At 63.5% G+C, this 44,860-nt stretch carries 39 protein-coding genes (1 of these 39 cut by a window edge); 25 read left to right on the forward strand and 14 right to left on the reverse strand.

What is annotated here, in order from left to right; genetic code table 11:
* On the forward strand, positions 1-938 hold the 3' portion of the coding sequence (glmS, locus tag RCO31_RS14265) for a glutamine--fructose-6-phosphate transaminase (isomerizing) (protein ID WP_308969065.1). It extends 889 nt beyond the left edge of the window; the window shows 938 of its 1,827 coding nt (coding positions 890-1,827); its start codon lies beyond the left edge, outside the window; it ends in the stop codon at positions 936-938.
* Between the two features lie 105 nt (positions 939-1,043).
* On the forward strand, positions 1,044-1,805 hold the full coding sequence (locus tag RCO31_RS14270; RefSeq protein ID WP_374991482.1) for a DUF502 domain-containing protein: 762 nt from the start codon (positions 1,044-1,046) through the stop codon (positions 1,803-1,805).
* Between the two features lie 15 nt (positions 1,806-1,820).
* On the opposite strand, the gene recG is transcribed toward RCO31_RS14270, so the two are convergent.
* Positions 1,821-3,920, reverse strand: a complete 2,100-nt coding sequence (recG, locus tag RCO31_RS14275; RefSeq protein WP_308969066.1) for an ATP-dependent DNA helicase RecG — start codon at positions 3,918-3,920, stop codon at positions 1,821-1,823.
* An 89-nt stretch (positions 3,921-4,009) separates the two neighbouring features.
* Between recG and RCO31_RS14280 the strand changes: the two genes are divergently transcribed.
* The 5 genes from RCO31_RS14280 to RCO31_RS14300 all read left to right on the forward strand — a co-directional run bounded on the left by RCO31_RS14280 (position 4,010) and on the right by RCO31_RS14300 (position 9,278).
* Complete coding sequence (locus RCO31_RS14280; protein WP_308969067.1) at positions 4,010-4,300, forward strand: succinate dehydrogenase assembly factor 2; 291 nt, start codon at positions 4,010-4,012, stop codon at positions 4,298-4,300.
* Positions 4,297-7,821, forward strand: a complete 3,525-nt coding sequence (mfd, locus tag RCO31_RS14285; protein ID WP_308969068.1) for a transcription-repair coupling factor — start codon at positions 4,297-4,299, stop codon at positions 7,819-7,821. Before RCO31_RS14280 ends, mfd begins: the two co-directional genes overlap by 4 nt.
* Positions 7,822-7,967: 146 nt before the next feature.
* A complete protein-coding gene (locus RCO31_RS14290) occupies positions 7,968-8,282 on the forward strand; it encodes a metalloregulator ArsR/SmtB family transcription factor (RefSeq protein ID WP_308969108.1) in 315 nt (104 codons plus the stop codon).
* Positions 8,279-8,629, forward strand: coding sequence for an SRPBCC domain-containing protein (locus RCO31_RS14295; protein ID WP_308969069.1), 351 nt, complete (start codon positions 8,279-8,281; stop codon positions 8,627-8,629). The genes RCO31_RS14290 and RCO31_RS14295 overlap by 4 nt, the downstream gene beginning before the upstream one ends.
* A gap of 43 nt (positions 8,630-8,672) precedes the next feature.
* The gene (locus RCO31_RS14300) at positions 8,673-9,278 is read left to right on the forward strand and encodes an ATP-dependent Clp protease proteolytic subunit (protein WP_308969070.1); all 606 of its coding nucleotides are present in this window, start codon (positions 8,673-8,675) and stop codon (positions 9,276-9,278) included.
* A 42-nt stretch (positions 9,279-9,320) separates the two neighbouring features.
* On the opposite strand, the gene RCO31_RS14305 is transcribed toward RCO31_RS14300, so the two are convergent.
* From RCO31_RS14305 to RCO31_RS14315, 3 genes are all read right to left on the reverse strand, one after another.
* Positions 9,321-10,562, reverse strand: coding sequence for a GGDEF domain-containing protein (locus RCO31_RS14305; RefSeq protein ID WP_308969071.1), 1,242 nt, complete (start codon positions 10,560-10,562; stop codon positions 9,321-9,323).
* Between the two features lie 92 nt (positions 10,563-10,654).
* The gene (locus tag RCO31_RS14310) at positions 10,655-12,181 is read right to left on the reverse strand and encodes a class I adenylate-forming enzyme family protein (protein ID WP_308969072.1); all 1,527 of its coding nucleotides are present in this window, start codon (positions 12,179-12,181) and stop codon (positions 10,655-10,657) included.
* Positions 12,165-13,880 (reverse strand): extracellular solute-binding protein, encoded by a 1,716-nt coding sequence (locus tag RCO31_RS14315; RefSeq protein ID WP_308969109.1) that lies wholly within the window; start codon positions 13,878-13,880, stop codon positions 12,165-12,167. The genes RCO31_RS14310 and RCO31_RS14315 overlap by 17 nt, the downstream gene beginning before the upstream one ends.
* Positions 13,881-14,308: 428 nt before the next feature.
* Between RCO31_RS14315 and RCO31_RS14320 the strand changes: the two genes are divergently transcribed.
* Entirely contained in the window at positions 14,309-15,088 is a 780-nt protein-coding gene (locus RCO31_RS14320; RefSeq protein WP_308969073.1) for an invasion associated locus B family protein, read from the forward strand.
* A gap of 71 nt (positions 15,089-15,159) precedes the next feature.
* Here the strand turns inward: RCO31_RS14320 and RCO31_RS14325 are convergent, their stop codons facing one another.
* Positions 15,160-16,191, reverse strand: coding sequence for an NAD(P)-dependent alcohol dehydrogenase (locus tag RCO31_RS14325; protein WP_308969074.1), 1,032 nt, complete (start codon positions 16,189-16,191; stop codon positions 15,160-15,162).
* 109 nt (positions 16,192-16,300) lie between these two features.
* Between RCO31_RS14325 and RCO31_RS14330 the strand changes: the two genes are divergently transcribed.
* Positions 16,301-17,218, forward strand: a complete 918-nt coding sequence (locus RCO31_RS14330; RefSeq protein ID WP_308969075.1) for an AraC family transcriptional regulator — start codon at positions 16,301-16,303, stop codon at positions 17,216-17,218.
* A 62-nt stretch (positions 17,219-17,280) separates the two neighbouring features.
* On the opposite strand, the gene RCO31_RS14335 is transcribed toward RCO31_RS14330, so the two are convergent.
* Complete coding sequence (locus tag RCO31_RS14335; protein WP_308969076.1) at positions 17,281-17,733, reverse strand: Lrp/AsnC family transcriptional regulator; 453 nt, start codon at positions 17,731-17,733, stop codon at positions 17,281-17,283.
* A 116-nt stretch (positions 17,734-17,849) separates the two neighbouring features.
* On the opposite strand from RCO31_RS14335, the gene RCO31_RS14340 reads away from it, so the two are divergent.
* A complete protein-coding gene (locus RCO31_RS14340) occupies positions 17,850-18,827 on the forward strand; it encodes a nucleoside recognition protein (protein ID WP_308969110.1) in 978 nt (325 codons plus the stop codon).
* Positions 18,828-18,909: 82 nt separating this feature from the next.
* On the opposite strand, the gene hspQ is transcribed toward RCO31_RS14340, so the two are convergent.
* Positions 18,910-19,239: a heat shock protein HspQ gene (gene hspQ, locus RCO31_RS14345; RefSeq protein ID WP_308969077.1), complete on the reverse strand. Its 330-nt coding sequence runs from the start codon at positions 19,237-19,239 to the stop codon at positions 18,910-18,912.
* A 195-nt stretch (positions 19,240-19,434) separates the two neighbouring features.
* Here hspQ and RCO31_RS14350 point away from each other — a divergent pair, with 195 nt between their 5' ends.
* Complete coding sequence (locus RCO31_RS14350) at positions 19,435-20,385, forward strand: AEC family transporter (protein ID WP_308969078.1); 951 nt, start codon at positions 19,435-19,437, stop codon at positions 20,383-20,385.
* Here the strand turns inward: RCO31_RS14350 and RCO31_RS14355 are convergent.
* Positions 20,380-21,588 carry a UbiH/UbiF family hydroxylase gene (locus RCO31_RS14355; RefSeq protein WP_308969079.1) on the reverse strand — a complete coding sequence of 403 codons (1,209 nt, stop codon included), beginning with the start codon at positions 21,586-21,588 and terminating at the stop codon, positions 20,380-20,382. The genes RCO31_RS14350 and RCO31_RS14355 overlap by 6 nt on opposite strands.
* 133 nt (positions 21,589-21,721) lie before the next feature.
* On the opposite strand from RCO31_RS14355, the gene RCO31_RS14360 reads away from it, so the two are divergent.
* The 3 genes from RCO31_RS14360 to RCO31_RS14370 all read left to right on the forward strand — a co-directional run bounded on the left by RCO31_RS14360 (position 21,722) and on the right by RCO31_RS14370 (position 24,113).
* Positions 21,722-22,447, forward strand: a complete 726-nt coding sequence (locus RCO31_RS14360; RefSeq protein WP_308969080.1) for a CDP-alcohol phosphatidyltransferase family protein — start codon at positions 21,722-21,724, stop codon at positions 22,445-22,447.
* Positions 22,448-22,541: 94 nt separating this feature from the next.
* A complete protein-coding gene (locus tag RCO31_RS14365) occupies positions 22,542-23,516 on the forward strand; it encodes a quinone oxidoreductase (protein WP_308969081.1) in 975 nt (324 codons plus the stop codon).
* 435 nt (positions 23,517-23,951) lie between these two features.
* Positions 23,952-24,113 (forward strand): hypothetical protein, encoded by a 162-nt coding sequence (locus RCO31_RS14370; RefSeq protein ID WP_308969082.1) that lies wholly within the window; start codon positions 23,952-23,954, stop codon positions 24,111-24,113.
* A 109-nt stretch (positions 24,114-24,222) separates the two neighbouring features.
* On the opposite strand, the gene RCO31_RS14375 is transcribed toward RCO31_RS14370, so the two are convergent.
* The 3 genes from RCO31_RS14375 to rimO form a co-directional block, all read right to left on the reverse strand.
* Entirely contained in the window at positions 24,223-24,645 is a 423-nt protein-coding gene (locus RCO31_RS14375) for a GNAT family acetyltransferase (protein WP_308969083.1), read from the reverse strand.
* A 49-nt stretch (positions 24,646-24,694) separates the two neighbouring features.
* Positions 24,695-25,891, reverse strand: coding sequence for an acetylornithine transaminase (locus RCO31_RS14380; RefSeq protein WP_308969084.1), 1,197 nt, complete (start codon positions 25,889-25,891; stop codon positions 24,695-24,697).
* A gap of 228 nt (positions 25,892-26,119) precedes the next feature.
* The gene (rimO, locus tag RCO31_RS14385) at positions 26,120-27,445 is read right to left on the reverse strand and encodes a 30S ribosomal protein S12 methylthiotransferase RimO (RefSeq protein ID WP_308969085.1); all 1,326 of its coding nucleotides are present in this window, start codon (positions 27,443-27,445) and stop codon (positions 26,120-26,122) included.
* Positions 27,446-27,559: 114 nt separating this feature from the next.
* Between rimO and RCO31_RS14390 the strand changes: the two genes are divergently transcribed.
* From RCO31_RS14390 to RCO31_RS14435, 10 genes are all read left to right on the forward strand, one after another.
* Positions 27,560-28,150, forward strand: coding sequence for an ANTAR domain-containing protein (locus RCO31_RS14390; protein WP_308969086.1), 591 nt, complete (start codon positions 27,560-27,562; stop codon positions 28,148-28,150).
* Positions 28,147-29,334: a CmpA/NrtA family ABC transporter substrate-binding protein gene (locus tag RCO31_RS14395; protein ID WP_308969087.1), complete on the forward strand. Its 1,188-nt coding sequence runs from the start codon at positions 28,147-28,149 to the stop codon at positions 29,332-29,334. The genes RCO31_RS14390 and RCO31_RS14395 overlap by 4 nt, the downstream gene beginning before the upstream one ends.
* Positions 29,335-29,676: 342 nt before the next feature.
* The gene (locus RCO31_RS14400; protein ID WP_308969088.1) at positions 29,677-30,996 is read left to right on the forward strand and encodes a CmpA/NrtA family ABC transporter substrate-binding protein; all 1,320 of its coding nucleotides are present in this window, start codon (positions 29,677-29,679) and stop codon (positions 30,994-30,996) included.
* Positions 30,997-31,029: 33 nt separating this feature from the next.
* On the forward strand, positions 31,030-31,929 hold the full coding sequence (ntrB, locus tag RCO31_RS14405; protein ID WP_308969089.1) for a nitrate ABC transporter permease: 900 nt from the start codon (positions 31,030-31,032) through the stop codon (positions 31,927-31,929).
* Between the two features lie 11 nt (positions 31,930-31,940).
* Positions 31,941-32,732: an ABC transporter ATP-binding protein gene (locus RCO31_RS14410; protein WP_308969090.1), complete on the forward strand. Its 792-nt coding sequence runs from the start codon at positions 31,941-31,943 to the stop codon at positions 32,730-32,732.
* Between the two features lie 18 nt (positions 32,733-32,750).
* Positions 32,751-33,965: an FAD-dependent oxidoreductase gene (locus RCO31_RS14415; protein WP_308969091.1), complete on the forward strand. Its 1,215-nt coding sequence runs from the start codon at positions 32,751-32,753 to the stop codon at positions 33,963-33,965.
* A gap of 2 nt (positions 33,966-33,967) precedes the next feature.
* Positions 33,968-35,719 (forward strand): NirA family protein, encoded by a 1,752-nt coding sequence (locus RCO31_RS14420; protein WP_308969092.1) that lies wholly within the window; start codon positions 33,968-33,970, stop codon positions 35,717-35,719.
* Positions 35,716-37,311 carry a sulfite reductase subunit alpha gene (locus tag RCO31_RS14425; RefSeq protein WP_308969093.1) on the forward strand — a complete coding sequence of 532 codons (1,596 nt, stop codon included), beginning with the start codon at positions 35,716-35,718 and terminating at the stop codon, positions 37,309-37,311. Before RCO31_RS14420 ends, RCO31_RS14425 begins: the two co-directional genes overlap by 4 nt.
* A 59-nt stretch (positions 37,312-37,370) precedes the next feature.
* Positions 37,371-37,637 (forward strand): hypothetical protein, encoded by a 267-nt coding sequence (locus tag RCO31_RS14430; RefSeq protein WP_308969094.1) that lies wholly within the window; start codon positions 37,371-37,373, stop codon positions 37,635-37,637.
* A gap of 28 nt (positions 37,638-37,665) precedes the next feature.
* Positions 37,666-40,362, forward strand: a complete 2,697-nt coding sequence (locus RCO31_RS14435) for a nitrate reductase (RefSeq protein WP_308969095.1) — start codon at positions 37,666-37,668, stop codon at positions 40,360-40,362.
* Between the two features lie 7 nt (positions 40,363-40,369).
* Here the strand turns inward: RCO31_RS14435 and RCO31_RS14440 are convergent, their stop codons facing one another.
* The 3 genes from RCO31_RS14440 to pxpB form a co-directional block, all read right to left on the reverse strand.
* A complete protein-coding gene (locus tag RCO31_RS14440) occupies positions 40,370-41,146 on the reverse strand; it encodes a 5-oxoprolinase subunit PxpA (protein ID WP_308969096.1) in 777 nt (258 codons plus the stop codon).
* Between the two features lie 74 nt (positions 41,147-41,220).
* The gene (locus RCO31_RS14445) at positions 41,221-42,258 is read right to left on the reverse strand and encodes a biotin-dependent carboxyltransferase family protein (protein WP_308969097.1); all 1,038 of its coding nucleotides are present in this window, start codon (positions 42,256-42,258) and stop codon (positions 41,221-41,223) included.
* A complete protein-coding gene (gene pxpB, locus RCO31_RS14450; protein WP_308969098.1) occupies positions 42,255-42,980 on the reverse strand; it encodes a 5-oxoprolinase subunit PxpB in 726 nt (241 codons plus the stop codon). The genes RCO31_RS14445 and pxpB overlap by 4 nt, the downstream gene beginning before the upstream one ends.
* Positions 42,981-43,200: 220 nt before the next feature.
* Between pxpB and RCO31_RS14455 the strand changes: the two genes are divergently transcribed.
* Positions 43,201-43,899, forward strand: a complete 699-nt coding sequence (locus tag RCO31_RS14455) for a ribonuclease activity regulator RraA (RefSeq protein ID WP_308969099.1) — start codon at positions 43,201-43,203, stop codon at positions 43,897-43,899.
* The last annotated feature ends 961 nt before the right edge of the window (positions 43,900-44,860 follow it).

The raw sequence follows: 44,860 nt of genomic DNA on the forward strand, positions 1-44,860 counted from the left end.
CTGCCTGCGGCACCGCCTGCATCGCCGGGCAGATCGCAAAATACTGGTTCGAGCGGTTGGCGCGCCTTCCGGTCGACGTCGACATCGCCTCGGAGTTTCGCTACCGCGAAGCGCCGCTGCGCAAACAGGATCTGGCGATCTTTATCTCGCAATCGGGCGAGACCGCCGACACGCTTGCCGCGCTGCGTTACGCCAAGGAGCAGGGCCAGTATGTCCTGTCGATCGTCAACGTACCGAGTTCGACTATCGCGCGTGAGAGTGACGTGGTGATGCCGACGCTGGCGGGACCGGAGGTTGGCGTCGCCTCGACCAAGGCGTTCACGTGTCAATTGACAGTGCTGGCTGCGCTGGCAATTGCGGCGGGCCGGGCCCGCGGCGTGCTGTCGGAGGCGGACGAAACAGCTCTCGCGCATGCGCTGGTTGAGGTGCCGCGCCTGATGGTGGCGACGCTGGCGCTGGAAGCCCAGATCGAGCATCTCGCCCGTGATATCTCCAAGCGTTCCGATGTGCTCTATCTCGGCCGTGGCACCAGCTATCCGCTCGCCATGGAAGGCGCGCTGAAGCTGAAGGAAATCTCCTACATCCACGCGGAAGGATATGCCGCAGGCGAGTTGAAGCACGGGCCGATCGCGCTGATCGACGAAAAGATGCCGGTGGTCGTGATTGCTCCGTTCGACCGGATCTTCGAGAAGACCGTCTCGAATATGCAGGAGGTGGCAGCGCGCGGCGGCCGGATCATCCTGATCACCGATCCGAAGGGAGCCGCCCATGCCACGGTGGATTCGCTGGAAACCATCATCCTGCCGGAGATGCCGGCAACCGTGACGCCGCTGGTTTACGCCCTGCCGGTGCAGCTGCTAGCCTATCACACAGCTGTCATCATGGGCACGGACGTGGATCAGCCGCGGAACCTTGCGAAGTCGGTAACCGTCGAATAACCAAGCGCGAAGGCACGCACCTCGCAAATTCGGCGGGGTTTCTGCTAGAACGGCCGCGAGGGGTGCGGTTAAGGGAACGCCCGATTTTGCCGCGATGATAGTTGGATGAGCATGGATACTGACGCGCCACCGCCGGAGCAGGTGGAGGAGGCGCCCAAGCACGGTCTCGCGGCCCGGCTGCGAACCTATTTTCTGACTGGCCTGGTCGTTGCGGGACCCGTGCTGATCACGATCTATCTGACCTGGTCGTTCGTGACCTGGGTTGATGATCTTGTGCGGCCACTGATGCCCGCGCTGTACCGGCCGGAAAACTATCTGCCGTTCAGGGTTCCAGGCTCGGGCCTGATCGTCGCCATCGTCGGTTTGACGCTTTTGGGGTTCCTGACGGCGAACCTTGCCGGCCGTACGGTCGTCGAGCTCGGCGAGATGGTGCTCAATCGCATGCCGATCGTGCGTGCGATCTATCGCAGTCTCAAGCAGGTCTTCGAGACGCTGTTCTCGGGCAAGGGCTCGAGCTTCCGGCGCGTCGGCCTGGTGGAATTTCCAGCGCCCGGCATGTGGTCGATCGTGCTGATCTCGCAGCCGCCCAACAGCGAGGTTTCTGCGAGCTTGCCTGGCAAGGAGGACCATATCTCGGTGTTTCTGCCATGTGCGCCGAACCCGACCACCGGCTTCTTCTTCTACGTACCGAAGAGCGGCGTGATCGAGATCGACATGACCACCGAGCAGGCGGCGACGCTGATCATGTCGGCCGGCGTGGTGCAGCCAGGCACCGATCCGAAGAAGAGCATCGTCGCGCTCGCCGAGCTCGCGAATGCGGCAAAGGCCGCACAGTCGAACGCGCCGAAAAAGGCCGACGTGCCGTAGGGTGGCGCGCCGTCTTCATCCGGCGCCCAACAGCGGTATCGCTTCATCGCGTTCGAACAGATAGAGCAGCATCCGCAGCGCCTGACCGCGTTCGCCTTCCAGCTTCGGATTTTCGCGCATGATGCTGGCGGCTTCCTCGCGCGCCTGCGCGATCAGTTGTGCATGCACGACGGGCTGCGCGATACGGTAGCCGGGGAGGCCGCTCTGTCGCGTGCCCAGCACATCGCCTTCGCCGCGCAACTTCAGGTCTTCCTCGGCGATCCTGAATCCGTCGGTGGTCTCGCGGATGACCTTCAGGCGGGCTTTCGACATCTCGCCGAGCGGCTCCTTGTACAGCAGGATGCAGGTCGAAGCCTCGCGGCCGCGCCCGATCCGTCCGCGTAACTGATGCAGCTGCGCCAGCCCGAAACGTTCGGCGTTCTCGATCACCATGATCGTCGCATCCGGTACGTCCACGCCCACCTCGACCACGGTGGTCGCCACCAGCACACTGATGTCGTGCGCAGCGAAGCGCGCCATGACGCGGTCCTTTTCCGGTCCTTTCATCCTTCCATGGACGAGACCCACGCGCTCGCCGAAGCGTTGCTGCAGCACCTTAAAACGCTGCTCTGCGTCGGTGAGGTCGACCTCCTCGGATTCCTCGACCAGCGGGCAGATCCAGTAGACCAGCTTGCCGGCGTCGACCGCCCGGCCGACCGCATCGATCATTTCCTCGAGGCGATCCATCGGCACCGCACGGGTGTCGATCGGCTGCCGGCCGGCAGGCTTTTCGCGCAGCTCGGAAATATCCATGTCGCCGAAAAAGGTGAGCACCAGCGTGCGCGGGATCGGCGTTGCGCTGAGCACCAGCATATCGACGGCGTCGCCCTTGTCGGTCAGCGCCAGCCGTTCGCGCACGCCGAACCGGTGCTGCTCGTCGACGATCGCGAGCGCCAGTGACTTGTAGACCACATCATCTTGGATGATGGCGTGGGTACCCACCAGAAGATCGATGTCGCCCGCGGCGAGACGTGCGAGGATCTCCTTTCGCTCCTTGCCCTTCTCGCGCCCCGTCAGGATTGCGACACGCATGCCGGCGCGCTCGGCGAGCGGGGCGATGGTCTTCAGGTGCTGGCGGGCGAGAATTTCGGTCGGCGCCATCAGCGCCGATTGCTTGCCGGTCTCGGCCACCGCCGCCGCCGCTAGCAGGGCGACGACCGTCTTGCCCGAACCGACGTCGCCCTGCAGCAGCCGCAGCATGCGCAAGGGCTGACCAAGGTCGCTGGCGATGGCAGCTGCGGCTTCCTGCTGCGAAGCCGTCAGCGCGTACGGCAACGCGTCGATGACCTTTCGGCGCAGGTGACCATCGCCGGCGTTGCGCACGCCTGCAGGCCGGCGAAGCTGCGCCCGCACCACGGCGAGCGCGAGCTGGCCCGCCAGCAGCTCGTCATAGGCGAGGCGCCGCCAGAACGGGTGATCGGGAAGAATATCGTCGGGTTGTTCCGGGAGGTGAATGCGCGTCAGCGCTTCGGTGAAGGAGGGAAGCTTCGCCCGCCGGATCACGTCCGGGCCGAGCCACTCGGGCAGCTGCGGAATTTTCGGCAACGCCATCGCAATGGCGCGGCGGAGCGCGCCGAGCATCAGTCCCTTGGTCAGGGGGTACACCGGCTCGATCGACGGCATCTTCGCAAGGCCCGCCTCGTCCACCACGCGATCGGGGTGCACGATCTGCAGTATTCCATCGAACATCTGCACCGTACCCGACACGTACCGCTTGCTGCCGACCGGCATCAGCTTTTCCAGGTACGATCGATCGCCGCGGAAGTAGGTCAGCACCACGTCGCCGGTCTCGTCGCTGGCATAGACGAGATAGGGCGCGCGCGCGTTGCGCGCCGGCGACGGGCGATGCCGGTCGATGGTGACGTCGAGCGTCACCACGGTTCCGGCCGCCGCGTCGCGAAGCTTCGGACGCGCGCGGCGGTCGATCACGCTGGCGGGCATGTGAAGCAGCAGGTCTATGAGCCGCGGCGTCTCCGACCGGTCGAGCAGGTACCGGAGCAACGTGTCCTGTTTTGGTCCGACGCCGGAAAGGCTCGTGACCGGCGTGAAGAGGGGATTGAGCAAAGTAGGGCGCATCGGAGGCTGACAATAGCGCTCGCGGGCGCTATATGACAGCCGCCCGGCACGTCCGGGCTTTTGGCGTTGTGGATTGGTCCGGATTTGACATGACAGGAACGACAAGATCGAGCGACGGGCTCGACGATCGGCGGAAGAGGCTTCTGTTCCGCTGCTGGCACCGCGGCACCCGCGAGATGGATTTGATCGTCGGCCGTTTTGCCGATGCGCATCTGGCCGACCTGTCGGACGCGGAGCTCAGCCAGCTCGAGCAATTGATCGAACTGCCGGATCCGGATCTCTACGCCGCGCTGACTGGCGCTCGCGCCATTCCGCCCGCCTTGGCCGGCAGCGTATTCGAGCGGATGCGGACATTTCGCGTCTGGGAAGCGGGCAGATGAGCGGTCCGCGTCAAGTGAAATCCCCGGCCGATCTGTTGCGGTCGGGTCACGCCCTGACAGTTTCAAATGTCGCCGACGGAGCCGAAGGGCTGATCCTCGCCGATCTTGCGCGTGCCATTGCGGCGCGGCGCAAAGGCGAGCCCGTCAGTCTCGCCGTCGTCTGTCGCGATGGGCCGCGCATGGCCGAACTCGTGCGGGCGCTGGAGTTCTTCGCGCCCGAGCTCGAGTTGCTGCAGTTTCCGGCCTGGGACTGCCAGCCTTACGATCGTGTCTCACCGCATGGCGGCATTCTTGCGCAACGGCTGACGACGCTGGCGCGGCTGTCGCGCCTGAAGGGCAGTGAAAAGCCGCTGATGGTGCTGACAACCGTCAACGCGATCACCCAGCGCGTGCCGACGCGCCAGACGATGGCGGCTCAGGCGTTGTCGATCGCGCCCGGCCATGTGATCGGCATGGACGGGGTCGTCGGCTGGCTCGAGCACAATGGCTACCAGCGCGCCTCGACCGTGCGTGAGAGCGGCGAGTACGCGATACGCGGCGGCATTCTCGACCTGTTTCCGGCCGGCCTCGATCAGCCGGTCCGACTCGATTTTTTCGGCGACACGCTGGAGTCGATCCGCACCTTCGATGCCGAATCCCAGCGCACGCTTTTGGACATGCGCGCCCTCGACCTGATGCCGGTGTCCGAGTTTCAGCTGGTCACTGAAACCATCCGTCGCTTTCGCATGGGCTACGTCGCAGCCTTCGGCGCGCCGGAGCGCGACGACCCGCTGTACGAGGCGGTCAGCGAAGGCCGTCGCCATCCGGGCATGGAGCACTGGCTGCCGCTGTTCCACGAACGGATGGAAACATTGTTCGACTACCTCGGCGAGGCGCCGATCGCGGTCGAATACCAGAGCGAGGACGTCGCCAGGGAGCGCTTTAAGCAGATCGAAGACTATTATGAGGCTCGGCGCGAGGCGATGTCGCAGCCGGGAGGCGGCGCGCCTTACAAGCCGCTGCCGCCGGACAAGCTTTATCTGACCGAAAAGGAGTGGTCGAAGCGCCTTGGCGAAGCGGCGTTGGCGCGACTCACGCCCTTCGCCGTTCCAGAAGGCGATACGGGCGCTATCGATGCCGGCGCGCGACAGGGGCGAAATTTCGCACCGGAGCGAAGCGACACGTCGGTCAACGTCTTCGAGGCCGTGGTTGCGCATATCCAGGCTTTGCAGGCGCAGCGCAAGAAGGTGACCGTTGCGCTCTGGGGCGAGGGGTCGCGCGAGCGCATGGCGCACGTCCTGAAGGACCATAAGCTGCACAACACGGTGAACGTCAATGCCTGGCGCACGGTGCTGGCGACGCCACGCAACGAGGTGACGCTTGCGGTCGTCGGCATGGAAGCCGGCTTCGAGACCGACGACGTCGCCATCATCACCGAGCAGGACATTCTTGGTGACCGGCTGGTGCGTCCGCGCCGCGCCGGCCGCAAGGTCGAGAACTTCATTTCGGAGGTGACGAGCCTTTCGACCGGCGATCTCGTCGTGCATGTGGATCACGGCATCGGCCGGTTCATTGGCCTGCAGACACTCGATGTGGCCGGCGCGCCGCATGACTGTCTCGAACTGCATTACGCGAACGAGACGAAACTGTTTCTCCCGGTGGAGAACATCGAACTGCTGTCGCGGTTCGGCTCCGAGCAGGCGGGCGTCGAACTCGATCGGCTCGGCGGCAGCGGCTGGCAGGCGCGCAAGGCCAAGCTCAAGAAGCGCATCCAGGAGATCGCCGGTGACCTGATCAAGGTCGCTGCCGAGCGCATGCTGCACGAAGCGCCGAAACTGCCGGTGCCGGCCGGCACCTATGACGAGTTCTGCGCGCGATTTCCGTATGAGGAAACCGAGGATCAGCTCACCGCGATCGATGCGACGCTGCACGACCTCGAACTTGGCCGTCCGATGGACCGGCTGGTGTGCGGGGACGTGGGTTTCGGCAAAACCGAGGTCGCGCTGCGCGCAGCGTTCGCGGCCGCGCTGGACGGCAAGCAGGTTGCCGTGGTCGTGCCCACCACGCTCCTGGCGCGCCAGCACACGAAGACTTTCGGGGAACGCTTCAAGGGATTTCCGGTGAACGTTGCCCAGGCCTCTCGCCTGGTCGCCGCGAAGGAGCTTACGCAGGTCAAGAAGGGGCTGGCCGACGGAACCATCGACATCGTCGTCGGCACGCATGCGCTGCTCGGCAAATCGATCCAGTTCAGGGATCTTGGCCTCTTGATCGTGGACGAGGAGCAGCATTTCGGCGTCTCGCACAAGGAGCGGCTGAAAAAGCTGCGGTCCGAGGTGCATGTGCTGACGCTGAGCGCGACGCCGATCCCACGCACCCTGCAGCTGGCGCTGACCGGCGTGCGGGAATTGTCGATCATCGCCTCGCCGCCGGTGGACCGGCTGGCCGTGCGCACCTTCGTCGCCCCTTTCGATACGCTGATGGTGCGCGAAGCACTGCTACGCGAGCGCTATCGCGGCGGCCAGGCGTTCTATGTCTGCCCGCGTATCGATGATCTCGCCGAGGCGAAGGATTTTCTCGACAAGCACGTGCCGGAGATGAAGGTCGCTGTGGCGCACGGCCAGATGCCGCCGGCAGCGATCGAGGACATCGTTTCTGCCTTCTATGACGGCAAGTACGATATCCTTTTGTCAACGACGATTGTCGAATCCGGTCTCGACATTCCCAATGCCAACACGCTGATCGTTCACCGCGCCGACATGTTCGGCCTGGCGCAGCTCTATCAGCTGCGCGGCCGGGTGGGGCGTTCGAAGTTGCGCGCTTACGCACTGTTCACGTTGCCGGCGCAGCGCAAAATCACGCCGCAGGCAGAGCGACGGCTGAAGGTGCTGCAATCGCTCGAAAACCTCGGCGCCGGTTTCCAGCTGGCCTCACACGACCTGGACATCCGCGGCTCGGGCAATCTGCTCGGCGAGGAACAGTCCGGCCACATCAAGGAGGTCGGTTTCGAGCTCTACCAGTCAATGCTCGAGGAGGCGATCACCAACCTCAAGGCGGGCCTGACGACGCCGGTTGCCGACCGCTGGTCGCCGCAGATCACGCTCGGCATGCCGGTGCTGATCCCCGAGGATTATGTCGCTGATCTCTCGGTGCGGCTGTCACTGTACAGGCGGCTCGGCGACCTCGACAATGAGGAGGATATCGAGAACTTCGGTGCAGAATTGCACGACCGGTTCGGCACCTTGCCCGACGAGGTGCGGTATCTCTTCAAGGTGGCCGCGATCAAGAACTACTGCCGGAGAGCCAATGTCGAGAAAGTCGACGCCGGCCCGAAGGGCGTGGTGTTGACCTTCCGTGACAACAGCTTCGCCTTTCCTGATCGCCTCGTCAGCTTCATTCGCGAGCAGGGCCCTGCAGCTCGCGTCAGGCCTGACATGAAGGTCGTGTTCTTCGAGGACTGGAGCGACGCCGACGGGCGCGTGAAGGGCACGACGGATATTCTGCGACAGCTCGCCAACCTCGCGGAGAACCGGAAGGCGGCGTAGCTCGACTGTAGCCCGCATGAGCGTAAGCGATATGCGGAAACGGCGATGCGGGCGGAGATGGCGACCCGCATGTCGCTGCGCTCATGCGGGCTACGAGTTTTCTCATGGCGCTTGCACGACAGATAAGCATATGCTTATCTATCGGCATGATCGAGAATGACATCTTCAGAGCTCTGGCGGATCCAACCCGCCGCGCAATCTTCGAGAAGCTGGCAAGCGGTGCCATGAACGCCAGTGCTTTGCGGGAAGGTATGCAAATCAGCCAACCGGCCGTGTCGCAGCATCTTTCGGTCCTGCGCGGCGCGAGGCTGATACGTGAGGAACGGCAGGGCCGTTTCGTCAACTACGAGGTCGATCCGGAGGGCGTGGCACTGATCGCTGGTTGGTTGACGAAGTATCGTGCCTACTGGCCGGCACGGATCGACGCGTTGAAGGCTTTGCTGAAGGACATGGACCAATGAACGAGATAAAAGCCGACGCAAAGACGCAGGATCTGGTGCTCGAGTATGAACTCGACGCGCCGCCTGAAAAGGTTTGGCGAGCGATCAGCATTCCCGCATTTCGCGACAAATGGCTGCCGACGGAAGCATTGGCGAGCGCCGAGCCCGTCGCTTTGGCGCCAGGCGAGGAAATTCGTTACAGCATTCGAGAGGACGAGCCGCCCTTCCTCGAAAGCGTGGTGACGTTTCAAGTGAAGCCCAACGCCGAAGGCGGCACCCATCTTAGAATTATCCATAGGTTGATGGGCGCGCGACGGGTCCCGCAGGCTGCAAACAGCAACTGGCCGTGCCTCATGCGCGCCGCCTGACGCCTCGCCTCAACACCGAACATTTCGAAAGAGGAGTTCGCCCATGCGCGAAGCGATGCAACTCGTCCCTATGGTCGTCGAACAATCCAGTCGGGGAGAACGGTCCTTCGACATCTATTCGCGGCTCTTACGCGAGCGGATCGTGTTCCTGAACGGGGAGGTCAATGACACGGTATCCGCGTTGGTCTGTGCTCAACTGCTGTTCCTGGAGGCCGAGAACCCGAAGAAGCCGATCAATCTCTACATCAACTCGCCCGGCGGTGTGGTTACAAGCGGCTTCGCCATGTATGACACCATGCGATACATCAAAGCGCCGGTGCATACGCTCTGCATGGGAACGGCCCGCTCCATGGGATCATTTCTGCTGATGGCGGGCGAGGCGGGCCAGCGCGCGGCATTGCCCAATGCGAGCCTGCACGTTCATCAACCGCTGGGCGGCTTCCAGGGGCAGGCGTCAGATGTCCTCATCCATGCCGAGGAGATGCGGCGGACCAAGCGTCATATGATCCGGCTCTATGCTGAACATTGCGGGCGCACCTATGCGGAGGTCGAGCGCACCCTGGATCGGGACCACTTCATGACGCCACAGGAAGCGCTGGAGTGGGGCCTGATCGACCGGATCCTCACGGAGAGAGACGTCGGCATCTAAGATGGCAGCGCCAGGCAGATGCTCCAGCCGGCCCTGCGGCGTCTACGACGCCGCGCGCTGACTGATGCCGTGGAGCCGTTCCAGCACAGCTTCTGCCGAGTCGTTGGCTTTCAACGTTGCGAGGGTCACGTGCGCGTCCATGCGCGCTTTGCTGTCGGCGCTCAACATGGTGTGCTTCAGCACGCTGGCGAGGCGGCGGACGATGACATTCGCCATGCGCAGGTCGGTCTCGGCGAACGCAGCAATGATCGAGCCGTCGGGCTGAAGGGTCGCAAAATCCATCCGCCGCATCAGCCGGCCGAGAATGCGTGCGGCATCCAGGCTTGTGCGGGCGTCAGCCCGCTCGAACGAGAAGCGGGCGGCCGAGAACCCGCCACCACGCTCGGCGATATCGGATACCGCCTTGGTAAAATCCTTCTCGAACGCTTCCAGGGTCAGGAGCCCGGTGCGCGGGTCAAGGACACCGCCGGCCTCGAGCGATTTCAGCGCACGGTTGAGGCGGGATTCGAACGCCTGCTGACGGATCAGGGGAGCCGCGTTGCCGACGATCTGTTGCGGCCCGCCGCGGACGACTTCCAGGTTGGCCAGCTCGTAGCTGGGTTTCACGCCGGCAACGCCGCCGGCAACGATGACCGGCAAATTCCGGAAGCGGGTATCTTCGGACAGCACCGTCAGGAACGCATCGACGATGCGTGGGCTGAATCCTTCGCCGACGATCACGCCGTCGATGTCGCGGATGTTGAGATGCTTCGCGCCTGCCTCGATGCTCAGCGCGCCGACGATCCCCATTTGCTCGCCAAGCGCGATTGAAAGCGCAGGGTATGATGCGCCGCGCCCAACAAGGAGCGCAGTCGCCTCCTGCAGCGGGTCGGTCTCGGGAAGGATTGAAGCGGCCTTGTCCGGCTCGTCCAGCCGGCGCAGGACCGTCGCGTGCAGCGTACGTACCCTCAGCGCTGCGTTGGCACGGGCCGGCAGGCGAGCAAACGTCGGATCGGATCCGTCGAACGGCAAGGCATTCGGTGGTGGTGTTGCGAGTTCGCCGATCACGATCAGCGGCACATAAGGTTGCGCGTGCGCGACGGATCTTGCGAGTTCGTTCAGATGATCAGTGCAACCATCTGAAACTTCGGCGACAATCAGGGCCGGCTGGAGTTCGGCAACAGCTGCCTGGACGTCCATCCACTGGGATTCGACAACAGGAAATGCTGCTGCGTCGGCGAGGGTGTCGGCAAATGCGGGGCGCCCGTCGCGCGCAACAACGATGATAGGGCCTTGCTGGGACATCGGCGGAGTTCGGGGAGTGATGCCCACCCAATCTAGCCGCGTAGGCTTAATAGGCCGTCAACGTGCGGCCAATGCCTACGCCGGCTTGCCGATCAGGACGACGTCCGGTCGCGGAAGGCCTCGACCATCAACGGATTGAGGCCAAGTTGCGCCAACGCGGCGCGGGCGCGCGAGTTGTCGGTCGCGCGGCCCGCAAGGCGGTGGCCGCTGACACGATCGGGCAGCGCGGTCAGCATGCCGCCCTGCGGCAGGCGCTGCGCCCAGTCGTTCAGGTCGTTGGTGAGGAAGCGATAGCCGCCTACGCTGACGACCCCGGAAGGTGGCGCCGTGATGCAGATTGCTCCGGTCGTGCGATCCAGCCGCGCGGCGTAGCCGGTGTCGACGTGATCGGGCATGGTACGCGGAGCGAGACCGTCGCGGGAGGATCGCGGCGGGGCGTAGGCTGCGACCGGGACCATGGCCCCGCGCAGCGCGAGCGTACCCTGCGGGGTGACGAATGCCTCGCCTGCTGCCGACGAACTCGGGCCTCGATGCAGAGCTGATGCCGGCAGAACGGCGGCCGCTGCGCCGTCGGTCTCGCGCGGCAGGGCGAACAGGCCGGCCTCACCGAACACGTGAAGGTCGCTGAAGCGTTGCGCCCCGGTCCAGACCGCGCTTGAGGCGATCTGTTCGGGCGTGCGCCACAGACCGATCAGCTGCGTCAACGATGAGGCTTCGGCGAACGCGCCTGTCTCGCCGAGCCGCAGCGCCAGCGGCGCCGGCGCGACCAGGGTCTCGCAGCGCTCACGCGCCATTTGGGCAAGAAGCACGTCGGCATCGAACGGGTGATGAAACGTCAGCGAACCGCCGGACAACAGCCAAGTTACCGTCGATGCGCAGATGCCGGCGAAGCTCGACGGCATCACCGCTGACATCAGGCGCGCTCCAGGCTCGACGGCGGTTGCGAGAAAGACCGCAAGTCCGCCGGCGATGATCTGCATCTGTGTCCGCGGCACCGCGCGCAAGCCTTCCGGCGTCGTGTCGAAACTGATGAAGTTGGCCCGGCTTGGATCGCGCTCGGAAAGCGCGTGAACGGGATGCCGGCCGAAGGCGACCTCGTCGAGCGCCACCATGCCCTCCGGAACACCGGCGCCGAACATGCAGACATGGCGGATGGAGAAGGCTTCCGCAGCCGCATTCATGGCGATTTCCGCATGATCGACGCTATCGATCCACGTCGTGCCGACAATACAGCGTGCACCGATCCGGTTGAGCGCATCGGTCAGTTCCGCCTGGCGCCAGAGCTGCGGCAAGGGCGCCACCACCAGCCCGGCACGCGCCGCAGCCAGCAGCGTCAACGTAGCTTCGATCGTATTCGGCAACTGGACCGCGACAATAGATCCGACCGGAAGTCCGGCCTCGACGAAATGCGCGGCAATGTTGGAAACAACTTGGTCCGCCTGCGCGTAAGTCAGCCGGCGAGGCTCTTGGCCGGTCACGCGCACCTTGTCGAATGGATCGATAAGCGCTTCGGCGTGCGGTTTGCGTCCCACGCTACGGCGGAACAGGTCGTCGAGCGACGGCGCGTTCGCCAGCGGTTCAACTGTTCGGCCAAGGAAATGGCTATTGCCGTCTTGCATCAGGTGCCTGCCACCAGGTTTCGGGGAGAATTCCGATCAATGAGGAGTGTTTCGGCCGCTCCACGCGCGTCCATCGGCCAAGCCACTGGCTCGGGACATTGAACACCGGGATGGTATAGAAGCCCGACATCAGCACGCGGTCGAGCGCACGGACGGCCGCGATGAAACCGCTTTGGTCGCGCGTTTCCAGCATCGCGGCGATCATCGCGTCGACTGCAGGACTCTTGACGCCCATGTAGTTCCGCGTGCCCTGATTGTCGGCCGCCGAGCTGCCGAAATAGAAGGCCTGCTCGTTGCCGGGCGAGAGCGACTGATCCCAGCGGTTCTGGATCATGTCGAAGTCATAGGCGAGGCGGCGTTGATCGAATTGCACCGCGTCGACGACGCGAACCGATGGCACAATTCCCGCTCGCTTCAGGTCGCGCGCATAGGCGAGCGCGATCCGCTCCTGATCGCGCGTTGTCGTCATGATCTCGAAGGTGAATGGCTCGCCGGTCGTCTTCTTGCGCAGGACGTTGTTGGATACCTCGTATCCGGCCTGCGCGAGCAGCGTGAGAGCGCGCCGGAGCGCTCCGCGGTCGCGTCCGCTACGATCGCTGGAAGGCAGCCTGAAGGTACCTTCCATGATGTCGGCACGTACGTCGTCGGCGAACGGCTTGAGAAGCGCTCGCTCACGTTCATTCGCGGGCACACCGTAGGCCGACAGCTCGGATCCGGCAAAGTAACTGCCGGAACGCCGATACAGATCGAAGAAGTAGTTCCGGTTCATCCACTCGAAGTCGAAAAGCAGCAACAGCGCCTCGCGTACGCGAATGTCAGCGAATTGCGGGCGGCGGGTGTTGAACACCAGGAAATCTGACGGTTGGGGCGAGCCGTTGGCAATCACTTCCTTCACGACCTGGCCCGACTGCATCGCCGGAAAGTCGTAGCCCGAGCTCCATCGCAGCGGTTCGGTCTCGATGCGAAAATCGTAGAGGCCGCGCTTGAACGCTTCGAAGGCGGCATTCGACTCGCGAAAGAACTCGAAGCGGATCTCGTCGAAATTCCAAAGGCCGCGATTGATCGCCAGATCGCGGCCCCAGTAATCGGGATTGCGCTGCATCACGACGCTGGAGCCGGGCCGTACCTCGCCGAAGCGGTACGGGCCTGACCCGATCAATGGCGTCATCGAGGTGTGCTCGAAGGTGGCCTCGTCCGTCGCATGTTTGGGCAGGATCGGCATCAGGCCCAGGATCAACGGCAATTCGCGATCGCTGGCGCCCGTAAGGTCGAAGCGCACGGTGCGCGCATCGAGAGCCTCGGCGCTCACGACCTTGGAATAGTAGAGGCGATGGTTCGGCCGGCCCTTGGTGCGCAACAGCTCTTGTGAGAACAGCACGTCCTCCGCCGTCACCGGCTTACCGTCCGAGAAGGCCGCCTTCGGGTTGATCCGGAACGTCACGTAAGAGCGCGCGTCGTCCGTTTCGATGCTTTCGGCGAGCAACCCATAGAGCGTGAATGGTTCGTCGTGGCCGCGTGCCATCAGGCTTTCGATGACGTGGCCCCGGGTCTGCTGCAACGGCACACCCTTGACGATCATGGGGTTCAGGCTGTCGAACGTTCCGAGCACGCCGACGACCAGATGGCCGCCTTTGGGGGCATCCGGATTGGTGTAGGGCATGTGTGTGAAGTCAGCGGGGAACGCCGGTTCCCCGTGCATCGCGATTGCGTGGCGGATCCGGTTGGCCGACGGCTGCGTTTGCGCTTGGGCGACGATGTCGAACAGGGTGAGCGCCAGTCCGCAGGCAAGGGCCAGTGGCCAAGCATTGCGCCACTTGCCGTTGCTCGACCAGCGCGTCCCCTCCGCCAATGGCGCGTGCCGATTTGCAGCGCAACGGGTGATGATTCGCTCTGTTCCCATGCATGAATCTACCATAGGCGGTGGTGATGCTGTGGCTCGCAACCTTTCTTGAAGCTTGTCGGCATTGATCTTTTTGGCGGGCCTTGTATTGAAGGCGGGCGTCAAGCAAGAGGTGGTCGGCCCGGTCACGCTGCCGCCCCATTTGGCGACGAGACAGCCGATCGAGGCCCCGTTTTCCGCGGTCAGATCGCGGTCGATAGATACGATCCAGGAAAGGGTTTTCCGCAATGAATAGCCGTCTCTTGTCCGCGATGGCATTGCCGCGCGGGCGGGTTATCGCCGCCCTGGTTGCCGGTGCAGCTTTTGTAGCGCTGCCGGCGGGCGCGCAGCAGCCGCCGGCCCAGCAGCCTGCTCCGAAGGCGGCCCCGAAGGCTGCGCCCAAGGCGCCGCCGGCCGCGAAAAAAGATGCGACGCCACCTGCAGCCGCTCAACAGCAGCAACAACAGCCCCCCGCGCAGCAGCAGGATCAGGTTCAGCTGATCTACTCGCCCTGGACGAAGTTCTGCCTGAAGGGACAGGATGCCAACGCCAAGCAGGTCTGCTTCACCGGCAAGGACGGACGAATTGAGTCGGGCCAGCCGGTGGTCGCGGCCGTGATCATCGAGCCGGAAGGCGAGCCGAAGAAGGTTCTGCGCGTGACGCTGCCGCTCGGCATGCAGCTCGTGCACGGCACGCGCGTGATCGTCGATTCCAACCAGCCGCAGCAGAGCCCTTACGTGATCTGCTTTGCGAACGGCTGCATGTCTGACTATGAGGCCACGCCTGAAGTGCTCGGCAACCTGAAGAAGGGCCAGAACCTGATCATTCAGGCGATCAATGCCAATGGCCAGCCGTTGACGCTGCCGCTGCCGCTTGCCGACTTCGGCAAGGCCTATGACGGTCCGCCGACGGACCCGAAGGTCTTTGAGGAGCAGCAGAAGAAGCTGCAGGAAGAGCTTCAGAAGCGAGCCGAAGAGGCGCGCAAGAAGCTTGAGGCGCAGCAGCCGGCTCCCGCGGCAAAGCAGTAACGCCGACCGGTAAACTACAGAGCAAAGAAAAGGCGCGCAGCAATGCGCGCCTTTTTCGTCTTACACTGATCCTACTCGTGCGAGACCACGACCTTTCCAAAGTGCTTTTGGCTCTCGAGATAACGATAAGCCGACTTCGCGTCCTCGAATGGAAACACCCGATCGATGACCGGGCGGAGCTTTTGATGCGTGATCGCGCGGTTCATCAGCTCGAAGTCCTGTCGGCTGCCGACGCCGATGCGGCGTAAGCTGACAAGACCGCGCTGCAGCGCGGTCATATCGAACGAGCCGCCTTTGCCGGCGAGCACGCCGATCAGCGACACCTGGCATTCAGGTCCCGCGCAGGCCAGTGAGCGGGCAAGGGTGCCGGCCCCGCCGACTTCCACGACGCAGTCGACGCCCCGGCCGTCGGTTGCCGATCTGACTTCGCGCTCCCAATCCGGCGTGGTGCGATAGTTGATGACCACATCGGCGCCAAGTTCGCCCAAGCGGGTCGCCTTCTCGTCGCTCGAGGTGGTTGCGATGACACGGGCGCCGAACGCCTTGGCGAGCTGGAGGGCGAAGATCGACACGCCCCCGGTGCCCAGTGTCAGGACCGTCTCTCCCGGCGCAAGCTGACGCGGCGCCGTCAGCGCGCTCCAGGCAGTGACCGCGGCACATGGCAAGGTGGCGGCTTCTTCGAACGACAGGTGCGGCGGGATCGCGACCAGGGCTTCCTCATTCAGGACCTTGTAATCCGTGAGCAGTCCGTCGCGCCCGGCGCCTACGTGCTCGCCCGGGGCGAAGCGGCTGGCCAGATGCTCGTGCGTGATCCGGCCGGCGATCCACTTCGGATGAAATGTAGCCGCGACGCGGTCGCCAACTTTGAAGCGACTGGCGCCTTCGCCGAGTGCCACCACTTCGCCGGCGCCGTCACTCAAGGGAATGACGCCCGGCGTCACCGGCTGGAAGTAGGCGTTGTTGAGGATCATCAGGTCGCGGAAGTTGAGTGAGGTCGCGCGGATGCGCACCGCCACTTCCCGAAGGCCCGGCTTCGGATTGGGGGCCTTTCGAACGACCAGGCCATCGACGCTCCCGGGGGATTCCAGATGATACGCTCTCATCAGACGCGCTCCTTGCTTTTCAAGTTTGAGGTTCGGCGCCCAGTATGCTGGAGTATCAGTCTTTGAGAGTCCGCCTTCGTTGTTCATTCCTCCAAGATTTTGAGCGTGCATGGATCCTTTGGAAGAAGTGTTCAGGTCGATGCGGGTGGAGAGCGCGCTTTACGGCCGGCTCGAGGCGACAGCCCCGTGGGCGGTTCGCTTCACCGGAGACCAGCGGATCAAATTCGGCATGGTCGCCAGGGGCGCCTGCTGGCTGTCAGTGGACGGCGAGCGACAACCGATCGCGCTGCGCAGCGGCGACTGCTTCGTGCTGACGGACGGCCGTTCGTTCTCCGTGGCAGACGACCCGGCCACGCCACCTCGCCCTTGCATCGAGGTGCTGCATGACGGGCCCGGGCGGCTCATGGCGCTTGGCGGCGGAGGGCCTGCCGCGACCTTGATCGCAGGCTGGTTCGGGTTTGATGGTCACGGCGGAAAGCCGCTCTTTGCAGAACTGCCGCCGGTTCTCCATGTCGGCATGGACGAGGAGCGAGCTCGTGCACTCCAGGCGACGTTGGATCTGCTGGCGCTGGAGACCAGCGAAGAGGGTTTGGGCGCCGGGATCGTCACCAAGCGTCTTGCAGATATCATCCTGGTTCAAACCATCCGGACTTACGTCCACAAGACCGGCTGGCAGCGAACCGGATGGCTGGCCGCTTTGACTCAGCCAAGGCTCGGCGTTGCCGTGCGCGCCATGCACCATCAGATTGACCGAGCCTGGACCGTCGACGAACTCGCCTCGATTGCCGGCATGTCGCGCTCCGCATTTGCCGCGGCCTTTCGCGAGAAAGTTGGCGAAGCTCCGCATGCCTACCTGACACGGTGGCGGATGTACAAAGCCGGCTGCTTGATCCGCGGCGGCCGAGTCTCGTTGGCGCAAGCGGCGAGGGCGGTCGGCTACCGGACCGACAGCGCCTTCAACAGGATCTTCCAACGGCACTACGGCGTTACGCCTGCAGCCTATCGACGTACGTTGGCCGCGTCCTGACACGTACGTCATCTCGATGAGCGCAACGAGCGAGACAGAAAGACCTGTCACGGCGGCGTTAATTATAGCGGGACCGCTGTTTCGTTCTTTGCAGTTCGGATCACCATCATGGTGAAGAATCGCGCAACATTCGTCTGGTCCCGAAACAGCCGATCACAAAGTGCATCGAATTCCTCCATATCACGGAGATGCAGCATCAGGACGACGTCAACTTCCCCTGTGACCGCATAAGCCTGCGCCACTGCGTCCTCTCTGATCGCGAGATCGAGGAACCGGCGCATGTATTGCTCGCCGTGAAGCTTCAGTTCGACCGTGACCAGGGCCTTCAACATGCGCCCGGTCCTAGCGGAGTTCAGAATTGCGACAATCCGGTCGATGACGCCGGTCTGGCGCAGCCGTCGGATACGGCGCAGGCAGCTCGAAGGAGACAGTCCCACCTCGTCGGCCATGTCGGCGTTCGTTCGTGACGCATCGCGTTGCAGCAGATTCAGAAGCCTTCTGTCGATCCGGTCCATGCGCCTCTCCAAACTCGCGCGCTTAGGGTGCAATAAAATTGCATCCAGGTGCAATTTTTGACCGCAAATGCGAACGGGATCGGGCTAGAGCACGTCGGCAACAACACGGAGAGCCGATGTCAGCGCTCAGATTTGCAGTCCGCAAGCGCCTGCAAACACTGCAAATTTATTGGGAACTCGTTCGCATCATCGTTCCGGTCACGATCGTGACCGAGGTGATGTCGCGGACCGGGCTGATCGAGGCAGCGTCTCCGTCCCTGGCGCCGGTCATGGGGCTTTTCGGTCTACCACCGGAACTGGGGCTGGCCTGGCTGACCGGCATGCTCGTGGGCATTTGGGGCGCCGTTCCCATGATCTTCACGCTGGTGCCGGTGGCATCGATGAGCGTTGCGGATATGACTGTTTTCTCGGCACTTCTGCTTTTCGCGCATGGTCTGCCGATCGAGCAGAAGATCATTCAAAAGGCCGGACCGGGATTTGCCGTCACGACACTGATCCGCGTTGCCGGCGGCGTCCTCTACGCCATGATGCTCCATCATCTGCTCGCCGCCACCGGCTGGCTGTCGCAAACGCTGGACCCGACTTGGATTCCGGTGGCGGCCTCTACCGATTGGACCGGCTTCTTCACCGGGCTGATCGAAGCGCTCATCTTCATGCTCGTCATCCTCATGGCCCTCGCCTGGGGATTGGAGATTCTGAAGTTGTCGGGGCTGATGGCGCTGTTGATGAAAATCCTCACGCCTTCGTTGCGCATCGCCGGAATAGAGGGCGAGGCCGGGCAGTTCACCGCCGTGGGCCTGTTTCTTGGCATCTCCTATGGAGGCGGATTGCTGATCCGCGAAGCACGGTCAGGCAATGTGTCACCCCGGCAGGTCTTTGTTTCCTGCGTCTTCATGGGGTTCGCACATAGCATTATCGAGGACACGCTGATCGTCATGGCGCTGGGCGCAGACGTGATCGGTGTGCTTGCCGGACGGATTGTTTTCGCGATCGCTGCAACCGCTCTGATTGCGTGCCTCGTTCGATCACTCCCAGATGAGAGCTTTTTTAGATGGGCATTTTTGGCAGAGCCAGACAGCCCGCAGATGAGATGAAGCGTGCCATGCGAGCAGATTATCACGGTCGTAGCCGCCGTGGGGGAGCCCTTCGGCAGGTCGCGAAAGCCGGAGTTCGGTATCAGTTCAGCGAGGGATTACGCGGGCGGTAGCTGCCCGACTTGTCTTTCACGAAGATTTCGGCGACCTGCGAGTGCCGCACCGGTTCTCCGGAATCGTCAGGCAGAAGGTTCTGCTCCGAGACGTAGGCGATGTACTCGCTGTCGGAATTCTCGGCGAGCAGGTGATAGAACGGCTGATCCTTATGCGGACGAACTTCCTCGGGGATCGACAGCCACCATTCCTCGGTGTTGTTGAATTCAGGATCGATGTCGAAGATCACGCCGCGGAACGCAAAGATGCGGTGGCGGACGATCTGGCCGATCTGGAATTTGGCAGTTCTGGTTTTCATCGCACCTCGTCGAATAGACCAGGATTGTGGCCGATGCTAGTGCTCCGCCCCGGAAGTTCGCGAGATCTCGCGGGCGACTCGGCGGCGTGTCGCCAAGTCACTGAAACAAAAGATAAATTACAATCTTGACCTTGAGTCTCACGCGCAGTTTCGCCGTCCCGCGGCAGCCTGTTCAGCGTCCAAACATGCCGCCGGATGATCGACGTTCTTAACCTTTCGCTTCCGTATTTCGGGCTCATTTTTATCGGTTTCGCCTGCGGCAAGTTCAGAAAGCTGCCGGAGACCGGACTGGCGTGGCTCAATTTCTTCTTGCTCTACATCGCCTTGCCGGCGCTGTTCTTCCGCATCCTGGCGAAGACGCCGTTCGAAGAATTGAACAATCTGCCGTTCGTCATCGCGACCACATGCGCGACGGCGTCAGCCTTCGCTCTGGCGGCGCTACTTGCATCCGCGATCAGGCGCGGGCGGGTTCGCGAAGCCGTGATGGCGGGGCTCGCGGGCGGCTACGGGAATATCGGCTACATGGGGCCAGGGCTGGCGCTGGCGACATTCGGCCCGTCCGCTGCCGTGCCGGTGGCCCTCATCTTCTGTTTCGATAGCATTTTCCTGTTCTCTATCGTGCCGTTGCTGATGGCTGTGTTCGAACGGACGCGTCGGCCGCTGCTGCCGACGGTCATCAATGTGGCGCGTCAGATCGTATTCCATCCGCTGATCATCGCCTCGTGGCTCGGCACGCTGGCCGCGGCATTCCATGTCGAGCCGCCCGTCGCCTTAGACCGTACGCTGCAGTTTCTGCAGAACGCAGCGGCTCCGGTGGCGCTGTTCGCGCTGGGCGTGACGGTTGCGCTGCGACCGTTCGACCGCGTGCCGTGGGAGGTGCCGGCGGTCGTGATAGTCAAATTGCTGGCCCATCCGCTGCTCGCAGTCGCGATGCTGTCGGTGCTCGGACCGTTCGACAGCCAATGGGTCGCAACCGCGCTCCTGATGGCGTCGCTGCCGCCGGCGCTGAACGCCTTTATCATCGCCCGCCAATATGACAGTTGGGTGGAGGCCGCTTCGACTGCAGTGCTGCTGGGCACGATGGCCTCGGTGCTGACGCTGACCACGATCATGTGGCTCTTGAAGACCGGGCGACTGGGGTTATAGCAGCGGCCTGCCGAAAGACGCCGGCGCGATGGCCTGTCGCATGACGAAGCGGCGAAGCGGCCCGATGTCGTGCAGCGCCTGCATGCTGAGGCTCCGCGCGAACTGCGCCGGCAGCAAATTCGACAGCAGCGAGCGGTTCGCGAGATCAACGACGAACGATCGGCTGGAAACGTCCAGTCTCCTCCGGCGGCGGTACTCGCTCAGCACAGCATCGTCGCCTGGATCGCGCCCCGACTTGAGCGCGTCGGTCGCTACGGCCGCAATCGCTGCGGCATCACGCAGGCCGAGATTGAGACCTTGTGCGCCGATCGGCGGCAGCACGTGCGCGGCTTCGCCGATGAGCGCGATGCGACGTGCGGCGAGGCGCTCGGCCTGTTCGAAAGCCAGCGGAAAGACATGCCGCGCAGGGTCGATCCGGACCGGGCCGAGATGAAAGTGCGACTGCTTCTCGACTTCGTGGGCGAGTTCGTCGTCGTCGAACCCCGAAAGCCGCATTGCCTGCTCCGGCTTGGTCACCCAGACGACGCTGGAGCGGTTGCCAGGCAAAGGTACGAACACGCAGGGGCCATCGGCGGTGTGGAATTCGGTCGATGTGCCGTTGTGCGGCCGGCCGTGGTCGATGTTCAGCGTCAACGCGGACTGAGGAAGTGCGCGCCTGCGGACGTCGATCCCGGCGGAATGTCGGCAGATCGAGTGCCTGCCATCGCCGCCAATCACGAGCCGGCTTCGCAGCAGTTGGCCCTGCCGGCAGCGGATGGTTGCCGCCGCATCTGATGTCTCGACGGCCTCGGCATCGTCGTCGATCCGGATCAGGGCAGGGCATTTGAGCACGCTGGCCTCGAGAGCTTCGACGAGATGGCGGTTCTCGATGTTGTGGCCGAAGGCATCGAGATCTATTTCCGCGCAATCGAAGCGCAGTTCGGGTGCGTGGATCAGACGGCCGCTAGCGTCGACGAGCCGCATGACGCGAAGTGGCGCGGCGTGATCGCGGCAGGCCCCCCAGACGTCGAGATCTTGCAGAATCTGCGTCGAGGCGTGCAGCAGCGCGGTGGTGCGGTTGTCGCCATAAGGAGCCCGGCGGGCGACCAGGGCGGTGCTGGCACCGGCTCGCGCGGCCGCAAGGGCGGCGCTCAGGCCAGCCGGGCCACCGCCGACGACGGCGACGTCGAAGTCCTTTAGTGGTTTATCCGCTGCAGCGCTCATCAAACTACAACTACTCACCCGGACGTCCGGTTTCAATCGGTGCGGCTACTGGACCGGGGGCCGACTTGCCGATGCAGGGGTCCTCAAGTTCGTCGAAAATGCAAGCCGATGCGAAATCTGCTAGCTAGCGTCAATGAGCGAGGGCGATTCATCATCGGCGCGACCGACCGTGCGCGCACGGGCGTTCGCCGTCCATATCTTCACGGCGCTGGGCGCAGGATTTGCCCTGATGGCGCTGCTGGAGGCAGTGCGCAGCCATTGGACAGCGATGTTTTTTTGGCTTGGGGCGGCGTTGGTGATCGATGCAATCGACGGCTCGTTGGCGCGGCGGCTGCGAGTGGCGGAGGTGCTGCCGAACTGGTCGGGAGATACGCTCGATCTGGTCGTCGATTTCACGACCTATGTCTTTGTGCCTGCCTATGCGATCGCCGCGAGCGGATTTCTCGTTCCGCATCTCGCGCCATTCCTCGGCGTCGCCATCGTCGTCTCCGGCGCGCTCTATTTTGCCGATCTCCGGATGAAGACCGACGACAACCATTTCCGCGGATTTCCGACGCTGTGGAACGTGGCGGCGTTCTTCCTGTTCCTGCTGCGGCCTTCGCCATGGGTGGCAAGCCTTGCGATCGCCTTTCTGGTGATCGCCACGTTCCTGCCGATCAACGTCATGCATCCCATCCGCGTGAAGCGGTTTCGCTTCTTCAATATCGCCTTGGTGATGATTGGCGCTGCGTTGTCGGTCATCGTCCTCATACGCAACTTCGATGTACCGGTCGCGATCACGATCGTTCTTTGTCTGATCGCGATCCATGTGACGTTAAGTGACCTGATTATCCGACTGGTCCGGAAGGAACGATCGTGAGCGCGAGCTCGCGATCGCCGGCGCGCAAGCGGAGGCGGGGTTGTCCTGACCGCGTCTTCGCCATAGGCTCGCCGGTACAAACTGGAGCAGTGCAATGGCTAAGGCGGTAAGGGTGCATCAGACGGGAGGGCCGGAGGTCCTCACCTATGAAGACGTCGAAGTGCCTGCACCCGGCAAGGGTGAAGTGCGCATTCGCCAGCGCGCCTGCGGACTGAATTTCATCGACACCTATTTCCGCACCGGACTTTACAAGGCGCCGTCGCTGCCTTTCATCGCTGGTAACGAAGCCTCCGGCGATGTCATCGATGTCGGTCCGGGCGTCACCGGCTTTCACCCTGGTGACCGCGTCGCCTACACGTTCGGCCTCGGCGGATACGCGAGCGAGCGTGTCATGCCCGCGGACCGGCTGGTGAAGCTGCCGGATATGATCACCTACGAACAGGCTGCAGTGCTGATGCTGAAAGGCCTGACCGTTCATTACCTCCTGCACAAGACGTTCAAGGTCGAGCCCGGCCAGAATGTGCTGATCCACGCGGCCGCCGGCGGCATCGGTTTGCTGGCCTGCCAGTGGGCCAAGGCGCTCGGCGCCAATGTGATCGGCACCGTCGGCTCGAGGGAAAAGGCCGATCTGGCCGCACACAACGGCTGCGATCACGTCATCCTCTACAACGAGACCGATTTCGTCGCCGAAGTGAAGAAGATCACCCGCGGTGATCTCTGCAACGTCGTCTATGATGGTGTTGGCAAGGCGACGTTTCCCGGTTCACTCGATTGTCTCCGGCCGCTCGGCATGTTCGTCAGCTTTGGCAACGCCTCGGGCGTCGTGCCGCCTTTCTCAATTGGCGAATTGCAGCGTCGCGGCTCGCTGTTTGCGACCCGGCCGACGCTGAACGACTATATAGCCAAGCGTCGCGATCTATTGGAGGCGGCCGACACGATGTTCGCCGCCGTTATCAGCGGCAGCCTGCAGGTGCCGATCCATCACGCCTATGCGCTGAAGGACGCTGCGAAGGCACATCGCGATCTGGAAAGCCGCGCGACCACCGGCGCGTCGATCCTGAAGCCATAGCGTTCAAGCGCGACATCTGACTTTCATATCTGCTTCGCAACGAGTTCTCGGAAGCGACGGGCGCGCCATGTCATAAAGTTGTCGGGTCGGCCGCGGTCGTCCATCACCGCCTTTGAACGTTCGCCCGACGCCGGCAAGGGGCTCGCGCGACATGCGCGTTCGCTGGGCGTTCGAAGAAGTGGGCCAGTCTTACGACATTCGTCTGCTTTCATTCGAAGCGATGAGGGAGCGCGCATCTGGGATGCCCGAGATGACAGACAGGTTCGCTTCGGCGACCTTCGCAAAACGAGTCAACGCGGTGAGATTTGGCGCATATCAAATTTGAGTTGCATTGCCGATATCAAGCTTAACGGTGATCTAAGATTCCCATCAATTGCATTGTGTCGCGTTAAGCAGGATCATCCTTCACGAGACGGTTCGGAGGAGGAACTCGCCATGACCCTGCAAAACGCCTTGGCGATCTATCTGCATTTTTGGATGATGGATGGCCCTCTCAATGACCGCGACGAACAAGTAGTCGAAGCGGCGGTGAAACTCATTGAACAAGAGGCACGGAAGGCAATCGTGGTGTATTCGCAAGACCATAAAGGGCAGTAGCCGTACAATGCCACCCCACACTGTCCAGCTGTCCGTCGTTGAACCTCAAGTCCGAAACCTCGAGAAGCACGCGATAGTCTGAAGGGAATCCTCTGATTGGGGACAGGACCTAGTCCAATACCTTCTGCAGGCAGACCGAGCGGGTGTCGCTATATCCGAGCTGTTCGTAGAAGCTCGCGGCCTGAGCGTTGTCGGCGCGCACCAGCAGTTGGACCTTCCACACACCGCGCTGCTTCAACCAGCCTTCGGCGGCCTGCATCATCGTCCGGCCAAGGCCGCTGCGCTGCCGCTCAGGCGCAATCGCGACGTAATAGACCCAGCCGCGATGACCGTCTTCCCCGACCATCGCGCTGGCCACGATCTGTCCGCCGTCGAGCCCGACCAGCACGGTTGAGTGCGCGTCGCGCCGAGCAAAGGCGATATCGCGTCCCGGATCATTCCATGGCCGCGCAACACCCGAGGCGTGCCACAGCGCGACGACGTGTGAAATGTCGTCGTCGGTGATATCGCGAATTGCCAGGTTCATCGTCATTCTCCGAAATAAAACGTTGTGCGGTTGGGAGAGGCGCATCCTCTAGAGTTCACGCCACGCAGCGTGCAGCGCCCATGCGCGTCAGGATGGCGTCAAGGCCTTCGATCATCTCGGCGACCTCTTCGCGTTTGAGGTTCAACGCCGGCATGAACCGCAGTGAATCCGGGCGAGGGGAGTTCAACAGCAAGCCGTCCTTGAGCGCGGCAGTGACGACGTCTGAACCGATCGGCCGCTTCAGGTCGAGCGCCAGCAGCAGGCCTTCACCGCGGACGCCGCCAAGACCGTGCCGCGCCGACAGCCGCTGCAGCTCGCTCGCGAGCAACAGACCCGTCTCGGCAACCGACTTCAGGAAATCCCCCTCGGCGATTTCGTTCAGGACTGCGAGCCCGGCCGCGCACATCAGCGGGTTGCCGTTGAAGGTGCCGCCCTGGTCGCCGTGCTCGAAGCACGAGGCCTTGTTTGTCGCAAGCAGCGCGCCAAGCGGCACACCGCCGCCGATGCCTTTGCCGAGCGTCATGATGTCCGGCGTGATGCCCGCATGCTCGTAATGGAACAGCTTGCCCGTGCGCCCCATGCCCGTCTGGATTTCATCGAGAATGAGAAGGAGGCCGTGCTGCTCGGTGAGAGCGCGCAGCTCGCGCAGGAATTCGTTGGTCGCCGGCCAGACGCCGGCTTCACCCTGCACAGGCTCCAGCATGACGGCGATCGTTTTCGCGTGAATCAGGCTTTTCACTGACTCGAGGTCGTTCAGTCGCGCTTTGTGGAATCCCGGCACTTTCGGTTCGAACAGCGGCTCGAAACTCGACTTGCCCGAGGCTGACATGGTCGCCAGCGTCCGGCCGTGAAAACTGCCGTCGAACGTGATGATTTCGAACGCGCCATCCTTGTGCAGCGAGCCATACTTCCGCGCGAGCTTGATAGCGCCCTCGTTAGCTTCCGCACCGGAGTTGGTGAAAAAGACCTGATCGAAGCAGCTTTTCTCCGTCAAAGCCTTCGCGAGCGCGAGGCTCGGCTCGTTGTAGAACGCCGGACTTGGCGTCAGCAGCTTCGCGGCTTGCACGGACAGGGCAGCGACAAGCGCTGGCGGCGAGTGGCCGAGGCTGTTGACGGCCCAGCCCTGTACGAAATCGAGATAGCGCCTGCCTTGATCATCGAAGAGGTACGAACCTTCACCGCGCACGAAGACCACCGGCGGGCGGGCCGTGATGTTCATCAAGGCGTCGAACGAATGCGTCGCGATGGTCATGGCAGTCTCTCCGATGGTTGCTTGGTGGACCAAAACGCAAGAAGGCCGCACGTTGAGGGTGCGGCCTTCTCGAAAACTTGCTGATTTTTGGAGCGTTCAGCTTCGTCGTCGGACACGGCGCGACCCATCATCGTCGAACGAGCGACGACGGAAGGTGGCGCGACGGATGGTCCGGTTGAAAGTCATGATGCGCCGATACATCCGCGACGCCAGGATTGTCAAGGGCTATCAGAAGCCCACGACACTGCCGTGAAGGTCGTATTCATCAGCGCGCTCGATCTTCACTGTGACGACCTCGCCCTGGCGTAATGGCCGGCGGCTTGCGACATAGACGGCGCCGTCGATCTCCGGCGCGTCCCCCTTGCTGCGGCCCTTGGCAACGCTCGGCCCGATCTCGTCGATGATCACCTGCTGGCGGCTGCCGACCTTCTTCTTCAGTCGTCGCACCGAGATCTTCTGCTGATGCGCCATCAGCCGTTCCCAGCGCGCGGCTTTGACCTCATCGGGAACAGGATTGTCCAGTGCGTTGGACGTCGCGCCGGCGACCGACTCGTACTTGAAGCAGCCGACACGGTCGATTTCCGCTTCGTCAAGCCACTGCAGCAGGTCATCGAACTCCGCGTCGGTTTCGCCGGGAAAGCCGACGATGAAGGTCGAGCGCAGCGTCAGCTCCGGACATTCGCTGCGCCATTTGGCGATGCGGGCGAGGGTCTTGTCCTGGGCCGCCGGACGACGCATCCGCTTCAGCACATCGGCGTTGCCATGCTGGAACGGAATGTCGAGATAGGGAAGCACCTTCCCTTCGGCCATCAGGCCGATCACCTCATCCACATGGGGGTAGGGGTAGACGTATTGCAGCCGCACCCAGGCGCCAAGCTCGCCCAGTTCTTTCGCCAGATCGTAGAAGCGTGCGCGGACCTCCCGGTCCTTCCATTTGCTCGTCGCGTATTTGATGTCGATGCCGTAGGCGGAAGTGTCCTGCGAAACCACCAGCAGTTCCTTGACGCCTGCCTTCACCAGCCGCTCGGCCTCGCGCAGCACGTCGTCGGCCGGCCGCGAGACGAGATCGCCGCGCAGCTTGGGGATGATGCAGAACGTGCAGCGGTTGTTGCAGCCCTCGGAGATCTTCAGATACGCATAGTGGCGAGGCGTCAGCTTGATGCCCTGTGGCGGCAGCAAATCCAGCATGGGATTGTGCTTCGGCGGGTTGGCGCGGTGCACGGCCTCCAGCACGCTCTCATACTGCTGCGGTCCGGTGATCGACAGCACGCCGGGATAGGCCTCGCGAATGGCCTCCGGTTCCGCGCCCATGCAACCGGTCACGATCACCTTGCCGTTCTCGGCCATCGCCTCGCCGATGGCGGATAGCGACTCGGCCTTGGCACTGTCGAGAAAGCCGCAGGTATTGACGATGACGAGGTCGGCGCCATCGTGCTTGCGCGCCAGCTCGTAGCCCTCGGCCCGCAGACGCGTGATGATACGCTCGGAATCCACCAGCGCCTTGGGGCATCCAAGCGATACAAAGCTTACAATTGGGGCGCGGCCCTGTTCCATCGTCCTTAATGTCCGGCTGAGGGGCTGGAGCTATCCTCGATCCTGGCCAATTACAAGGCTTTGAGCCGGCGATTGAGCCTGCTAAGAGGCCTCTTGCCGGAATGCGAGTAACGGATGGTCGCCGAGTCGTCGCCCAAGATTGCCATTGTCGACGAGAATCCGATCCGGGCTGCGATCCTTGAAGAAGGGCTGCGCGAAGCCGGATTCGCCGCGGTCGAGCGTGTCGGCGAGATGAACAATCTCCTGGCGCGCATCTATTCGATCGATCCGGATGTGATCCTGATCGATCTCGAAAACCCGAGCCGCGACGTTCTCGAGCAGATGTTCCAGGTCAGCCGCGCGGTACGCCGGCCGATCGCGATGTTCGTCGACCAGAGCGATGCCGCCTCGATCCAGGCGTCCGTCGATGCTGGTGTTTCGGCCTATATCGTCGATGGTTTCCGAAAAGAGCGGATCAAGTCGATTATCGACCTGTGCATCTCGCGCTTCAACGCCTTTGCCAAACTGCAGGACGAACTGGAGCGAACCAAGACCGCACTTGAAGAGCGCAAGGTGATCGACCGCGCCAAGGGCATCCTGATGAAGCTCAAGGGCCTGTCGGAAGAGGAGGCCTATGTCCTGATGCGCTCCACGGCGATGCGCGAGAAGAAGAAGATCGTCGAGATCGCGCAATCGATCATCACGGCGTCGGAGCTGCTCAAATGACGGACAACAGGAAACCAGGCTCGCTGGTGCCGTTGCGGATCGGGTTCATTCCGCTTGTCGACGCCGCGGCGCTGCTCGTTGCGGTGGGCAAGGGCTTTGCGCGCGATGAAGGCCTCGACGTCACGCTCCACCGCGAAGTCTCGTGGTCGAACGTCCGCGACAAGCTGAACCTTGGGCTGTCTGACGCCGCGCATTTGCTGGCGCCGGTGGCGATCGCCTCCAGCCTTGGCCTCGGCCATGTGAAAGTGCCGATCGTGGCGGCGTTCAATCTGGGACTGAACGGCAACGCCATCACCGTTTCGCCGGCTCTGCACGCGGCGATCATGGGGGAGGTTGACGGTGATCCGCTGAATCCGCTCGTCACCGCGCAGGCGCTCTCCCGCGTTGTGGCGGCGCGCAAGAAGACTGGCGCTGAACCTCTCGTGTTCGGTATGACGTTTCCGTTCTCGACGCATAATTACCAGCTCCGGTTCTGGATGGCCGCCGGCGGGGTCGACCCGGACGAGGATGTGCGCCTTGTGGTGCTGCCGCCGCCTTACATGGTCGAGAGTCTTGCGAGCGGCCATGTGGACGCCTTCTGCGTTGGCGCGCCGTGGAATTCGGTCGCGGTCGACCTCGGTGTCGGCCACATCCTTCATTTCGTCTCCGACATTCTGGCGCGCGCGGCGGAGAAGATGCTCGCGGTCCGCCAACCCTGGGCCGACAAGAATCCCACTGTGCTGGCGTCTTTGATCCGCGCGCACGACCGCGCCGCCGAGTTCATCGAGGTGCCGGACAACCGGGCGGAAGTCGCCGCGATCCTCGCAAGGCCAGAGCACATCGGCGTCGATGCCGAAGTCATCCGCCGCACGCTGGACGGCCGTCTGAAGGTTTCACCGGACGGCAAGGTGCGCGAGAGCGGGCGCTATCTGCTAGTCGGCAGGGAGGGCGCAGCGCGTCCCGATCCGGTGCAGGCCGCCTGGCTGTATGCGCAAATGGTCCGTTGGGGACAGGCACCGCTTTCCGATCAATCGCTCGCCATCGCCCGGGGCGTGTTCCGGCCTGACCTTTACGATGCGGCGACCGGGAAGGCAGGGCGTCCTGAAACCCGGGTCGCCGACGGCGTCGGCGCGTTTGCCGGCCCGGCCTTCGACCCATCCGCCATTACCCAGCATCTCGATTCATTTCGCATCCGGCGGCGCTGACGTTTCGGATTGCCTATTGATTGTGCAGTGCGCAAAAGTGCGCCAAATGCCTTTCGCGCGGGCGAAAATACAACTGCTGTTTATTTGTTCACATCTTCCATCTAGCGGAAATCATTTGAGTTTTTGCGCCGCACAAATCTGGCACGAAGCTTGAATAGCTAGACCTGTCGAAGCCGGGTTCCGGTATCGACCGGTCCAACGACGGACCATTCAGCAAAGCCGCTGTCCTGGGGGATTCGCATCATGCGCAGCCTCGGGGGCGGCTTTTGTTTTGCGCGAACGGGATCGAGCGGCCGCCTGAGTGAGGCGGCGAACAGGAAAGCCAGAAGGACGACACACACGATGACCAGGACGACCAAGGGCGGTTTGACAGGCTCAACGATGAGCCGGCGCGCGCTTCTGAAACGCGCGGCGGGGACAGCGGCGCTGCTCGCTGCAGCGCGGGTGAATTTCCCGGCAGGAGCCTTCGCACAGGGCGCAGGGCCGGAAGTGAAGAAGGCTGTCCTCGGTTACATCGCGTTGATGGACGCTTCTCCGCTCGTGATCGCCAAGGAGAAGGGGCTGTTCGCCAAGCACGGCGTCGGCGACGTGGAGGTCAGCAAGCAGGCGTCATGGGGCGCCACGCGCGACAACATTGTGCTTGGCGGAGAAAAGAACGGCATCGACGGCGCGCACATTCTGACGCCGATGCCGTACCTGATCTCGACCGGCAAGGTGACGCAGAACAACGTGCCGACGCCGATGTACATCCTCGCCCGCCTCAACCTCGATGCGCAGGCGATCTCGGTTGCCAACGAATACAAGGATTTGAAGGTTACGGCGGATTCCTCGTCGCTGAAGGCGGCTTTCGCGAAGAAGAAGGCCGAAGGCAAGGAAGTGAAGGTCGCGATGACCTTCCCCGGCGGCACGCACGATTTGTGGATCCGCTACTGGATGGCGGCCGGCGGCATCGACCCGGACAAGGACGTTTCGACCATCGTTGTCCCGCCACCGCAAATGGTGGCGAACATGAAGGTCGGCAATATGGACGCCTTCTGCGTCGGTGAGCCGTGGAACGAGCAGCTCGTCAACCAGGGCATCGGCTTCACTGCCTGCTCCACCGGCGAGATCTGGTCCAAACATCCCGAGAAGGCGCTCGGGATGCGCGCCGAGTTCGTCGACAAGTATCCGAACGCGGCCAAGGCGATCCTGATGGCTGTGCAGGAAGCCCAGATGTGGTGCGACAAGCCGGCAAATCGCGCGGAGATGTCGGAGATCGTTGGGCGCCGGCAGTGGTTCAATGTTCCTGTCGCCGACATCATCGGTCGCGCGAACGGCGATATCAACTACGGCAATGGGCGGGTCGAGAAGGGCACCAAGCAGTTCATGAAGTTCTGGCAGGACCATGCGTCCTACCCGTTCAAGAGTCATGATGCGTGGTTCGTCACCGAAGATATCCGCTGGGGCAAGTTCGAGCCGACCGCCGACGTCAAGGCTCTGGTCGACAAGGTCAACCGCGAGGACCTCTGGCGCGACGCGGCCAAGGCGCTGGGCGCCGCAGCAGCAGACATTCCCGAATCGAGTTCACGCGGCAAGGAGACTTTCTTCGATGGCAAGGTCTTCGATCCCGAGAATCCCGCCACCTACCTCAAGAGCCTGTCGATCAAGCGCATCGACGCCTAACCGTCCCGCATCCTCTCACGCGAGGTACAGAAGATGACCATTGCACTTCAGAAGAGCGCGGACGCTGCAGCGACGCCGGTGACGGCGTCAGCAACCATCGTTCCGCTGTCGCAGCCGCGCGCGAGCAACGTGCAGACGAAGCTGATCCCGGCGGCAAAGGAGTGGGCGGCAACGCTCATCCCGCCGATCATCACGGTCGGAGCGCTGCTGCTGCTCTGGCAGATCCTCTGCATGAAGCCCGGGGCCACGCTGCCGTCTCCGTCGCGCATCTGGACGGACGCAAAGGACCTGATCGTCGACCCATTTTTCGTCGCCGGACCGCAGGACATCGGCCTCGGCTGGCGCATCCTGACCTCGCTGCAGCGCGTGGCTGTCGGCTTTGGTCTTGCCAGCATCGTCGGTGTTCTGCTCGGCGCACTGGTCGGACAGTCGGTCTGGGCGATGCGCGGGCTCGATCCGATTTTCCAGGTGCTTCGCACCGTGCCGCCGCTCGCCTGGCTGCCGATCGCGCTTGCTGCCTTCCGCGACAGCCGGCCGTCGGCGATCTTCGTGATCTTCATCACATCGATCTGGCCGATCATCATCAATACCGCGGTCGGCATCCGCAACATTCCCCAGGACTACCGCAACGTCGCCTCGGTTGTTCAGCTCAACCAGCTCGAGTTCTTCTGGAAGATCATGATCCCGTCGGCGGCGCCGTACATCTTCACCGGCCTGCGCATCGGGGTCGGTCTGTCGTGGCTGGCCATCGTCGCGGCGGAAATGCTCACCGGCGGCGTCGGCATCGGCTTCTTCATCTGGGATGCGTGGAACTCGTCACGCCTGTCCGACATCATCATCGCCCTGATCTACATCGGCATCGTCGGCTTCGTGCTCGACCGGATGGTCGCCTTCATCGCCAACATCGCCACCCGCGGCACGCAGGCAGCTTAAGGAGCTGAACCATGGCTTATCTCAAGATCGATCACGTCGATAAGGTGTTCAGCCGCGGCAATCGCGAGACTGAAGTGCTGAAGGACATCGTGCTGACGGTGGAGAAGGGCGAGTACGTCTCGATCATTGGCCACTCCGGTTGCGGCAAGTCGACCCTGCTCAACATCGTCGCCGGCCTGACGCCTGCGACCCAGGGCGGCGTGCTGCTGGAGGGGCGCGAGGTCAACGCGCCGGGGCCTGACCGCGCCGTCGTGTTTCAGAACCACTCGCTGCTGCCGTGGCTGTCGTCCTACGACAACGTCAAACTCGGCGTGGACAAGGTGTTCGGCAGAACCAAAAGCCGCGCCGAGCGCCACGACTGGGTTATGCACAATCTCGACCTCGTGCAGATGGGGCATGCCAGGGACAAGCGCCCATCGGAAATTTCCGGCGGCATGAAGCAGCGTATCGGCATTGCCCGCGCTCTGGCGATGGAGCCGAAGGTTCTGCTGCTGGACGAGCCGTTCGGCGCACTCGACGCGCTGACGCGTGCTCACCTGCAGGACTCGGTGATGGCGCTGCACCAAAAGCTCGGCAACACGGTTCTGATGATCACGCACGACGTCGACGAAGCCGTGCTGCTGTCGGACCGGATCGTGATGATGACGAACGGCCCGAGTGCGCGGATCGGCGAAGTGCTCGACGTTCCGCTGCCGCGGCCGCGCAAGCGGCTCGAGCTCGCGGCCAACGCCACGTACCTCAAGTGCCGCCAGCGCGTGCTCGAGTTCCTGTACGAGCGGCATCGTTACGTCGAGGCTGCATAAGCGGCAGGAGGACTTGCTGTGAGCGAACCCCTGGTTGTCATCGGCAACGGCATGGCGGCGGCACGCCTGGCGCAGGAAATCGCCAAGCGTGCGCTTGGCCGCTACGCGGTTGCTATCATCGGCGACGAGCCGCGGCTGGCTTACAACCGTGTGCTTCTGTCGTCCGTACTTGCCGGCGAAATCGCCTCGAAAGAGATCGAGCTGCAGCCGGCCGCCTGGTGGCGCGACCGCGGTGTAACCTTGAGCTACGGTCGCGCTGCGACCTCGGTGGATCTGCAAAGCCGCCGTGTCGTGCTGGCAGACGGCCGTCTCGTGCCGTTCTCGAAACTGGTATTCGCCACGGGATCGCAGCCGCTGCGCCTGAACATTCCGGGCGCTGACCTGCCGGGAGTGCATACGTTCCGCGACAGCCGTGACGTCGATCTGCTTCTGACATTGGCGGCGGCACGGAGGCGCGTGGTGGTGATCGGCGGCGGATTGCTCGGACTGGAGGCCGCCTATGGCCTCGCCAAGGCCGGCTCGCCGGTGACGTTGGTCCATCTGATGGACCGCCTTATGGAGCGACAGCTGGATGCGCCGGCGGCTGCCCTGTTGAAGCGCCTGGTGGAAGAGAAGGGCATCGACATCCGTCTGAACGCCAGCACCAAGGCGATCTTCGGCGGTGACACGGTCCGGGGTATCGAGCTCGCCGACGGCACCCACATTGCGGCTGACGCAGTGATTTTCGCCGCCGGCATTCGCCCCAATGCGGGCCTTGCCGAGGCCGCCGGTATTGCCGTCAACCGCGGCATCGTCGTGGACGGCAGCCTCGCGACCAATGTCGCTGGCGTCTACGCGCTTGGCGAATGCGCTGAACATCGCGGCGTCTGCTACGGGCTGGTTGAGCCGGCCTACGAGCAGGCGAAGGTTCTCGCCGAGCATCTTGCTGGTCGTTCCGCGTCGTATGAGGGGAGCGTGCTCTCGACCAACCTGAAGGTATCCGGCGTGAATGTGTTTTCCGCCGGAGACTTTGCAGGTGCAGCGGGCACCGAAGCCATCGTGCTGAGCGATGCAAGGCAAGGCACCTACAAGAAGCTCGTCATCTCCGGCGGGCGGCTGACAGGGGCGATCCTGATTGGCGACACGCAAGATGCGCTCTGGTACCTGGAGCTGATCCGCTCGGCTGCCAGCGTCACAGCATTCCGCAGCGATCTGATGTTCGGCCGTGCGCTTGCCGAAAGGAAGGCGGCTTGATCATGGCCGGTGACTTCACACCAGACCAGAAACGCTATCTGGAAGGGTTCGTCACCGGCCTTGGTGCCTCGCGTCTGACGAGAGGCGGAGGGAAGACCGAACCGGTCGGGCCTGACGCGATCCACCTGAAGGCGCAGGATAGAGCCGTCGCTGCCGGCGGCAAGCTCGCCGAGCAGGAGAGACTCAAGCGCGAGGAGCATCCGTTCGACGCCTATGCGCGACTGGTCCAGCAGGCGCGCAGCAACGAGCCACCAAAGCCCGCGGACAACTTTCGCTGGCGCTATCACGGTCTGTTCTACGTGGCGCCGGCGCAGAGTTCTTACATGTGCCGCCTGCGCATTCCGAACGGAATACTCAAGCACTGGCAGTTTGCTGGCATCGCCGATATTGCCGAGAAATTCTGCGGTCCGTACGCGCATGTGACGACCCGCGCCAACCTTCAGCTTCGCGAGATCGAACCGAAGAACGCCACTGAGGTGATCGAGGCCATACAGGATCTCGGCCTCTGGTCACGCGGTTCTGGTGCCGACAACATCCGCAACGTCACCGGCACGCCGACGGCCGGCATCGATCCGCAGGAATTGCTGGACACGCGGCCGCACGCGCGCGAGTGGCACTTTCATATTTTGAACGATCGCTCGCTGTACGGCCTGCCGCGAAAGTTCAACGTCGCCTTCGACGGCGCGGGCGCGATCGCGGTGCTGGAAGACACCAACGACATCGCCTTTCAGGCTGTGCGGGTTTCGGAAGGACACGGCGTCGATGGAGGCATCTACTATCGACTGGTGCTCGGCGGCATCACGGGCCACCGCGATTTCGCCCGCGATACCGGCGTCGTTCTGAAGCCCGAGGAGGCGACACGCGTCGCCGATGCCATCGTTCGGGTGTTCATCGAGCACGGCGATCGCACCAACCGCAACCGCGCCCGGCTGAAATACGTACTGGACAGCTGGGGTTTCGAGAAATTCCTCAAAGCTGTCGAAGAGAAGCTGGGCGAGCCGCTGCGGCGCGTTCCGGCCGAGGCGATCGCACCCCGGCCAGCTTTTGACAAGCTCGCGCATATCGGCGTGCACGCGCAGAGGCAGAAGGGGCTGAACTGGGTCGGCGTCGCGCTGAAGCTCGGCCGGCTATCGGTCGAGCAAATTCGCGCCATCGCCGGCCTCGCGCAACGCTTCGGAGACGGCGACATCCGTCTGACCGTCTGGCAAAATCTGTTGATCTCCGGTGTTGCCGATAAACACGTCGAAGCCGTCACGGCAGCGATCGATGCGCTGGAACTTGCCACGTCGGTGTCGCCGCTGCGGGCCGGGCTCGTCGCTTGCACAGGCGCCACCGGCTGCCGCTTCGCCGGCGCACACACGAAGGAGGATGCCGAGAAAATCGCCATTCGGTGTGATGCCCATGTGGCGATGGATACGCCGGTCAATATCCACCTGACGGGCTGCCATCACTCCTGCGCGCAACATTACATCGGCGACATCGGGCTGATCGGCGCCCGCGTGCCGGTCAGCGACGATGGCGACACCGTCGATGGCTATCACGTCCTTGTCGGCGGCGGTTACGGGCCGGATGCGGCGATTGCACGGGAACTGTTTTCGAATGTGAAGGCCGAGGACGCGCCACGCACGGTCGCGCACATTCTGAACGTCTATCTGCAGCAGCGCGCGTCGAAAGACGAGTCGTTCCTCGCATTCGCGCAACGTACCGATATCGAAATCTTCAGGGCGGTGGCAACGCTCGAGGCCGCGGAATGAACCAGATGTCTCCGCCGCCCAAGCTCGACATCATTCCGGAGACCGCGCCGTTCTCCGAGGAGCAACGCGCGTGGCTGAACGGGTTCTTCGCCGGTTTGTTGTCGTCGGACAATGCGGGTGTGACGCCGCTGTCGGCCGAACAGGGGACGGCCGTCATGCACGGCGCAGCCGGCGACGATGACGACGCGCCCTGGCACGACCAGACAATGCCGATGGCCGAGCGCATGAAGCTCGCCGAGGGCCGTCCGCTTCGCCGCCGGATGATGGCGGCGATGGCGCAGCAGGATTGCGGCCAGTGCGGCTACAACTGCCACGACTATTCGGAGGCGCTCGCCAACAAGTCGGAAGCGCGCCTCAATCTTTGCGTGCCCGGCGGCAAGGAAACCGCGCGGATGCTCAAGGCCTTGCACGAGGAGCTCGAGCGGGCGCCAGCAGCGAAGGCTGCGGCGCCCGCGATTCAGCTCACCGCGCCCGCATCTATTCCGGGGCGGTCGCGCGACAATCCGGCCGAGGCGATATTCCTGTCGCGAAGGCGGCTCAACAAGGAGGGCTCGGAGAGGGACACCTGGCACCTCGAATTCGATCTGACCGGCTCGCAGCTCGACTATGTCGTAGGGGATTCGTTCGGCGTGTTTGCGCTGAACGAACCGGCGCTCGTGGAGAGCGTTGTGGCAGCGCTCCGTGCGCCGCCGGATTTTCCGATCGGCGCGCGGACGCTGCGCGAGGTGCTCACTGATCAGGTCTCGCTGTCGCCTGCGCCGGATTCGCTGTTTCAGCTTCTCTCCTACATCACCGGCGGCGATCGACGGCGAAAGGCCCAGGCGCTGGCATCGGGCGAGGACCCGGATGGCGATGCGGCAACGCTCGACGTGCTCGCCGCGCTCGAGAAGTTCGGCATCAGTCCCGATCCGGAGGCCTTCGTCGAAGCGTTGGAGCCGCTGCAGCCGCGCCTCTATTCGATCTCATCGTCATATAACGCGACGCCCGGACGGGTCTCGCTGTCGGTCGATGCGGTCCGTTATGTGGTCGACGGCCGCAAGCGTCTCGGCGTCGCCTCGACCTTCTTTGCTGATCGGATCAAGCCGGGCGACAAGCTCAAGGTCTACGTGCAGAAGGCGCATGGGTTCGGCCTGCCGCAGGATCCCACTACACCGATCATCATGGTCGGTCCGGGCACCGGCGTCGCTCCCTTCCGGGCATTCCTGCATGACCGGCAGGCGTCCCGCGCGCCGGGCCGCAACTGGCTGTTCTTCGGCCATCAGCGTAGCGACTTCGACTTCTTCTACGCCGACGAACTGAATGCGATGAAATCGTCCGGTCTGCTGACGCGCCTGTCGCTCGCGTGGTCGCGCGACGGTGACCAGAAATTCTACGTTCAGGACCGCATGCGCGAAGTCGGCCGCGATCTATGGTCGTGGCTCGCCGAGGGCGCGCACGTTTATGTCTGCGGTGACGCCAAGCGCATGGCGAAGGATGTCGAACGGACGCTGGTGGAGATCGTCGCGCAATACGGCGCGAGATCGATCGACGAGGCGATCGGTTTTGTCGCGGAGCTGAAGAAGAAGGGGCGCTACCAGCAGGATGTGTACTGAGGTCTCGATGATGGCGGCGGCAGCCCGTTCGCGAAGGAAATGCACGTCCGGAGCCTGGGGTGGGGTATTTTTCTCCACCGTTGCAGGCTGGGTGGAAAAAATTTCGTCTTTCTTGGCCGGATATTGCCTTTTGGCAGACGAAATCTTCTATTTCCGGGATGTTTGTCGGTCTGGAAGATCAGCCCATGCGCGCCTTGTCACTCTGCCGCTCCCGCCTGCAGACGCTGCAGCGGCGCGTCGATCGCTGGCACACCATGACATTCTACGGCGCGATCTCGTTCATGACGTTGATCGTTCTTCTGACGCTGCCTTATCGCCCGTTCTAGCAGCGGGCTTCATGCGGAGCCGATCCGCATGAAGCCGGTCAGGACCACATGCGCTTATTGCGGCGTCGGATGCGGCGTGATCGCAACGCCCGACGGCAACGGGGGTGCGGCGATCGAAGGTGATCCGGATCATCCCGCAAATTTCGGCCGGCTGTGCTCGAAGGGTTCGGCGCTCGGCGAGACGCTCGGCCTCGAAGGCCGGCTCACGCACCCGATGATCCGGTGCAGCAAAGGCAAGCTGGAGCGGGTGGCGTGGCCCGACGCGCTTGATCATGTCGCCAGCCGCCTGCAGCACATCATCGGCAAGCACGGCCGTGACGCGGTGGCCTTCTATCTGTCCGGCCAGCTTCTGACCGAGGATTACTACGTCGCCAACAAGCTGATGAAGGGTTTCATCGGCACCGCCAATGTCGACACCAATTCTCGTCTGTGCATGGCGTCGTCGGTTGCCGGTCACCGCCGGGCGTTCGGTACGGATACGGTGCCTGGCTGTTATGAGGATCTCGACCGGGCCGACCTGATCGTGCTGGTCGGCTCGAATGCGGCCTGGTGCCATCCCGTGCTGTTCCAGCGGATGCTCAGGAACAGGCAGGAGCGCGGCGCGCGCATCGTCGTGATCGATCCGCGCCGGACGGCGACGAGCGAGGATGCCGATCTCTTCCTCGGCCTGAAGCCCGGCAGCGATACGGCGCTGTTCTGCGGATTGCTGGTTCATCTCGCCGATCACGGGGCGCTTGATCATGACTATATCAGCCGTCACACATCGGGCTTCGACGCGGCGCTCGCCCGCGCGCGCAGCATTGCCGGCAGCGTTGCAGCGACGGCGTTTGCGACCGGGCTCGCCGAGCAGGACGTCGCCGCATTCTTCAACCTGTTCCGCACGACGCCGCGGGCGGTGACCGCTTTCTCGCAAGGCGTCAATCAATCCGCGCAAGGCACCGACAAGGTCAACGCGATCATCAACTGTCACCTGGCCACGGGCAGGATCGGCCGGGAGGGCGCAGGCCCGCTGTCGCTGACGGGGCAGCCCAACGCCATGGGCGGCCGCGAAGTGGGCGGGCTCGCCAACCAGCTCGCCGCGCACATGGGATTCACGCCGCAGGACATCGACCGCGTCCGCCGGTTCTGGAAGGCGCGGCACATGGCGCCGCGTGAGGGCCTAAAAGCCGTGCAGATGTTCGAGGCGGTCGGCCGCGGCGAGATCAAGGCGCTGTGGGTCATGGGGACCAACCCCGCCGTGTCGTTGCCGGACGCTGACGCCGTCCGCAAGGCGCTCGGCAAGTTGGACCTGTTCGTCGTCTCCGAGAACGTCCTGTCGAACGATACGGTCAATTCCGGCGCGCATGTGGTTTTGCCCGCGCATGCGTGGGGCGAAAAATCCGGCACGGTCACGAACTCCGAGCGGCGCATCTCGCGCCAGCGCGCGTTCCTGCAGGCGCCAGGCGAGAGCAAGCCCGACTGGTGGATCGTCAGCGAGGTCGCCAGCCGCCTCGGCTTTGGCGATGCCTTCGCGTTCAACTCGGTGGCAGACATCTTTCGCGAACATGCCGCGCTTTCGACCTTCGAGAACGCCGGCTCGCGTGACTTCGACATCGGCGGCCTTGCGACCATCTCGGACAATGACTTCGACGCTCTCGCTCCGGCGTTGTGGCCGGTCCGCCAGGCCGGCGACGTGCGGCAGCAACGCTTCTTCTCGGATGGCGGTTTCTACACCGAGGACCGCAAGGCGCGGTTCGTCGCGCCGGAGGTGCCGCAGCTCAAGACCACGCCATCGATGGGTCGTCCGCTGCGGCTGAACACCGGTCGCATCCGCGACCAGTGGCACACGATGACGCGGACCGGCGTAAGCCCGCGGCTCGGCCAGCACCTTCCGGAGCCATTCGTGGAGGTGCACCCCGACGATGCCGCTGAAGCTGGCCTCGAGAGCGGCGGTTTCGCCGACGTGACGACCGAATTCGGCCGCTGCATCCTGAAAGTGGAAATCTCCGATCGTCAGCAGCGCGGCATGCTGTTCGCGCCGATCCACTGGAACGAGACCAATGCTTCGTCGGCGCGCGTCGGTGCGCTGGTCTCGCCCTTCACCGATCCGTTCTCGGGCCAGCCCGAGGCGAAGGCGACGCCGGTGGCGATCGCACCTCACGCCTACGCCTGGCGCGGTTTCGTGCTCTCGCGCAAGCAGGTGACGACGATGCCGGACGGCGTCTGGTGGAGCCGCGTCGCGGTTACCGGAGGCTATGGCTACCTGCTGGCGCACAATCTTGCTCAGAGCGTCTGGCAGGCCTGGTTCGCTACCCACGCTCGATGCGATGACATCGCCGCCTATGACGACCAGGCAGCGGCGGTCTATCGCGCAGCCGCATTTGCCAATGAGCGGATTGAGCTCTGCCTGTTCAGCGGTGCATTCGAGGAACAGGTGGCTTGGGATGCGATCAAGGATCTGTTCGCCAAATGCGTCGTCTCGCCCGATGAGCGCCGCCTGCTGCTGTCGGGTCGCAGCGGCGATGGCCTCGCCGCAACAGGACCGATCGTCTGCGCGTGCTTCGGCGTCGGACGCAATGCGATCGACGAAGCGATCGGGCAGGGCGCGTGCTCGGTCACGGCGATCGGCGCCTCGCTGAAAGCAGGAACGAACTGCGGTTCCTGCATCCCCGAACTGAAGCGCATGCTTGCGCAAGCGTCGCCCGTGTCGCGCGATCAAGCTGTGCCGGAGCCGCTGACCGCCTGAGCGAGGCCTAGCCTTTCATCGTCTTGTCGAAGGGCGCGAGCCGGTGGCCGTTCTGCTCGAGCACGCTGCGCACCTGCCGCGCGATCGAGACCGCGCCCGGCGTGTCGCCGTGCACGCAGATCGTGTCGATCGGCATCTTGACGGTCTTGCCGGACACGCTGACGACGGCCTGATCGTTCACCATGCGCAGCACGCGTGCGGCGATGGCATCGGCGTCATGCAGCACGGATCCCTGCTTGCTCCGGCTCATCAGCGAGCCGTCATCCTCGTAGGCGCGATCGGCGAACACTTCGCGCGCCAGCGGCAGGTTGAGAGCTTCACCGGCGCGTTCGATTTCCGAACGCGGCAGCACCACCCAGATCAGGTCGCGGTCGACCGCCTTGATCGCCATTGCGATCGCGCGCGCGACCATCGGGTCGGCACAGGCCACGTTGGACAGCGCACCGTGCGCCTTCACATGCGTGACCCGATGGCCGGCCATCACCGCAATCGCCTGCATCGCGCCGATCTGGTAGGCGACCATCGTTTCGATCTCGGACGCGGTGAGGCCTGCAACCGGCCGCCGGCCGAAGCCGTGCAGGTCGCGATAGGACGGATGCGCGCCGATGCTGACGCCTTTTGTTTTGGCGAGCTTGGCCGTCTCGAGCATGATGTCGGAATCGCCCGCATGAAAGCCGCAGGCGACGTTGGCGCTGGTGACGATATCCAGCATTGCCGGGTCATCGCCCAGCGACCACATGCCGTAACCTTCACCGAGATCGCTGTTGAGATCGACTGTTGTCATCGCTGTCTCACACTAGATTCGTTGTTGGATCGCATTTCTGCGGAGAACCGGTGTCCGCTTTTCCCGAAAATGCTCTAATGTTCGTCGTCATGGGTACTCTGCCACGTCGCCGCATCGAATGCATTGACGGCGTGGCCCGCGAGATTGGCGCCGTGCAGGGCATCGGTATTCGGGCCCGTCCGCACCGCCCGCAGATGGTCCGGCAGTGATCTTATCATCTGGGCAAAGCGGCGCGCTTCGTCTTGCGCCTCTTCAATGCCGATTTCGGTGAACGTCACAGTCTGGCCGGCGCGACGCTGGGCGAGAATGCCGAGATCGGGACCGATGACCGTTGCGATCTTCGGATAACCGCCAGTGGTGCCGCGATCGCGCATCAGCACGATCGGCTGGCCGTTGCCGGGAACCTGCACGCTGCCGTTCACCGTGCCGTCGGAGACGATGTCGTGTCCCTTCAAATGCGAAAGCGTCGGCCCGTCCAGCCGATATCCCATCCGGTCCGATGTGGACGAGATGGTCCACTCCGAAGCGAGGAACAGCGCGAAGGCCTCGCCGAATTCGCCGGCCTGCGGTCCTGGAAGGACGCGCAGGTCGGCCCGCATCGGCTGATCGAACATCAGCTGTTGTTCCGGGGCGGTGCTCGCCTCGAGCAGCTCGAGTTCATCGCCGGCCTGAAGCGGGCGCGGGAAGGGGCTGCCGACGCCGGCTCGTGCCGTCACGCTCAGGCTGCCGAACAATGGCCGGCCCTGGACCGCGCCTTCGATACCGAGGATGCTGAACACGCCGCTCCGCGCAGCGCCGATGTCGAGCCGGTGGCCTTCGGCAAGCACGGCGGAGGTGGCAGGTGGCAACATATGCCCATCGATCTTGATCTCGCGCCCGGCGCCCGCGACGGCGATCCGAACGGAGCCGGCACGCACTTCAAAGCTTGCCGGAAACGGGCCGATCTCGATGCCCGCTGCAGCCGGCGGATTGCCGACGAGTGTGTTGGCCGCGGCGAGAGCCACCAGGTCCATGGCTCCGCTGCTGGTCAGGCCATAGCGCTGTGCGCCGTAACGACCTCCATCCTGCACGGACGTCAGCGGTCCGACTGTGACGACTGCGAATTTGCTCACGATGCGACAAGCTCCGCCACAGGTTCGCCCGCCTCGGCCGCCTGGTCGAGTGCGGCCCACTCGCGCGGATCGATCGCATAAAAGCGAACCGCGTCGCCTGGCTCGATCAGGAACACCGGCTCGCGCCCTGGATGATAGGTGCGCACCGGCGTGCGCCCGAGCAGATGCCAGCCGCTCGGAGCGGCCAGGCATTGGATGCCCGCCTGCACGCCGCCGATGGAGATGGTTCCGGCGGGCGTCACGGCACGCGGCTCGCGACGGCGGGGCGACGCGAGCCGCGGATCCAGGCCGGCGAGATAGGCGAAGCTCGGCAGGAAGCCGAGCATGGCGACGTAATAGTGTCCGCCCGTGTGCAGACGAATGACATCCTCCGGCGACAGGCCGCGCGCCTTGGCGACCTCCTCGAGGTCGATGCCGTACTCGCCGCCATAGACGACCGGAACACGCCAGCAACGGCGGGAGCCAGGCTCCGTCGTGACGGTGTTCGCGAGCGGCTCGATCTGCGCGCTCAGCTGCGCGAAACTCAGCGCCAGCGGGTCGTAATGCACAAGCAACGAGCGGTAGGTCGGAACCGTCTCGATTATGCCAGCGATCTTTGCCTGCGCGATCGCGCGGTCGAGCCCGAGCACTTTGCGGTTGATCGCCTCGTCGATTGTGTCCCCGAACTCGACAACAAGGGCGGCTTCGCTGCAGGGCACGATCCGAGGGCTAGGCGAGGGCATTGCTGGCGGGCGGCTTTCCGGTTTCAATCGATTGTCCAAGTCTAACATACCATTGACGTTCTGCGCCGGACGCCGCAAGGGTGTCGGTCTAGGAGCGCTTTTCGATCAGGTCGAAAAGCGCTCTGGATTCGTTTGTTTGATCGCATTTTCTACGGAAAACCGGTGCCCACTTTTCCGGAAAAAAATGCTCAAGTTCGCATCTTTTGGAGCTTTTGCCGCCATGCTTGACAAGAAGGCCATCGACACGCTGCGACAGGTCTCGACCGCCACCATCACCACCGTTCTTCTGAAGAAGGGTCTGCGCAACATCTGGATGCGCGGTGCGCGGCCGCTGCGTCCGGGTCAGGAGCGACTGGTCGGTCCGGCCTTCACGCTGCGCTTCGTACCGGCCCGCGAGGACCTGGCGACGCCGGAATCCTGGTCGTCGCCGATCTCGACCCGCACGGCGATCGAGGCGATGCCGGAGGGCTGCATCACGGTTGTCGATGCGATGGGCATCACCGACGCCGGCATTTTCGGCGACATCCTTTGTGCACGCATGGCGAAGCGCGGCGTCACGGCGCTGGTGACCGATGGCGTCGTGCGTGACCTCGAGGGCGTGCTCGGCACCGGCCTGCCGGTCTGGTGCGACGGCGCCGCGGCGCCGCCGTCGGTTGCGGGCCTCACATTCGTCGGCTGGGGCGAGCCGATCGGCTGCGGTGGCGTGGCGGTGTTTCCTGACGACGTGGTGGTTGCCGACAAGGATGGCGCGGTGCTGATCCCGAAGGCGATGCTCGACCACGTGCTCGTCGAAGGTCCCGCGCAGGAGGCGCAAGAGGCCTGGATCGTCGATGAGGTCAACCGCGGCGCCGCGCTGCCGGGTCTTTATCCGATGAACGCAGAGACCAAGGCGCGCTACGAGGCGACGCTGAAGAAGTAACATCGTCGTTGCGACCCGGCTTCGCCCTTCGGGCTACGCCGGGTCGCAACGACGGTGGATTCAATTGTCAAACAACCTGCAGCCTGTAGCCCGGATGAGCGAAGCGACATCCGGGGGAAGCCTCGCTGTAACGATAGTCAGTCCCGCATATCGCTGCGCTCATGCGGGCTACAGGCGTAACTTATCGCCCCCTGTTCCTGTCCGGCCTGAGGCTTGCCGGTCGGCTTGTGCCTTTCCCTTGCCCGAAAGGGCTGTGCGGAACGCAAGGGCGTTTCACCGCGCCCGCGGCGCCATGTGCTCTTGGCAAGCACATGGCAAACAACAAATGCCACGGAGGCAGCTCAACGCCTGCGCTCCGCACGCGATGGTTCTTGCACGGCTTGCTGCATGTCCCCAGGCCTCGCCACTTTCGCTGGCTTCGCCCGGTTCGTGCGAACTCCTCGCCCGGACATGCACTTGGACCGTCCGCCCGTCGTACCGGCGTCTTTCCTTCAGGCATCACACGGATTTCTCCGGCACTTTCCAAAGAGCCCGGCATCGTAACGGCCACCGCATCCCGCTCCGCATCGATAAGACGACCGCGACGCGCCCTTCCGTTGGAGCGGGACGGGAGGAGGATATTGCGGATAGGAATGAAGGCAACAATTATTTCGGAAAAAACGAATTCACTGTGAACATCCTGTGCGTATCGCCTCGCTCGTCATTGCGAGCGCAGCGAAGCAATCCAGCGGTGAGCTCGCGGCAATCGCCGCGCTGGATTGCCGCGTCGCTGCGCTCCTCGCAATGACGGCGTGCTTCGTCGCTGCGCTTTGCTCCCGGCGTAGGCCGCAGGCAACGCCGCTCGCAATTGTGCATGTTCACTAAATCGGTGATTGGATCGCTCCGCTGGAGGACGATCCGATGCGCGATAACAGCTATGACCGGACGATCGAACGCAACTACCTGCAGAAGTGGCGTTTTC

Origin of the sequence: Bradyrhizobium sp. LHD-71 (genome assembly GCF_031157255.1) — a bacterium.
Classification (GTDB): domain Bacteria; phylum Pseudomonadota; class Alphaproteobacteria; order Rhizobiales; family Xanthobacteraceae; genus P52-10.

Bases quoted from the DNA above. Each gene is read 5' to 3' on its own strand.
- RCO31_RS14270 (WP_374991482.1), top strand. From the start codon at position 1,044: ATGAGCATGGATACTGACGCGCCACCGCCGGAGCAGGTGGAGGAGGCG.
- recG (WP_308969066.1), bottom strand. From the start codon at position 3,920: ATGCGCCCTACTTTGCTCAATCCCCTCTTCACGCCGGTCACGAGCCTT.
- RCO31_RS14280 (WP_308969067.1), top strand. From the start codon at position 4,010: ATGACAGGAACGACAAGATCGAGCGACGGGCTCGACGATCGGCGGAAG.
- mfd (WP_308969068.1), top strand. From the start codon at position 4,297: ATGAGCGGTCCGCGTCAAGTGAAATCCCCGGCCGATCTGTTGCGGTCG.
- RCO31_RS14290 (WP_308969108.1), top strand. From the start codon at position 7,968: ATGATCGAGAATGACATCTTCAGAGCTCTGGCGGATCCAACCCGCCGC.
- RCO31_RS14295 (WP_308969069.1), top strand. From the start codon at position 8,279: ATGAACGAGATAAAAGCCGACGCAAAGACGCAGGATCTGGTGCTCGAG.
- RCO31_RS14300 (WP_308969070.1), top strand. From the start codon at position 8,673: ATGCGCGAAGCGATGCAACTCGTCCCTATGGTCGTCGAACAATCCAGT.
- RCO31_RS14305 (WP_308969071.1), bottom strand. From the start codon at position 10,562: ATGTCCCAGCAAGGCCCTATCATCGTTGTTGCGCGCGACGGGCGCCCC.
- RCO31_RS14310 (WP_308969072.1), bottom strand. From the start codon at position 12,181: ATGCAAGACGGCAATAGCCATTTCCTTGGCCGAACAGTTGAACCGCTG.
- RCO31_RS14315 (WP_308969109.1), bottom strand. From the start codon at position 13,880: ATGCACGGGGAACCGGCGTTCCCCGCTGACTTCACACACATGCCCTAC.
- RCO31_RS14320 (WP_308969073.1), top strand. From the start codon at position 14,309: ATGAATAGCCGTCTCTTGTCCGCGATGGCATTGCCGCGCGGGCGGGTT.
- RCO31_RS14325 (WP_308969074.1), bottom strand. From the start codon at position 16,191: ATGAGAGCGTATCATCTGGAATCCCCCGGGAGCGTCGATGGCCTGGTC.
- RCO31_RS14330 (WP_308969075.1), top strand. From the start codon at position 16,301: ATGGATCCTTTGGAAGAAGTGTTCAGGTCGATGCGGGTGGAGAGCGCG.
- RCO31_RS14335 (WP_308969076.1), bottom strand. From the start codon at position 17,733: ATGGACCGGATCGACAGAAGGCTTCTGAATCTGCTGCAACGCGATGCG.
- RCO31_RS14340 (WP_308969110.1), top strand. From the start codon at position 17,850: ATGTCAGCGCTCAGATTTGCAGTCCGCAAGCGCCTGCAAACACTGCAA.
- hspQ (WP_308969077.1), bottom strand. From the start codon at position 19,239: ATGAAAACCAGAACTGCCAAATTCCAGATCGGCCAGATCGTCCGCCAC.
- RCO31_RS14350 (WP_308969078.1), top strand. From the start codon at position 19,435: ATGATCGACGTTCTTAACCTTTCGCTTCCGTATTTCGGGCTCATTTTT.
- RCO31_RS14355 (WP_308969079.1), bottom strand. From the start codon at position 21,588: ATGAGCGCTGCAGCGGATAAACCACTAAAGGACTTCGACGTCGCCGTC.
- RCO31_RS14360 (WP_308969080.1), top strand. From the start codon at position 21,722: ATGAGCGAGGGCGATTCATCATCGGCGCGACCGACCGTGCGCGCACGG.
- RCO31_RS14365 (WP_308969081.1), top strand. From the start codon at position 22,542: ATGGCTAAGGCGGTAAGGGTGCATCAGACGGGAGGGCCGGAGGTCCTC.
- RCO31_RS14370 (WP_308969082.1), top strand. From the start codon at position 23,952: ATGACCCTGCAAAACGCCTTGGCGATCTATCTGCATTTTTGGATGATG.
- RCO31_RS14375 (WP_308969083.1), bottom strand. From the start codon at position 24,645: ATGACGATGAACCTGGCAATTCGCGATATCACCGACGACGACATTTCA.
- RCO31_RS14380 (WP_308969084.1), bottom strand. From the start codon at position 25,891: ATGACCATCGCGACGCATTCGTTCGACGCCTTGATGAACATCACGGCC.
- rimO (WP_308969085.1), bottom strand. From the start codon at position 27,445: ATGGAACAGGGCCGCGCCCCAATTGTAAGCTTTGTATCGCTTGGATGC.
- RCO31_RS14390 (WP_308969086.1), top strand. From the start codon at position 27,560: ATGGTCGCCGAGTCGTCGCCCAAGATTGCCATTGTCGACGAGAATCCG.
- RCO31_RS14395 (WP_308969087.1), top strand. From the start codon at position 28,147: ATGACGGACAACAGGAAACCAGGCTCGCTGGTGCCGTTGCGGATCGGG.
- RCO31_RS14400 (WP_308969088.1), top strand. From the start codon at position 29,677: ATGACCAGGACGACCAAGGGCGGTTTGACAGGCTCAACGATGAGCCGG.
- ntrB (WP_308969089.1), top strand. From the start codon at position 31,030: ATGACCATTGCACTTCAGAAGAGCGCGGACGCTGCAGCGACGCCGGTG.
- RCO31_RS14410 (WP_308969090.1), top strand. From the start codon at position 31,941: ATGGCTTATCTCAAGATCGATCACGTCGATAAGGTGTTCAGCCGCGGC.
- RCO31_RS14420 (WP_308969092.1), top strand. From the start codon at position 33,968: ATGGCCGGTGACTTCACACCAGACCAGAAACGCTATCTGGAAGGGTTC.
- RCO31_RS14425 (WP_308969093.1), top strand. From the start codon at position 35,716: ATGAACCAGATGTCTCCGCCGCCCAAGCTCGACATCATTCCGGAGACC.
- RCO31_RS14435 (WP_308969095.1), top strand. From the start codon at position 37,666: ATGAAGCCGGTCAGGACCACATGCGCTTATTGCGGCGTCGGATGCGGC.
- RCO31_RS14440 (WP_308969096.1), bottom strand. From the start codon at position 41,146: ATGACAACAGTCGATCTCAACAGCGATCTCGGTGAAGGTTACGGCATG.
- pxpB (WP_308969098.1), bottom strand. From the start codon at position 42,980: ATGCCCTCGCCTAGCCCTCGGATCGTGCCCTGCAGCGAAGCCGCCCTT.
- RCO31_RS14455 (WP_308969099.1), top strand. From the start codon at position 43,201: ATGCTTGACAAGAAGGCCATCGACACGCTGCGACAGGTCTCGACCGCC.